At 68.1% G+C, this 54,833-nt stretch carries 59 protein-coding genes (1 of these 59 only partly in view); 36 read left to right on the top strand and 23 right to left on the bottom strand.

The window, feature by feature from the left end:
* Together flgG and flgF are read right to left on the bottom strand one after the other, a co-directional pair.
* Complete coding sequence (flgG, locus tag DS843_RS04300; RefSeq protein WP_149467655.1) at positions 1-786, bottom strand: flagellar basal-body rod protein FlgG; 786 nt, start codon at positions 784-786, stop codon at positions 1-3.
* Positions 787-811: 25 nt separating this feature from the next.
* Positions 812-1,534, bottom strand: coding sequence for a flagellar basal-body rod protein FlgF (flgF, locus tag DS843_RS04295; RefSeq protein ID WP_149467654.1), 723 nt, complete (start codon positions 1,532-1,534; stop codon positions 812-814).
* A 511-nt stretch (positions 1,535-2,045) separates the two neighbouring features.
* Here flgF and DS843_RS04290 point away from each other — a divergent pair.
* From DS843_RS04290 to DS843_RS04245, 10 genes are all read left to right on the top strand, one after another.
* On the top strand, positions 2,046-2,567 hold the full coding sequence (locus DS843_RS04290) for a flagellar basal body-associated FliL family protein (RefSeq protein ID WP_149467653.1): 522 nt from the start codon (positions 2,046-2,048) through the stop codon (positions 2,565-2,567).
* Positions 2,568-2,585: 18 nt separating this feature from the next.
* The gene (gene fliM / locus DS843_RS04285) at positions 2,586-3,668 is read left to right on the top strand and encodes a flagellar motor switch protein FliM (RefSeq protein WP_149467652.1); all 1,083 of its coding nucleotides are present in this window, start codon (positions 2,586-2,588) and stop codon (positions 3,666-3,668) included.
* Positions 3,665-4,324 carry a DUF6468 domain-containing protein gene (locus DS843_RS04280; RefSeq protein ID WP_149467651.1) on the top strand — a complete coding sequence of 220 codons (660 nt, stop codon included), beginning with the start codon at positions 3,665-3,667 and terminating at the stop codon, positions 4,322-4,324. Before fliM ends, DS843_RS04280 begins: the two co-directional genes overlap by 4 nt.
* Positions 4,321-5,250, top strand: coding sequence for a MotE family protein (locus tag DS843_RS04275; RefSeq protein ID WP_149467650.1), 930 nt, complete (start codon positions 4,321-4,323; stop codon positions 5,248-5,250). The genes DS843_RS04280 and DS843_RS04275 overlap by 4 nt, the downstream gene beginning before the upstream one ends.
* 201 nt (positions 5,251-5,451) lie before the next feature.
* Positions 5,452-5,790 (top strand): con-10 family general stress protein, encoded by a 339-nt coding sequence (locus tag DS843_RS32015; RefSeq protein ID WP_149467649.1) that lies wholly within the window; start codon positions 5,452-5,454, stop codon positions 5,788-5,790.
* 413 nt (positions 5,791-6,203) lie between these two features.
* Entirely contained in the window at positions 6,204-6,917 is a 714-nt protein-coding gene (locus DS843_RS04265; protein ID WP_149467648.1) for a protein phosphatase CheZ, read from the top strand.
* Between the two features lie 4 nt (positions 6,918-6,921).
* Complete coding sequence (locus DS843_RS04260; RefSeq protein ID WP_286191924.1) at positions 6,922-7,620, top strand: hypothetical protein; 699 nt, start codon at positions 6,922-6,924, stop codon at positions 7,618-7,620.
* The gene (locus tag DS843_RS04255) at positions 7,617-8,357 is read left to right on the top strand and encodes a flagellar motor protein MotB (protein WP_149467647.1); all 741 of its coding nucleotides are present in this window, start codon (positions 7,617-7,619) and stop codon (positions 8,355-8,357) included. The genes DS843_RS04260 and DS843_RS04255 overlap by 4 nt, the downstream gene beginning before the upstream one ends.
* Before the next feature lie 44 nt (positions 8,358-8,401).
* Complete coding sequence (locus DS843_RS04250) at positions 8,402-11,815, top strand: tetratricopeptide repeat protein (protein ID WP_286191923.1); 3,414 nt, start codon at positions 8,402-8,404, stop codon at positions 11,813-11,815.
* 78 nt (positions 11,816-11,893) lie between these two features.
* Positions 11,894-12,079 carry a hypothetical protein gene (locus DS843_RS04245; RefSeq protein ID WP_145688619.1) on the top strand — a complete coding sequence of 62 codons (186 nt, stop codon included), beginning with the start codon at positions 11,894-11,896 and terminating at the stop codon, positions 12,077-12,079.
* A gap of 66 nt (positions 12,080-12,145) precedes the next feature.
* On the opposite strand, the gene DS843_RS04240 is transcribed toward DS843_RS04245, so the two are convergent.
* From DS843_RS04240 to DS843_RS04220, 5 genes are all read right to left on the bottom strand, one after another.
* Positions 12,146-14,044: a potassium transporter Kup gene (locus DS843_RS04240; RefSeq protein ID WP_149467646.1), complete on the bottom strand. Its 1,899-nt coding sequence runs from the start codon at positions 14,042-14,044 to the stop codon at positions 12,146-12,148.
* A gap of 222 nt (positions 14,045-14,266) precedes the next feature.
* A complete protein-coding gene (gene fliP, locus DS843_RS04235; protein ID WP_167525193.1) occupies positions 14,267-15,043 on the bottom strand; it encodes a flagellar type III secretion system pore protein FliP in 777 nt (258 codons plus the stop codon).
* Positions 15,040-15,393: a FliO/MopB family protein gene (locus DS843_RS04230; protein WP_149467645.1), complete on the bottom strand. Its 354-nt coding sequence runs from the start codon at positions 15,391-15,393 to the stop codon at positions 15,040-15,042. The genes fliP and DS843_RS04230 overlap by 4 nt, the downstream gene beginning before the upstream one ends.
* 17 nt (positions 15,394-15,410) lie before the next feature.
* Positions 15,411-15,785: a hypothetical protein gene (locus DS843_RS04225; protein WP_149467644.1), complete on the bottom strand. Its 375-nt coding sequence runs from the start codon at positions 15,783-15,785 to the stop codon at positions 15,411-15,413.
* Positions 15,782-16,111, bottom strand: a complete 330-nt coding sequence (locus DS843_RS04220) for an EscU/YscU/HrcU family type III secretion system export apparatus switch protein (protein ID WP_149467643.1) — start codon at positions 16,109-16,111, stop codon at positions 15,782-15,784. The genes DS843_RS04225 and DS843_RS04220 overlap by 4 nt, the downstream gene beginning before the upstream one ends.
* Positions 16,112-16,336: 225 nt before the next feature.
* Between DS843_RS04220 and flgB the strand changes: the two genes are divergently transcribed.
* The 7 genes from flgB (at position 16,337) to DS843_RS04185 (ending at position 22,484) form a co-directional block, all read left to right on the top strand.
* The gene (gene flgB, locus DS843_RS04215; protein ID WP_149467642.1) at positions 16,337-16,744 is read left to right on the top strand and encodes a flagellar basal body rod protein FlgB; all 408 of its coding nucleotides are present in this window, start codon (positions 16,337-16,339) and stop codon (positions 16,742-16,744) included.
* Positions 16,745-16,806: 62 nt separating this feature from the next.
* Positions 16,807-17,217 carry a flagellar basal body rod protein FlgC gene (gene flgC, locus DS843_RS04210; protein ID WP_149467641.1) on the top strand — a complete coding sequence of 137 codons (411 nt, stop codon included), beginning with the start codon at positions 16,807-16,809 and terminating at the stop codon, positions 17,215-17,217.
* A 35-nt stretch (positions 17,218-17,252) separates the two neighbouring features.
* A complete protein-coding gene (gene fliE / locus DS843_RS04205; protein WP_149467640.1) occupies positions 17,253-17,552 on the top strand; it encodes a flagellar hook-basal body complex protein FliE in 300 nt (99 codons plus the stop codon).
* A 60-nt stretch (positions 17,553-17,612) separates the two neighbouring features.
* The gene (locus DS843_RS04200) at positions 17,613-17,933 is read left to right on the top strand and encodes a flagellar biosynthetic protein FliQ (protein WP_149467639.1); all 321 of its coding nucleotides are present in this window, start codon (positions 17,613-17,615) and stop codon (positions 17,931-17,933) included.
* Entirely contained in the window at positions 17,930-18,700 is a 771-nt protein-coding gene (gene fliR / locus DS843_RS04195) for a flagellar biosynthetic protein FliR (RefSeq protein ID WP_149467638.1), read from the top strand. Before DS843_RS04200 ends, fliR begins: the two co-directional genes overlap by 4 nt.
* 15 nt (positions 18,701-18,715) lie before the next feature.
* On the top strand, positions 18,716-19,792 hold the full coding sequence (flhB, locus tag DS843_RS04190) for a flagellar biosynthesis protein FlhB (RefSeq protein WP_149467637.1): 1,077 nt from the start codon (positions 18,716-18,718) through the stop codon (positions 19,790-19,792).
* 166 nt (positions 19,793-19,958) lie between these two features.
* Positions 19,959-22,484: a hybrid sensor histidine kinase/response regulator gene (locus tag DS843_RS04185; RefSeq protein ID WP_149467636.1), complete on the top strand. Its 2,526-nt coding sequence runs from the start codon at positions 19,959-19,961 to the stop codon at positions 22,482-22,484.
* 11 nt (positions 22,485-22,495) lie between these two features.
* Here the strand turns inward: DS843_RS04185 and DS843_RS04180 are convergent, their stop codons facing one another.
* Positions 22,496-22,999, bottom strand: a complete 504-nt coding sequence (locus DS843_RS04180; RefSeq protein ID WP_149467635.1) for a class I SAM-dependent methyltransferase — start codon at positions 22,997-22,999, stop codon at positions 22,496-22,498.
* A 310-nt stretch (positions 23,000-23,309) separates the two neighbouring features.
* Here DS843_RS04180 and recA point away from each other — a divergent pair, with 310 nt between their 5' ends.
* Positions 23,310-24,350 carry a recombinase RecA gene (gene recA, locus DS843_RS04175; RefSeq protein ID WP_475849039.1) on the top strand — a complete coding sequence of 347 codons (1,041 nt, stop codon included), beginning with the start codon at positions 23,310-23,312 and terminating at the stop codon, positions 24,348-24,350.
* 442 nt (positions 24,351-24,792) lie between these two features.
* Complete coding sequence (gene alaS / locus DS843_RS04170) at positions 24,793-27,462, top strand: alanine--tRNA ligase (protein ID WP_149467633.1); 2,670 nt, start codon at positions 24,793-24,795, stop codon at positions 27,460-27,462.
* Here alaS and DS843_RS04165 read toward each other — a convergent pair.
* Entirely contained in the window at positions 27,459-27,863 is a 405-nt protein-coding gene (locus tag DS843_RS04165; protein WP_149467632.1) for an Mpo1-like protein, read from the bottom strand. The genes alaS and DS843_RS04165 overlap by 4 nt on opposite strands.
* Positions 27,864-27,979: 116 nt before the next feature.
* On the opposite strand from DS843_RS04165, the gene DS843_RS04160 reads away from it, so the two are divergent.
* Complete coding sequence (locus tag DS843_RS04160; RefSeq protein ID WP_149467631.1) at positions 27,980-28,825, top strand: AAA family ATPase; 846 nt, start codon at positions 27,980-27,982, stop codon at positions 28,823-28,825.
* A gap of 49 nt (positions 28,826-28,874) precedes the next feature.
* On the opposite strand, the gene DS843_RS04155 is transcribed toward DS843_RS04160, so the two are convergent.
* Positions 28,875-29,576 carry an NlpC/P60 family protein gene (locus DS843_RS04155; protein ID WP_149467630.1) on the bottom strand — a complete coding sequence of 234 codons (702 nt, stop codon included), beginning with the start codon at positions 29,574-29,576 and terminating at the stop codon, positions 28,875-28,877.
* 640 nt (positions 29,577-30,216) lie between these two features.
* Between DS843_RS04155 and DS843_RS04150 the strand changes: the two genes are divergently transcribed.
* Complete coding sequence (locus tag DS843_RS04150) at positions 30,217-31,143, top strand: pyridoxal-phosphate dependent enzyme (protein ID WP_286191922.1); 927 nt, start codon at positions 30,217-30,219, stop codon at positions 31,141-31,143.
* Positions 31,144-31,160: 17 nt separating this feature from the next.
* Here DS843_RS04150 and ccoG read toward each other — a convergent pair whose 3' ends face one another.
* A complete protein-coding gene (gene ccoG, locus DS843_RS04145; protein ID WP_149467628.1) occupies positions 31,161-32,633 on the bottom strand; it encodes a cytochrome c oxidase accessory protein CcoG in 1,473 nt (490 codons plus the stop codon).
* Between the two features lie 119 nt (positions 32,634-32,752).
* The gene (locus tag DS843_RS04140) at positions 32,753-33,304 is read right to left on the bottom strand and encodes an HD domain-containing protein (RefSeq protein ID WP_149467627.1); all 552 of its coding nucleotides are present in this window, start codon (positions 33,302-33,304) and stop codon (positions 32,753-32,755) included.
* A gap of 67 nt (positions 33,305-33,371) precedes the next feature.
* Between DS843_RS04140 and DS843_RS04135 the strand changes: the two genes are divergently transcribed.
* Positions 33,372-34,565, top strand: coding sequence for a vWA domain-containing protein (locus DS843_RS04135; RefSeq protein WP_149467626.1), 1,194 nt, complete (start codon positions 33,372-33,374; stop codon positions 34,563-34,565).
* Positions 34,566-34,584: 19 nt separating this feature from the next.
* On the opposite strand, the gene DS843_RS04130 is transcribed toward DS843_RS04135, so the two are convergent.
* A complete protein-coding gene (locus DS843_RS04130) occupies positions 34,585-34,956 on the bottom strand; it encodes a hypothetical protein (RefSeq protein ID WP_149467625.1) in 372 nt (123 codons plus the stop codon).
* 43 nt (positions 34,957-34,999) lie between these two features.
* Here DS843_RS04130 and DS843_RS04125 point away from each other — a divergent pair, with 43 nt between their 5' ends.
* From DS843_RS04125 to DS843_RS04095, 7 genes are all read left to right on the top strand, one after another.
* Positions 35,000-36,691, top strand: a complete 1,692-nt coding sequence (locus DS843_RS04125; protein ID WP_149467624.1) for a methyl-accepting chemotaxis protein — start codon at positions 35,000-35,002, stop codon at positions 36,689-36,691.
* A gap of 163 nt (positions 36,692-36,854) precedes the next feature.
* On the top strand, positions 36,855-37,559 hold the full coding sequence (locus DS843_RS04120; RefSeq protein WP_149467623.1) for a regulator of G-protein signaling domain-containing protein: 705 nt from the start codon (positions 36,855-36,857) through the stop codon (positions 37,557-37,559).
* An 82-nt stretch (positions 37,560-37,641) separates the two neighbouring features.
* Complete coding sequence (gene hmuQ, locus DS843_RS04115) at positions 37,642-37,974, top strand: heme-degrading protein HmuQ (RefSeq protein WP_149467622.1); 333 nt, start codon at positions 37,642-37,644, stop codon at positions 37,972-37,974.
* Between the two features lie 148 nt (positions 37,975-38,122).
* On the top strand, positions 38,123-39,568 hold the full coding sequence (locus DS843_RS04110) for an NADP-dependent isocitrate dehydrogenase (protein WP_149467621.1): 1,446 nt from the start codon (positions 38,123-38,125) through the stop codon (positions 39,566-39,568).
* A 78-nt stretch (positions 39,569-39,646) separates the two neighbouring features.
* Positions 39,647-40,198, top strand: coding sequence for a sigma-70 family RNA polymerase sigma factor (locus DS843_RS04105; RefSeq protein ID WP_149467620.1), 552 nt, complete (start codon positions 39,647-39,649; stop codon positions 40,196-40,198).
* On the top strand, positions 40,198-41,004 hold the full coding sequence (locus tag DS843_RS04100; RefSeq protein ID WP_149467619.1) for an anti-sigma factor family protein: 807 nt from the start codon (positions 40,198-40,200) through the stop codon (positions 41,002-41,004). The genes DS843_RS04105 and DS843_RS04100 overlap by 1 nt, the downstream gene beginning before the upstream one ends.
* A gap of 175 nt (positions 41,005-41,179) precedes the next feature.
* A complete protein-coding gene (locus tag DS843_RS04095; protein WP_149467618.1) occupies positions 41,180-41,548 on the top strand; it encodes a GcrA family cell cycle regulator in 369 nt (122 codons plus the stop codon).
* Positions 41,549-41,626: 78 nt separating this feature from the next.
* Here the strand turns inward: DS843_RS04095 and DS843_RS04090 are convergent, their stop codons facing one another.
* The 4 genes from DS843_RS04090 to DS843_RS04075 form a co-directional block, all read right to left on the bottom strand.
* Positions 41,627-42,235, bottom strand: a complete 609-nt coding sequence (locus DS843_RS04090; protein WP_149467617.1) for an exopolysaccharide biosynthesis protein — start codon at positions 42,233-42,235, stop codon at positions 41,627-41,629.
* 91 nt (positions 42,236-42,326) lie between these two features.
* Positions 42,327-42,707, bottom strand: a complete 381-nt coding sequence (locus DS843_RS04085; RefSeq protein ID WP_149467616.1) for an oxidoreductase — start codon at positions 42,705-42,707, stop codon at positions 42,327-42,329.
* 156 nt (positions 42,708-42,863) lie between these two features.
* The gene (locus DS843_RS04080) at positions 42,864-44,087 is read right to left on the bottom strand and encodes an NADP-dependent isocitrate dehydrogenase (protein ID WP_149467615.1); all 1,224 of its coding nucleotides are present in this window, start codon (positions 44,085-44,087) and stop codon (positions 42,864-42,866) included.
* Between the two features lie 240 nt (positions 44,088-44,327).
* The gene (locus DS843_RS04075) at positions 44,328-44,912 is read right to left on the bottom strand and encodes an LOG family protein (RefSeq protein ID WP_149467614.1); all 585 of its coding nucleotides are present in this window, start codon (positions 44,910-44,912) and stop codon (positions 44,328-44,330) included.
* 142 nt (positions 44,913-45,054) lie between these two features.
* Here DS843_RS04075 and DS843_RS04070 point away from each other — a divergent pair, with 142 nt between their 5' ends.
* Together DS843_RS04070 and DS843_RS04065 are read left to right on the top strand one after the other, a co-directional pair.
* A complete protein-coding gene (locus tag DS843_RS04070; protein ID WP_149467613.1) occupies positions 45,055-45,237 on the top strand; it encodes a hypothetical protein in 183 nt (60 codons plus the stop codon).
* Between the two features lie 166 nt (positions 45,238-45,403).
* Positions 45,404-46,495: a LysM peptidoglycan-binding domain-containing protein gene (locus DS843_RS04065; RefSeq protein ID WP_149467612.1), complete on the top strand. Its 1,092-nt coding sequence runs from the start codon at positions 45,404-45,406 to the stop codon at positions 46,493-46,495.
* Between the two features lie 15 nt (positions 46,496-46,510).
* On the opposite strand, the gene DS843_RS04060 is transcribed toward DS843_RS04065, so the two are convergent.
* Positions 46,511-46,975 carry a hypothetical protein gene (locus DS843_RS04060; protein ID WP_149467611.1) on the bottom strand — a complete coding sequence of 155 codons (465 nt, stop codon included), beginning with the start codon at positions 46,973-46,975 and terminating at the stop codon, positions 46,511-46,513.
* A 127-nt stretch (positions 46,976-47,102) separates the two neighbouring features.
* Here DS843_RS04060 and DS843_RS04055 point away from each other — a divergent pair, with 127 nt between their 5' ends.
* Positions 47,103-47,801 (top strand): phosphatidylserine decarboxylase, encoded by a 699-nt coding sequence (locus tag DS843_RS04055; RefSeq protein WP_149467610.1) that lies wholly within the window; start codon positions 47,103-47,105, stop codon positions 47,799-47,801.
* On the top strand, positions 47,798-48,679 hold the full coding sequence (gene pssA / locus DS843_RS04050) for a CDP-diacylglycerol--serine O-phosphatidyltransferase (protein ID WP_149467609.1): 882 nt from the start codon (positions 47,798-47,800) through the stop codon (positions 48,677-48,679). The genes DS843_RS04055 and pssA overlap by 4 nt, the downstream gene beginning before the upstream one ends.
* Before the next feature lie 21 nt (positions 48,680-48,700).
* Here the strand turns inward: pssA and DS843_RS04045 are convergent, their stop codons facing one another.
* A complete protein-coding gene (locus DS843_RS04045; protein ID WP_149467608.1) occupies positions 48,701-49,039 on the bottom strand; it encodes a hypothetical protein in 339 nt (112 codons plus the stop codon).
* A 363-nt stretch (positions 49,040-49,402) separates the two neighbouring features.
* Between DS843_RS04045 and DS843_RS04040 the strand changes: the two genes are divergently transcribed.
* Positions 49,403-49,993 carry a GNAT family N-acetyltransferase gene (locus tag DS843_RS04040; protein ID WP_149467607.1) on the top strand — a complete coding sequence of 197 codons (591 nt, stop codon included), beginning with the start codon at positions 49,403-49,405 and terminating at the stop codon, positions 49,991-49,993.
* 13 nt (positions 49,994-50,006) lie between these two features.
* On the opposite strand, the gene prmB is transcribed toward DS843_RS04040, so the two are convergent.
* Positions 50,007-50,948 (bottom strand): 50S ribosomal protein L3 N(5)-glutamine methyltransferase, encoded by a 942-nt coding sequence (gene prmB, locus DS843_RS04035; protein ID WP_149467606.1) that lies wholly within the window; start codon positions 50,946-50,948, stop codon positions 50,007-50,009.
* Complete coding sequence (arsC, locus tag DS843_RS04030) at positions 50,949-51,290, bottom strand: arsenate reductase (glutaredoxin) (protein WP_149467605.1); 342 nt, start codon at positions 51,288-51,290, stop codon at positions 50,949-50,951.
* A gap of 215 nt (positions 51,291-51,505) precedes the next feature.
* Between arsC and serA the strand changes: the two genes are divergently transcribed.
* Both serA and DS843_RS04020 read left to right on the top strand, forming a co-directional pair.
* Positions 51,506-52,768: a phosphoglycerate dehydrogenase gene (gene serA / locus DS843_RS04025; RefSeq protein ID WP_149467604.1), complete on the top strand. Its 1,263-nt coding sequence runs from the start codon at positions 51,506-51,508 to the stop codon at positions 52,766-52,768.
* A 53-nt stretch (positions 52,769-52,821) separates the two neighbouring features.
* The gene (locus tag DS843_RS04020; RefSeq protein ID WP_149467603.1) at positions 52,822-53,556 is read left to right on the top strand and encodes a hypothetical protein; all 735 of its coding nucleotides are present in this window, start codon (positions 52,822-52,824) and stop codon (positions 53,554-53,556) included.
* 38 nt (positions 53,557-53,594) lie between these two features.
* Here the strand turns inward: DS843_RS04020 and DS843_RS04015 are convergent, their stop codons facing one another.
* Both DS843_RS04015 and DS843_RS04010 read right to left on the bottom strand, forming a co-directional pair.
* Positions 53,595-53,849 (bottom strand): HNH endonuclease, encoded by a 255-nt coding sequence (locus tag DS843_RS04015; RefSeq protein ID WP_208852176.1) that lies wholly within the window; start codon positions 53,847-53,849, stop codon positions 53,595-53,597.
* 91 nt (positions 53,850-53,940) lie between these two features.
* Positions 53,941-54,833: the end of a response regulator gene (locus tag DS843_RS04010; protein ID WP_167525192.1), read on the bottom strand. It continues 2,179 nt past the right edge of the window; the window shows 893 of its 3,072 coding nt (coding positions 2,180-3,072); its start codon lies off the right edge, out of view; it ends in the stop codon at positions 53,941-53,943.

The raw sequence follows: 54,833 nt of genomic DNA, 5'->3' as shown, positions 1-54,833 counted from the left end.
TCAGCGGAGCTGCGAGGCCTGCTGCATCATCTCGTCGGTGGTCTTGATGACCTTGGAATTCATCTCGTAGGCGCGCTGGGCGGAGATCAGGGTGGTGATCTCCTGCACGATGTTGACGTTGGAGGTCTCCAGCGCGCCCTGGACCACGCGGCCGAAGCCGGGGGCGCCGGGGTTGCCGCCGACCGCCTCGCCCGACGCGCCGGTCTGCAGGAACAGGTTGTCGCCGACGGCCTCCAGCCCCGCCGCGTTGGCGAAGGTGGAGAGCTGGATCTGGCCGACGTTCTGCTGCGCCACCTGGCCGTCCAGCTTCACCAGCACCTCGCCCGAGGCGTTGATGGCGACGTCCACGGCTTCCGCCGGGATGGTGATCGCCGGCTGCACCGGATAGCCGTCGGCGGTGACGATGATGCCCTCCGGCGACAGCTTGAAATTGCCGGCGCGGGTGTAGGCCGTGTCGCCGCTGGGGAGCTGCACCTGGAAGTAGCCGGAGCCGTTGATGGCGACGTCCAGCTTGTTGTCGGTGACGGTCAGGTTGCCCTGCTCCAGCACGCGGGCGACCGCGGCGACGCGCACGCCGGCACCCACCTGCACGCCGGTCGGCACGATGGTGCCGGCGTCCGACGAGGTGGAGCCGATGCGCCGGAAATTCTGGTAGAGCAGGTCCTGGAACTCGGCCCGCTGCTTCTTGAAGCCGGTCGTCGTGGCGTTGGCGATGTTGTTCGAGATGGTCTCGACGTTCAACTGCTGGGCGATCATGCCGGTGGCGCCGATGGCGAGGCTGCGCATGGTTCCTACTCCTCTTTGCGTTCGGTCAGACCGAGCGGCCCAGTCTCTGGATGGCGCTGCGGATGCGTTCGTGCTCGTTTTCGATCAGCTTCTGGTTGGACTGGTACTGGCGCTGGATCTCGATCAGCGTCGTCATTTCCACCACCGGCTTCACGTTCGAATTCTCTAGCATTCCCTGTGCCACTTTCGTGTCGGCGGGGGCCGGCTGCGGCTCCTCGTCGCTGACGTACAGGCCGGCGCCGACCTCGGTCATCAACTGCTCGTTCCGGAAGGTGACGATGTTCAGCCGCCCCACCGGACCCAACTCGGTCGAGACGGTGCCGTCGCCGGTCACCATGACGTCCTTCGTGCCGTTCGGGAGGGCGAGGGGCTGGCCGTTGTCGCCCAGGACCGGAAGGCCGCCGCCGTCCACGATCTGGCGCTGGTCGTTCATGCGGAAATTGCCGGCGCGGGTGTAGCGGGGGCCGTTCGCCGTATCGACCGTGAAATAGCCGTGGCCGGTCAGCGCCAGATCCAGCGGGTTGCCGGTCTGCGTCAGCCCGCCGGCGGCGAGGTCGCGCACCACGGCGCGGTCCTGCACGAAGCTGACCTGCTCGTGCATGCCCGGACGCTCCAGAAACTCCGTGAACAGCATGCGCTGCTGCTTGAAGCCCGTGGTGTTCATGTTCGCGATGTTGTTCGAAATCACGTCCAACTGGCGGCGCAGGGACATCTGGCGCGACAGGGACACGTAGATCGGATTTTCCATCGGCGGCCTCTTTTCCTCTCGGGCCGGGGGAGCGTTCCGACCGGCGCCCAAGGCTTTGCACGGCGCGTGCCAACGCATGGGGAGGCCCGCAAGTACGGGAACGGCGGCCACCGCTGCCGCCGGGAACGCGGCTGCCGGGCAAGAACTGCCGGTGGGACGGAAAGGGCTGCCGCCCGCCGCCGGGCAAAAACTCTCCGCTCCCGCGCCACGGGACGGCGCGCGGGTCAAGGGGTCCCCATCCGCTCGACACGGAGGGACGGGAAGGGCGGAGAACTGGCGGATGGCGGGAAAAAGGCGAATTGCGGGCGCGGTTCGGGCGTGACCTCCTCGGTTGGAAGGGGGGGCGGACAGGGATCTCCGGCCGAGCCCCACTCAAGAACCGTGCCGATGCGTCCGGTTGCACGTCTGTCACAGGCCGGGCAGTGACCTGAAAGACTTTGTTAACTATCCGAAAGATAGGGTTGCTGGGCTGGTAAGGCCACGCTCCGCCACCGCTCGCGCTTAGGATTCCATGACCGCGCACGCTGAAGACGACGTTCCGACCGACGGCCTGCCGCGCAAGAAATTCAGCGGCAAGAAGCTGGTCCTGTTCGTCATCCTCCCATTGGTGCTGCTGATCGGCGCCGGGGCGGGCGTGTACTTCAGCGGCCTTCTGGATTCGCTGCTGGGCAAGAAGGAGGAGCATGCGGAAGTGCCGGCGGAACCGCCGCAGCCCGACCCGCACGCGGCACCGGTCTTCTACGACCTGCCGGACATGCTGGTGAACCTGAACAGCAGCGGCAAGCGCCCGGCCTTCCTGAAGATCAAGATCTCGATCCAGCTTGCGAAGGGCGAGGACATACCGGCGATCGAGCATGTGCTGCCGCGCATCATCGACAACTTCCAGGTCTATCTGCGCGAACTGCGGCTGGAGGATCTGAAGGGGTCGGCGGGCATGTACCGCCTGCGCCAGGAACTGCTGATGCGGATCACCGCGTCCGCCCACCCGGTGAAGGTGAAGGACGTGCTGTTCAAGGAAATGCTGGTCCAGTAGGGGCGGCGGAAACGGGCCATGAGCAACACCGAGGAACTGAGCGAAGAGGAACGCCTCGCCGCCGAATGGGCAGCCCTCGCCGAAGACGGCGGCGATATGGGCGACATGGCGGACATGGGCGGCGGCGGTTCGACCCGCGTCCTGAACCAGGACGAGATCGACAGCCTGCTCGGTTTCGACCAGGGCGGCGCTGGGGACGGCGACAACTCCGGCATCATGGCGCTCGTCAACTCGGCGCTGGTCAACTACGAACGCCTCCCCATGCTGGAGGTGGTCTTCGACCGCCTCGTCCGCATGATGTCCACGTCTTTGCGCAATTTCACCTCCGACAACGTCGAGGTCAGCCTCGACCAGATTTCGTCGGTGCGTTTCGGCGACTATCTGAACTCCATCCCGCTGCCCGCGATGCTGTCCGTCTTCAAGGCGGAGGAGTGGGACAACTACGGCCTCATGGTCGTGGACTCGGCGCTGATCTACTCCATCGTGGACGTGCTGCTGGGCGGGCGGCGCGGCACGGCGGCGATGCGCATCGAGGGGCGCCCCTACACGACCATCGAGCGCAACCTCGTGGAGCGCATGGTCCATGTGGTGCTGTCCGACCTGTCCGCCGCCTTCGACCCGCTGTCGCCCGTCACCTTCCGCTTCGACCGGCTGGAGACCAACCCGCGCTTCGCCACCATCGCGCGCCCCGCCAACGCGGCGGTGCTGGTCAAGCTGCGCATCGACATGGAGGATCGCGGCGGCCGCCTGGAGCTGATGATCCCCTACGCCACGCTGGAGCCGGTGCGCGAGCTTCTGCTCCAGATGTTCATGGGCGAGAAGTTCGGCCGCGACTCGATCTGGGAAACCCACCTCGCCTCGGAACTGCTGGTCACCGATGTGGACATCTCCGCGGTGCTGGACGAGGTGACGATGACCCTGCACGACGTGCTGAACTGGCGCGTCGGCACACGAATTCTTCTGAACGCCACGCCGGACGGCGCCATCGAGCTGCGCTGCGGCGACGTCTCCATGTTCCAAGGCCGCATGGGCCGCAAGGGTGGGCACATCGCCGTGCGGATCGAGCGGGAGCTGCCCAAGCAGGAGGTCATGCGGCTATGAGCCCGACCCTCACGCTCATCCTCGATCTGGTGATGGTGGGGCTTTTGGCCGCGACCATCGCCTACGCGATCATCCTCAACAAGCAGATCATCAAGCTGCGGGAAAGCCGCGGCGAGATGGCCGAGCTGGTCCGTGGCCTGAACGAGGCGATGTCCCGTGCCGAAACCGGCGTGCGCAGCCTGAAGAAGACGGCGCACGAGACCGGCGACGACCTTCAGCGCACGGTCGCCAAGGCGCAGACCCTGCGCGACGAGCTGGAGTTCATGATCGAGGCCGCCGACGCCATGGCGAACCGTCTGGGCAACGTCGGCGGGGAGCGTCCGAAGCAGGCCCCCGCCGCGCGGCCGGCGCCGCGTCCCGGCCTGTCCGCCCGGCCCATCATGGCGCCGCGCCCGATCGTCGAGGACGATCACGGTCATGACGATGACCACGACGATCACGACCACGACGACCAGGACGATCACGACGACCTGCCGCCGCTGCGCTCCGCCGCCTTCCGGAACGAGCCGTTGCGGGCCGATCCGCTGCGCGCCGAACCGTTGGCGCGCCGTCCGGCGCCGGCGCCCGATCCCATCCTGCGCGAGGGCGAAAGCCTGTCCCGCGCCGAACGTGAACTTCTGCAAGCCATCGAGAACGCCGGCAAGGGGGTCGGATGAGCGACGCCACCACCACCAAGGGCGCCTCCGCCGCAACCGGCGGGGAACCCAAGATCGTGATCCGTCCGGCGGGGGCCACCCCGACCGGCGTCCGCACCAGCCAGAGCGTCGCCGGCCAGCCGCAGGGTCAGGGTGCGGTGAAGCCGAAGCTCAAGGCCAAGGTGAAGGCCAAGGCCAAGCGCAAGCCCGCAACCCCGCGCCGCCCGCTGTCGGAGCGGATGCGCGAGCGGCTGAAGGCGTGGCGGTTCCGCATCCTGCCGCTGACCATCTTCGTCGCCGTGCTGATGCTGGGGGTGCGCGTCGGCGACCTGTGGCGGATCACCACGCGCGACGCCCGCCTGCCGGAATTCCCGGCGACCCTGGCGCAGGGGCAAAGCGCCGTTCCGGCCCCGCCCATGCAGCTTGCCGCCAACGGCGCCAAGCCCTCGCCCGAACCGGCGCCGGCCCAGGGGGGCGCCAGCAACGGCGCGCCGCCCAACCCGACCCCGCCGGACAACGCGGCGCTCGGCCCCGTGAAGAACGAGGAGCTGCTTCAGCATTTCGCCGACCGCCGCGCCGAGATCGAGCGCCGCACCAAGGAGCTGGAGCAGCGCGAGGCCCTGCTGACCGCCGCCGAGAAGCGCATCGACCAGAAGGTGCAGGAGATGGACAAGGTCCGCACCGACATCCAGAAGCTGATGCGCCAGGGCGACGAGAAGCAGGCGGCGCAGCTCGAAAGCCTCGTGAAGATCTACGAGACGATGAAGCCCAAGGAAGCCGCCCGCATCTTCGAGGAGCTGGACATGTCCGTCCTGCTGGGGGTGGTGGAACGGATGAAGGAAACCAAGACGGCACCGATCCTGGCGGCCATGGACCCGCTGAAGGCCAAGGAACTCACCTCGGCGCTCATCGAACGGCGCGGGGTCCCGGCGGCTCCGAGGAACTGATTACGCCCTTTGGCTGCGGCGCCGGCGGGCAGGGTATGACCGTGCGGATGGTCATACCGCACGCTGCCGGGCGTCTATCGAATATACGTACACATACTGTGAGGACGGTATAAGCCGCGGAACGGGCGGCTCCGCTTCATGTTGGCTCCGGCGTGTTCGGGCAACGCAAAATTGCCCGAAAAAAAGAAGGAAGGAGACAAGATGAACGACAAGAATCAGGGCCGTAGCTCTGGCGGTCAGGCGTCCGGCGGCAACTTCAAGAACGATCCGGAGCGCGCGTCGGAAGCCGGCCACAAGGGCGGTCAGGCGTCCGGCGGCAACTTCAAGAACGATCCGGAACGCGCCTCGGAGGCTGGCCACAAGGGCGGCCAGGTGTCCGGCGGCAACTTCAAGAACGATCCGGAGCGCGCGTCGGAAGCCGGCCATAAGGGCGGTCAGCAGTCCGGCGGCAATTTCAAGAACGATCCGGAACGAGCAGCGGAAGCGGGCCGCAAGGGCGGCGAGCACAGCCATGGCGGTGGGCGGAGCAGCGGGAGCTGACCAGCCGAACCATGCCGCCGGCATGATGGACCACCGTCACGGTGACGCCGTGCAACGGTGAAGAAGGGCCGCCGTCATGGCGGCCCTTTGTCCGTTCCGCAGATCCCTCCTGAAACGAATTGCCGCATCATTCGGCAAATTTCGACACTGGCGAGCGCAGGTGAAAGCTGCCGCTTTCTTTCCGGTCGCGCTGTATCGTTCCGTCTTTGCGTTGCGACATCTCAGCCGCTTAACGGCGTGTTAACCGACCGAAACTAGGCTTGATGAGGCTGACGAGGCTCCGAGTCGGCGGCGGCCGTGCGAGGGCGCGATTCTGGGGCATCCCAGCATCGGGCGTCCGCGTCCGGGCCGGTCGACGCACCCGATCGCACGCAGGCCGGACAAGACCACGGAACGCTCACATCGGAACGCACATGGCCCCGCCCGTTTCCTCCTCGCTCGCCGAACAGAAGCTCCTGCGCCAGCAGCTCGACACCGCCCACGCCGAAGCGGCCCAGCCGCTGAGCCGCGAGGAGGTGACGGACATCGTCCGCTCCATCCTCGGCAGCATGGACGGCGACATTTCCGCCACCGACCTGCGCCTCTACAAGGAGGTGGTGGACCTCGCCCGCTTCATCGAAGGCGCCAAGCAGGAACTGGCGGCGCTCCAGCCCGCGGAGATCCGCGACCAGCACATTCCCAACGCCACGGATGAGCTGGACGCCGTCGTGGGGGCCACGGAACAGGCCACCTTCGCCATCTTCGACGCCTGCGACGTCATCACCGGCATCGCCGGCCGGATCGACCCGGAGAATTCGGCGAAGCTGACCGAGCAGGTCACCAAGATCTTCGAGGCCTGCAATTTCCAGGACATCACCGGCCAGCGCATCTCCAAGGTCGTGCGCACGCTGAAGCACATCGAATCGAAGGTGGACATGATCGTCGCGGCCTTCGGCGACGAGGTGCGGCAGAACCACACACGGCCCGCCGCTGCCGCCGCAGCCACGGCCCACGCCGATCCGGCGCTGAACTTCGCGACCGACCGGCCGGCGGACGATCCGGAAGCCGGGCTGCTCCACGGCCCCCAGATGACCAGCGCCGCCATGGACCAGGACGAGATCGACCGCCTGCTGGCGAGCTTCGATTAATCCCATGGCTGCGCCCGGCCACAGGAAGCCGGACCTGTCGGGCAGCCGGCCGAACCCGAACAACGGAAGCATCGTGCTTCTGCTGTCGCTGTTTCTGCTGCTGCTCGTCTTCTTCATCGTTCTGAACGCCCAATCGGTGCAGACCGCCCAGCGGGTGCGCACGGTTCTGGTGTCGCTGGAGCGCAGCTTCCCCGCCTTCTTCATCGATCCCCGCCTGCGCGAACCGGCCGACCCGCTGGCCTCGCGCGCCGGCACCGTCTTCGCCGTGCAGCGGCTGAACGGGCTGGGCAACCTGTTCGCCACCGCCATCGCCGTGGCGAAGGTGGACAGCGTCACGCCGGGCCGCCTGCTGGAGGTGCGCCTTCCCGCCGACGAGCTGTTCCTGCCGGGCACCGCCGACCTGCGCCCGGACCGGATGGGGCTGATCGACCGGGTGGCCGACGCCTTGCTGGAGAACCGGCCCGGCGAGCGGATCGAGCTGGACGCGCTCCTGTCCATTGGCCCGGCGGGCGGTCCGGCGGGCGGCCCCAGCCAGCCGCCCGGCCCCGTGGTGCGGGCCGGCGCGCTGGCCCGGCTGCTGATCGCCGACGGCGCGCCGTCCGACGCCGTGACGGTGGGCATCGAGCGCGGCGCGCCGGGCGCGGTGCGCCTGCTGTTCAGCCTGCGCGCCGACGATCCGCCGCCGGGGGGAGGGCGCCGATGATCCGCCTGCCCAAGCTTCCCAAGGCCGAGGACGTGAGCGGCGGCCACAACCGGACGATCTGGCTCATCAGCTTCACCGATCTGATGTCGCTGCTGCTGGCCTTCTTCGTGCTGATGTATTCGATGAGCGAGCCGGAGGCGCAGCGTTGGACCGGGCTGGTGAAGTCCCTGTCCTCCGCGCGGTCCACGGCGACCTCCCCGTCGGCGGAGTCGCCCGAGCCGAAGGCCGCCTTCAACGCCGCCACGATCGAGTCGCAATCGGCGATCAATCTGGACTATCTCGGCGCCCTGCTGCGCACCCAGACCGCCGCCAACGAGGATCTGGCCGCGGTGGAAGTGCGGCGGGAGGACGACCGGGTGGTCATCGGCCTGCCGGCCCATGTGATGTTCGACCCGACCGGGGGAAGCTTCACCGACCAGGGGCGGCGCGTGCTGTATCTGCTGGGCGCCGCGGTGGGGCGGATCGGCAACCGGATCGAGGTCGTCGGCCATGCCGAGCGGGAAGACCAATCCGCGGGGTTGGGTTGGGAACGCGCCCTCACGCGTGCGGTTGCCGTTGCGGCGCTGCTGCGCGAAACCGGCTACAAGCGCGACCTCGTGGCGCGCAGCGTGATGAGCGAGCCGGCGGGCATCGACCCGGTGCCGGGCGGCGCGCGGGTGGATGTGGTGGTCCGCGAGGAAACGGCCGGGCTGCCCGTGTCGGGGTCGGCGGCGGCCGAAACGGAAGCGGAGGAATGACGCGGATGGGGCGGGGCAGGGCATACCGGCGGTGGCTGTGCGGCATGGTGGCCGCCACGGCCCTGCTCGTCGCCATGCCGGCCCTGCTTGTCGCCGTGCCGGCGTGGGCCGTCGACGTCCCGGTGCGCGCCGCCACCCACAAGACCTTCGGGCGCATGGTTTTCGACTGGCCGCGCCAGACCGGCTACAGCGCGTCGGTGGAGGGCAACACGCTGGTCGTCCGCTTCGACGAGCCGATCAACGCCGCTCTGGACCGGACGGTGTCGGCGCTGCCCGATTATCTGTCCGGGGTGAGGATCGGGGGCGATGGCAAGACCGTGACCTTCGACCTGAAGCGTCCGGTGACCTTGAAGAGCTTCCGCAACGGCAACGCCGTGGCGCTGGACCTGACCCCCGCCGCCGACCCTCCGGCAGCCCGCGGCGCCAAGGTGGAGACTTCAGCCCCTGCCGCCGCTGCCCCTGCCGCTGCCGCCGCGCGTTCCGCGGGGCGGGTGACGGTCAGCGCCGACGACACGCCGCAGCAGAGCCGCCTGTCCTTCACCTGGCCGGAGGGAGTCGATTACACGCTGCGCCGCGACGGCGCGTCGGCCACGCTTCTGTTCGACCGCAACGGCACCGCCGATCTGGCGCCGGCGGCCAAGGCGAATCTGCGCAACATCCAGAATGTGGAGCAGTTCCGGCAGGCCAACGGCGCTCTGGCCGTCACCTTCGCCGTGCCGCAGGACGCGGAGGTGAAGGACGGGAAGTCGGGCCGTTCCGTGGTGATCGAGGTGCTGAATCCCGGCACGCGCGCCGGTCTTCCGGTGAACGCGGCGGCCAGCGATCCGGCGGCGTCCCCGCCGCCCGGCGCCACGACGACCACGGTGCGTCCGCAGCCCGCCCCGCCTGCACCCGCCGCCGCGGCCCCTGCTCCAACCGCCGCCAAGCCGGCCCCGGCCCCTCCTCCGCCGAAGGAGGCCGTTGCCGCCGCCACGCCCGCGAAGCCGGAGGCTGTGAAGGTTGATCCCGCCAAGCTCGACCCTGCCAAGCCGGACCCCGCGAAGGCCGAACCGCAGGGGCCGACACTGGTCTTCGATGCGGGCGGCCCGGCGTCCATCGCCGTCTATCCGCGCGCCGGCCATCTCTACATCGTGTTCGACAAGCCTCTGCCCATCGGCGCCGGAAAAGCCATCGGCGGCGGGGCCGCGACGGTCGGCGCGATCGAGCCGGTGCCGGCCACCGGGGGAAGCGCCTTCCGCACCAGGATCGGGCCGCTGGTCTGGCCAAAGATCGAACGGCAGGGAACGAACTGGCGGATCACGCCGACCAGCCGCCTGAGCGGCACGCCGCCCTTCGAATTGAAGATCGACCCGGAACCCGACTTTCTTCTGGGGGCGCGGCTCGTCGTGCGGGCTGCGGACGCGGCGACCGTGGTGACGCTCTCGGACCCCGACGTCGGCGACCGTCTCCAGATCGTCCCGCTGCCGGTTCCCGGAAACGCCATCCCCGAGTCGCACCGCTACGCCGATCTGGAACTGCTGCCCAGCTACCAGGGCATCGTCGTGCGGCCCATCGCCGATGCCGTCACCGTCCGCCCGGTGAAGGAAGGGGTGGAGCTGACCGCCGCGGGCGGCCTGCACCTGTCGCCCATGGCCGACGCGGGCAACCGCCCGGCGGCTCAGGCCCAGACGGCCGCGCTGCCGCCGAAGCCCGCCCCCGGCGGCGCCTCCAACACGCTGACGCCCCCCACCGACCCGAAGCCGGTGCCCGCCGGGCGGCGCTTGTTCGACCTGCCCGCCTGGAAGAAGGGCGACCTCGACCACTACACCGAGGCGCGGCAGAACCTTCAGCTCGGCGTCGTCAACGCGCCGGATTCCGAGCGTCCCCGCGCCCAGCTCGACCTCGCCCGCTTCTATTTGGCGAACGGCTTCGGGCAGGAGGCCATCGGCATGATGGAGGTGTTGCAGGAAAGCCAGCCCGACCTGGAAGGCTGGCCGGAGTTCCGCGCCCTGCGCGGGGCCGCGCGCTTCCTGGCCGGCAATCTCGACGCGGCGGCGGAGGACTTCGCCCATCCGAACCTCGCCAACAATGGGGAGGCCGCGCTGTGGCGCGCCGCCATCGCGGCGGACCGCAACGACTGGCCGGCGGCCCAGACCGGGTTCAAGGCGGCGGCGCCGATCCTGAACTCCTACCCCGACCCGATCCTGACCAAGCTGGCGACCCGCGCCGCCGAGGCCGCGCTGCGAACCGGCGACGCGCCCTTCGCCAAGCGGCTACTGGACCGCATCGCCGAACGCGGCGGCACGGATGCGGAGGAGCGGCCCGACGTCCAGTATCTCCGCGGCCTCTACTACGCCCAGGCCAACGAGCCGGAGCGGGCGCTGGAGCAGTTGAACGCCGCCTACAACAGCCTCGACCGCTATTACCGGGCCAAGGCCGGGCTGGCTCTGGTGAACCTGCAACTGGCGGAGGGCCGCATGTCGCCGCCCGCGGCGGCGGAGCAGCTCGCCGGACTGACCTTCACCTGGCGCGGCGACGAGCTGGAGATGCAGATCCGCCAGCGCATGGGCGAGGTGCTGATCGCCGCCGGACAGTATGCCGACGGCTTCAACGCCATGAAGGACACCGCGGCCCTGGTCGCCGAGACGCCGCGGGCGGAGGAGATCACCCGCGAGATGTCGCGCATCTTCGCCGACCTCTACAAGGACGGGGCGCAGAAGCTGCCGACCATCGACGCGCTCCAGCTCTACGACCAGTTCCGCGAACTGACCCCGGTCGGAGAGGCGGGCGACGAGGTGATCCGGCAGCTCGCTGAAAGGCTGATCTCCGTGGACCTGCTGAACCGCGCCTCCGACCTGTTGCAGCATCAGGTGGAATACCGCCTGTCCGGCGAGGACAAGGCGCGCGTCGGCACCCGGCTCGCGTCCGTCCGCCTGCTCGACAACAAGCCGGAGGAGGCTCTGCGCGCGCTGGAACTGTCGAACGTGCCGAACCTCCCGGCGGACCTCGTCGGCGAGCGCCGGCTGATGCAGGCCAAGGCGCTGGCCGAGATGGGCCGCGGGGACGAGGCGCTTCTGCTGCTGTCCGAGGACGACGGCAAGCCGGCCAACTCGCTGCGGGTGGACATCGCGTGGCGGGCGCAGAAATGGGAGGCCGCGGCCTTCGCGCTGAACAAGCTGATCGGTCCGCCGCCGCCACCGGCCCAGCCGATCACCCCGGCGACCTCGCAACTCGTGCTGAACCGCGCCGTGGCGCTGGCGCTGGCCGGGGACGGGACGAACCTGAACCTGCTGCGCAAGGAGTTCGGCTCGGCCATGACCAACGGCCCCGACGCCGACGCCTTCCGCGTGCTGACCCGTCCCGAGCAGGCGCTGGGCCTGATCGACGTCAACACCGTCCGCTCCCGCGTCGCGGAGGTGGACGTGTTCCAGAAGTTCCTGAAGAACTACCGTGGGAAGCAGAGCGCGGCGATCAATTAGCGCCGCCTCCGGAATCGACCGGCGCGCGAGGACGTGGTAGGGTTTTGCATCGGAATGCATGCGCTTGCAGGGGAATCGATGGATCGCGAATCGGAAATCCTGTCGAAGCTCGACCAGTTGATCGACATGCAGCACGCGACCCAAGGCGACATCCGCGAGCTGAAGGGGCAGATGTCCATCATGCTGATGTGGCTGCAGTCCATGGATCAGCGTTTCTCCGCTCTCATGGCCCCGGTCAACCCGCCGCGCAAGCCCGCGGCCTGATCTTCTTTTCATGAAAAAGCCCCTTTCCATCGGAAAGGGGCTTTTTCGTTGCCATGACGGTCGGGCTCAGAGCTGAACCTGGGTGCCCAGCTCGACCACGCGGTTTGGCGGGATCTTGAAGAAGTCGGTGGCGCTGACCGCGGTGCGGGACATCACGACGAACAGCTTCTCCCGCCACTGGGCCATCTGCGGGTTGATGCGGGGGATCAGCGTCTCCCGGCCCAGGAAGAAGGAGGTCGTCATCACGTCGAACTCCAACCCGAACGCCTTGCACAGCCGCAGCGCCTTGGGGATGTTCGGCTCCTGCGAGAAGCCATAGCGGACCGTCAGGCGGTAGAAACCGTCGGCCAGCCCTTCCAGGACGACGCGCTCCTTGGCGGGAACGCGGGGCACGTCCTCGACGACGACGGTCAGGAAGACGATGCGCTCGTGCATCACCTGATTGTGCTTCAGGTTGTGCAGCAGGGCGATGGGCACCGTGTCGGCGCTGGATGTGAGGAAGATCGCCGTGCCCTTCACCCGCTGGATCTCGGAGGATTTGGCGTGCCGCTTGACGAAGCCGTCCAACGGCAGGGAGTCCTCGGCCAGACGGCGGTTCAGAACGGCCCGGCCTCGGCGCCAGGTGGACATCAGCCCCAGCGTCACCGCGGCGATCACCAGCGGCACCCAGCCGCCGTGCGGGATCTTCACCGCGTTGGCGAGGAACAGCGCCAGATCGACGCTGAGGAACAGCGCGCCCACCGCCAGACAGAGCGGCACGCTCCAGCTCCAGCGGCGGTGCGCCACGACCAGCGCCAGGATGGTGGTGATGACCATGTCGCCGGTCACCGCGATGCCGTAGGCGGTCGCCAGACGGCTGGAGGATTCGAACCAGACGACCAGACCGATGACCGCGAACAGCAGGCCCCAGTTGGCGCGCGGGATGTAGATCTGCCCGCCTTCCTCCTGCGAGGTGTGGCGGATGTCCAGCCGCGGGCACAGTCCGAGCTGCACCGCCTGCCGCGTCAGGGAGAAGACGCCGGAAATCACCGCCTGGCTGGCGATCACCGCCGCGCAGGTGGAGAGCAGGACCATGGGGTAGAGGCCCCAATCCGGCACCAGAAGATAGAAGGGGCTGCGAACCGCCGTGGGATCGCTCAGCAGCAGCGCGCACTGGCCGAGATAGTTCAGCAGCAGCGCCGGCAGGACCACCGTCAGCCACGCCACCTTGATGGGGCGCCGGCCGAAATGCCCCATGTCGGCGTACAGCGCCTCGCCCCCGGTGACGGCCAGGACGACGGCGCCCAGCACCAGGAAGCCGATCCAGCCGTTCGATGCGAAGAAATGCACGGCGTGGCGCGGGTCGAGCGCCGCCAGGATCTGCGGCTCCTTCACCAGCTCGATCAGGCCCAGCAGGCCCAGCGTGGCGAACCACGCGACCATGATCGGACCGAACAGCCGCCCGACCTTCTCGGTGCCGCGGCTCTGGATCGCGAAGAGGGCGATGAGGATGCCGACGGTCACCGGCACGACGACCCGCTCCAGCGCGGGCTGCGCCACCTCCAGCCCTTCCACGGCGGAGAGGACGGAGATGGCTGGGGTGATCATGCCGTCGCCGTAGAACAGGGCGGCGCCGAACAGGCCCATCGCCATCAGGCCGGACAGCCGCCCGGTGGAGTCGGGCCGGCTGTTGGTCGCCAGCGCGAGCAGGGCCAGGATGCCGCCTTCGCCCTTGTTGTCCGCCCGCATGACGAACAGCACGTACTTCACCGTGACCACCAGCACCAGCGCCCAGAAGACCATGGACATGATGCCGAGGATGTTCGCCGGCGTCAGGGCGAGCCCATGCTCCGGCGAGAAGCATTCGCGCAGCGTGTAGAGCGGGCTGGTGCCGATGTCGCCGTAAACGACGCCAAGCGCACCGAGGGTGAGCGCGGCCAGCCTGCCCTTGTCGGGTGCCGCGGCTTTCAGGGTCGTGTCTGACATGTGGGACGTGACGGGGGTCCGTTGGGAGTCCGAGCGGGGGACGAGAAAGCCACAAGCTGCGGGTGTGGCGCCGGTCGGCGGCGCTCGCGCGGGCCGATCCTCTTACGCTCTTCCCTGACCCGATACTAGCGGAACCCGATGCGCGCGTCCGCAGGCCCCTGCACCTGCGACGATCTGTGCCGCCGACCGGTGCCAACCCACGGAAAGCGCGCGAAGAAAGGCCTACAACGTGCCGAAGCTGCGGGCCAGCGAACCGGCGATCAGGTACCAGCCGTCCACCAGAACGAAGAAGATGATCTTGAACGGAATCGCCACCATGGTCGGCGGCAGCATCATCATGCCCATGGACATCAGGATCGACGACACCACCATGTCGATGATCAGGAAAGGCAGGAACAGCAGGAACCCGATCTCGAAGGCCCGCTTGATCTCGGAGATCATGAAGGCCGGAACCAGGACGTGCAGCGGGGTCTGCTCCGGGTCGGCGACGTTCTCGATGCGCGCCATGTCCATGAACAGGCGCAGGTCCTTTTCGCCGGTGTGCTTCAGCATGAACTCGCGCAGGGGCGCAACCGTGCGGCGGAACGCCTCCGTCTCGTCGATGTCCTGGTTGATCAGCGGCTGGATGCCCTGGTTGTAGGACCGCTCGAACACCGGCGCCATGACGAAGAAGGTCAGGAAGACCGCCAGCGACATCAGCACCGTGTTCGGCGGCACCTGCTGGATGCCCAGAGCCGACCGGAGGAAGGACAGAACGATCACGATGCGCGTGAAGGCCGTCATCATGATGAGGATCGATGGCGCCAGCGACAGCACCGTGATGAGCGCGACCATCTGCACGATGCGCCCGGTGGTCGAACCCCCGGCGTCGCCCAGGTCGAAGGTCATGCTCTGCGCCAGCGCCGGTCCGGCGGCCAACCCTCCGGCGACCCCGATCGACAGGGCCAGAAGGCCGGCCAGCGCGAGGCGCTTCCCCGCGCTCCCTTTCCCTGAATTCATGGCCGCTCTCCCGGAGACGGCTCCGCCGGGCGGGGCGCCAAGGGGGAGTTCGGCGGGGCGGAAGCCTCGGCCAGCGCGCCCTGGAAGCCGCCGCGCGGTGCCTGATCGACCACCTGGTCGCCGAAGGCGCTCAGCAGCAGAAGATGCTCGCGGTCGTCGCGGCGGACCAGCACCAGCCGGCGCTTGCCGTCGAGCGGAAGCACTTCGACGACCCCCAGCCGGCGCTGGCGGCCCGCCGTGGCGGTCATGCCGCCGAAACCGATGCGGCGCATCACCCAGGCCACCAGCACGATCAGCGCGATGACGAACAGAAGGGCGAGAACGAATTGGATGTACTGGTCGAGGCCCATGAATCAGGTCTGCTCTGTCAGGTCGGCTTTGTCGGCGGGCCGGGCGGCGGGCCGGGCAGCGGGTCTTGCGGAAGGCCGCCGCGCCCATAGGCGGCGCTGGCGCGCCGGCGCGCGGTGTGGGGATCGTGCCGCCCTTCGGCGGCGGCGGCCAGCGTCTCGTTCTGGCGGGTCAGCGCCGCGGCGACGGCGTCCAGCGCGGGCAGCAGCCTTTCCAGGTCGGCGGACAGGTCCGCGTCGCCGCGGGCGGCCTCCGCCTCGGCGCACAAGGCTGCCACGCGGGTGTCGAGCCCGGTCAGGTCCGCCGTCAGGCCGGCCTCCACCTGGGCGCGGGTCTCCTCCAGCGCGGCGGCCAGCGCCTGGATGTCCCGGCGGAGTGCGGAGGCGCCGGTCACGGAGCCCCTCCGGAGTCGGGTTCGCTTGCGGATGGCGGCAGCGTTCCGTTGGCGCGGTAGACGTAGGCGAGGATCTCGGCCACGGCGGCGATGGCTTCGATGGGGATTTCGGTGTCGATGTCCACCGCCGACAGGATCTGGACGAGGTCCGCGTCCTCGCGCACCTTCACGCCGTTGGCGAAGGCCAGCTCAAGAATCTGTTCGGCCACATGGCCCTTGCCGGTGGCGACCACGCGGGGCAGGGACTGGCCGCCCAACTCATACTTCAACGCGACCGCGACGGGCCGGTTGGGAAGAGGGCGATGATTCGGAGACGGCTCGGACAAGGGGCTCCTGCCGGATGGCCTGTACAGATGGGCGTATCCTGGCGGAACATGCTTAACGAAGCGTGAAGTCCATCGTCGACGCCGGGTGCCGAAGCGAAGGCGCGGGGCGGATTCACCTTTGATTAACTGAAACGGCGGAAGATTGGGACGCTGTGATGCATCCCGCCCGCTTCGACGCGCCCTCTCGCGCGTCCGGACGGCAGGCCACCAGACCGGAACCCGGCCATGAATCTCGAAAATCTCGGCCTTTTCAAACTGATGTCGCGCAAGATGGGCTGGCTGACCGAACGCCAGAACGTCGTCGCGCAGAACATCGCGAACGCCGACACGCCGGATTACAAGGGCCGGGACATGAAGCCCTTCACCTTCCGCGACGCCTTGTCCGACAGCCGCCGCCTTCAGCCCACCGCGACCGCCGCCTCCCACCTTCCGGGAACGCGCGGGGCCGGCGGGCTGAACCAGGAGCAGCGCCAGCGCAACCCCTACGAGACGGCGCCGGACGGCAACAACGTGGTCCTTGAAGAGCAGATGCTGAAGCAGGGGCAGATCGGCATGGACTATCAGACGATCACGAACCTCTACAAGAAGCAGGTCAACCTGATCCGCACCGCGATCCGCAGCGGCGGCGGCTGAGGAGCGGCCGCCGGAAGGCGGCGGGGCGGGGAAGGCGCGGTTCGGAGCGAAGGAGGCGGGGCATGGATCTCTACAAGTCGATGGCGGTGTCCGCGTCCGGCATGAAGGCGCAGGGAACCCGCCTGAAGACCATCGCGGAAAATCTGGCGAACGCGAACACCACGGCGGAAACGCCGGGCGATCTGCCCTATCGGCGCAAGGTCGTGATGTTCCAGAACACGCTGGACCGGCAGATGGGCGTCGATCTCGTCCGCGTCGCCAAGGTCGATGTGGACAAGAAGGATTTCGAGCGGCGCTACGACCCCTCGCACCCGTCCGCCGACGCCGACGGCTATGTGCTGCTTCCCAACGTCAACTCGGTGGTCGAGGCGATGGACATGCGCGAGGCGCAACGCTCCTACGAGGCCAACCTCTCGGCGGTGGACAGCGCGCGCCAGATGCTGATGCGCACCATCGACATCCTTCGCACCTGACGCGGCGGACATTCCAAAGGAAGGACATTCGACCCATGGTCAACCCGATCAACGCCGCCGCGGCCTATGCCAACACGGCCTTCAACACGACCGGGCCAGGCATGGCCCCGCGCAACGGAGTCAGCTTCGGCGACGTTCTGGAGCAGACCGCCAAGGAGGTCATCGGCGACCTGAAGCAGGGCGAGACCATGACCGCCAAGGCCGCCGTCGGGCAGGCCGACCTGACCGACGTCGTCCAGGCCGTGACCAACGCCGAGGTGACGCTTCAGACCGTCACCGCCGTGCGCGACAAGGTGCTGTCGGCCTATCAGGAAATCCTGCGCATGCCGATCTGACGGCAGCGCCCGAATTTTGAGCGCCCGTGTTCTGAACGACCATGCCCTGAGCGTACTGCCATGAGCGAAACCGACGTCATCGAGATTTGCCGCACCTCCATCGTCACGCTGGTGTTCGTGATGGCGCCGGTGCTGGTGGCCATGATGGTTCTCGGCACGGTCATCTCGGTGTTCCAGGCGGTGACGCAGATCAGCGAACAGACGCTGGCCATGGTGCCGAAGGTGCTGCTGGTCTTCGGCCTGTCGATTCTGCTGATGCCCTTCATGCTGGGCGAGTTGCGGTCTTTCTTCGAGCACGAGGTCGCCGACCGCATCGTCGCCATCGGCACGGGCGCCGTCAGCGTGCCCAACGCCGGGAACCTGCCCGGCGGCGGCGGATGAACCTGCTCCAGCAGTTTCTGGGCGACCAGATCTTCGTCTGGCTGCTGGTGTTCGCCCGCGTCGGCACCGCCTTCAGCGTGATGCCGACCATCGGAGACGCCTTCGTTTCCACCCGCACGCGGCTTCTGTTCTCCGTGGCGGTCAGCGTGCTGGTGGCGCCGGTGCTGGGCGACCGCATGCCGCCGATCCCCGACAACGTGTTCCGCCTGTTCATGCTGCTTCTCGGCGAGATGGTGGTCGGCATCTTCATGGGGACCGTCGCGCGCCTGCTGATGGGCGCGCTGGAGGTGGCCGGGACGATCATCGCGCTTCAGTCGGGCCTGTCGAACGCCCAGATGTTCAACCCGGCCATGGCCTCGCAGGGATCGTTGCCCGGCGCTCTGCTGGGATGGCTGGGGCTGCTGCTGATCTTCATCACGAACCTGCACCATCTGCTCATCATGGCGGTGGTGGACAGCTATTCCACCTTCGCGCCGGGAGCGCCGATCCCCATCGACGACATGGCGAACGTGGTCGGGCAACTGGTCGGCAAGTCCTTCATGCTGGGCGTGCAGATGTCGGCGCCCTTCCTGATCTCCGGCATGCTGTTCGCGCTGGCGCTGGGGCTGCTGAGCAAGCTGGCGCCGCAAATCCAGGTGTTCTTTCTCTTCACCTCGCTGCAGGTCGCTCTGGGTCTGTTCATGTTCGCCCTGACCCTGGCCGCGATGATGATGTTCTGGCTGACCCATTTCGAGGCCGCCTTCGTCGATTTCCTGAGACCGGGCTGAGCGGGGAGAGTTCCGGTGTCCGAAGACGCGGATGAATCATCCAAAACAGAAGATCCGACGCAAAAGAAGCTCGACGAGGCCCATAAACAGGGCCAGTACGCGATGACCCAGGAAATCGGCAACTGGCTGATGGTCGCCGCGGCGCTGGTGATTCTGATCACGACCCTGCCCGGCACCCTGATGGGCATGGTGCCGCGCCTGAATTTTTTCTTCGAGAACCTGGACCAAATCCCCATGGACCAGGGCGGCGTGGGCGCCCTGCTGATGCGGGTGATGAAGATCATTCTGTGGGCGTTGTGGCTGCCCATCGTCCTGCTGCTGATCGCCGGCGTGCTGGGGACCATCGGGCAGAAGGGCTACAACGTTTCCTGGGAACTGATCGTCCCGAAATTCAGCAAGCTGGACCCGATCGCGGGCATCAAGAACTTGTTCAGCGCCCAGAAGGGCGTCGATCTCCTGAAGAGCCTGGCGAAGGTCGCGGTGGTCGGCGTCGTGGCCTATCTGGCGCTTCAGCCGATGATGCTGACCATCGGGCATTACATCGGCATCGACATGATGATGCTCCTGCGCGAGATGGACAGTCTGACCTTCCGGCTGCTGGCCGGGGTTCTGGCGATTCTGACGCTCATCGCCGGGGCCGACCTGTTCTGGCAGCGCCACAGCTTCGACAAGAAGATGCGCATGACCAAGCAGGAGGTGAAGGACGAGCACAAGCAGGCCGAAGGCGACCCCCATGTGAAGGGCCGCATCCGCCAATTGCGGTTCGAACGGGCGCGCAAGCGCATGATGGCCGCGGTGCCCGGCGCCGATGTGGTGGTGACCAACCCGACCCACTTCGCCGTCGCGCTGAAGTACGACGCCAAGACCATGGGCGCCCCGATGGTGGTGGCGAAGGGCGCCGACGCCGTCGCCTTCAAGATCCGCGAGATCGCTGAGGAAAACGGGGTGCCCGTGATGGAGAATCCTCCCCTCGCCCGTGCGCTCTATGCCGCATGCGATATCGACGAGGAGGTTCCGTCCGAGCACTATCGCGCCGTGGCGGAAGTCATTACCTATGTCTTCAAGCTGAAAGGACGCACGGCGCGGAACTGATACGGTTGGAAAATGGCCACCTCCATTATTTTCCAACCGTCAAGCCCGGCAGATCAATGCGTTAGCATTGATTGAGAGGGGCATGCCGGCGGCGCCTGAAGGCGCCGCCGGCATGAGGACCGTTCCCGGACCTTTCATTGCGGCGAACGGCTGACCTGGAGTTCCGGTGGACGACACGACCTCTTCCTTTGCCGACAGCACCCCCGCCGGACGCCGCACCGAAAGTGTCGCGGGGGCGGGCGAACGGTCCGGCGGCGTGTTCGCCACGGGGGCGCTGGCGATTCTTCTTCTGGCCGGCTTGGCGGCGGCGGGGGCCGGGGTGCTTCTGGACCACGATCCGCTGGCCTGGGGGGGGCTGACCACCGCCGGGGCGGGGGCTCTTGCGGTGGCGATCCGCATGGTCCGCGCGCGTCGGCGGGTCGCCCGCGTCGGGGCCTTGCTGGGCAGCGCACTGGAGGGGCTGCCGTCCGGCCAGCTCGTCTGCGACGCGGCCGGGCGGGTGGTCTTCGTCAACGGCACCTTCCGCTCGCTGACCGGCTGGAGCGAGGGGGAGCCGCCCCTGCACGCCCTGGAGCGCCAGTTCGCCGACGATCCGGACAGCGCCGACGCCTTCCGACGCCTGTGCGAGCGGGTGAAGGGCGGCTATTCCGGCTCCATCGAGCTGGCGGTTCGCCAGCAGGGGCGCGCCGCCGAATGGCGCCGCATCCAGGGGCAGCCCATCGACGGGCACGCCGGTGCGGTGCTGTGGCGCGTCGAGGACATCACCGCGCGGCGCGAGTTGGAGCAGGTGACCCGGCGCGAGCAGACCCAGCTCGTGGACTTCATGGATCATGCGCCGGTCGGCTTCTTCTCGGTGGACCAGGACGGGCATTTCCAGTTCGTGAACGCGACTTTGGCGAAGTGGCTGGGTTGCGCGCCGGAGGATCTGGTGGAGGGCGGGCGCCGCCTGCACGACGTGCTGACCAACCCGCCTTCCGGCACCGCCCCGTACGACCTGATGGAGGGCGGCGGGATCGAGCAGCGCGGCGAGATCGCCATGCGCGGGCTACAGGGACGGCGCTTCCAGGCCTATGTGGCGCAGAGCGTGGTGACGGGCGAAGACGGGCGGACGGTGCACACTCGCTCCGTCGTGCGCGACCTGACGCCGGAGCGCGAGTGGCAGGAGGCCCTGCGCCTGTCCGAACAGCGTTTCCAGCGCTTCTTCGAGGACGCGCCCATCGGCATCGCCCTGGTGGACGAGGGCGGGCGGCTGGCGGAATGCAATCAGGCCTTCCTGGCGCTGATCGGCAGCGAGGCCGGCAACGTCATCGGGCGCACCATGGCCGACCTGATCGTCCCGGCGGAGCGCGCCATGGTGACGGAGCGGCTGACCGCCGTTCAGGGAGGCTCCGACCCCGCCGCCCCGCTGGAGGTGCGGCTGACCGGCGGGCGGGAACTGGTGGCCCAGCTCTACGCACGGCGGCTGGGCGGGGTGGGGCCGGAAGGTGCGGCGGGGCTGATCCTGCATTTCATCGACATGACCGAGCGCAAGGGGCTGGAGGCCCAGTTCGCCCAGTCGCAGAAGATGCAGGCGGTCGGCCAGTTGGCCGGCGGCGTGGCCCACGACTTCAACAACCTGCTGACCGCGATGATCGGCTTCTGCGACCTGCTGCTGCTGCGGCACAAGCCGGGCGACCAGTCCTTCAGCGACATCATGCAGATCAAGCAGAACGCCAACCGCGCGGCCAACCTCGTGCGGCAGCTTCTGGCCTTCTCGCGCCAGCAGACGCTCCAGCCGCGCGTGCTGAGCGTGACCGACGTGCTGGCGGAGCTGGGCAATCTGATGCGCCGCCTGATCGGCGAGAACATCGAACTGAAGATGCTGCATGGCCGGGACATCGGCTACGTCAAGGTCGACCAGAACCAGTTGGAGCAGGTCATCATCAACCTCGTGGTCAACGCGCGCGACGCCATGGCCGGCGGCGGGCGGCTGACCATCGTCACGTCCAACCATGTGGTCGAGCAGGCGCTGCGCCGCGAGCATGAAACCATTCCCCCCGGCGACTATGTGTCCATCGAGGTGATCGACACCGGCTGCGGCATTCCCAAGGAGAACCTCCAGCGCATCTTCGAGCCCTTCTTCACGACCAAGGGGGTGGGGTCCGGCACCGGGCTGGGGCTGTCCACCGTCTATGGAATCGTCCGGCAGACCGGTGGCTTCGTCCTGGTCGAATCGGAGAAGGGGGAGGGGACGACCTTCACCATCCTGCTGCCCCGCCACAAGGGCGAGGCCCGCCCCGACCAGGGCGAGCCGCGCGAGCGGCGCGGCAGCGACCTGACCGGTTCCGGCACCATCATGCTGGTGGAGGACGAGGACGCCGTGCGCGTCTTCTCCGCCCGGGCGCTGCGCAACAAGGGCTATCAGGTGCTGGAGGCCAAGAACGGCGAGGCGGCGTTGCAGCAGATCGGCACGGACGGCAGCCGCATCGACCTGCTCATCACCGACGTGGTGATGCCCCAGATGGACGGCCCGACCCTGGCCCGCCACGTCCGGCAGATGCGCCCGGAGATGCGGGTGATCTTCATTTCCGGCTACGCCGAGGACCGTCTGGGCGAGATCGACGGGGTGGAGGTCGCCCATTTCCTGCCCAAGCCCTTCTCCCTGAAGCAGCTTGCCTCCAAGGTGAAGGAGGTCATCCGGGACGGGAAGTGACGGGACGGTGCCTACCCGACGCGCCAGCCGTGATAGGTCCAGCGTTCCGTTCCCGGCACGTCGAGCGGCTCCCAGCCTGTGCGCCCGGCGCCGATGGGGCGGTCGGACAGGACCAGGGCTCCCGGCGCCAGGAAGGGTTCGATCAGCCCGCCGATCCAGCGGCGGATGCCGTCCTCCTCGTCCTCCCGCGCGCTGCCGATGTCGGCGTGGGCCAGCCGGACCGCGCCGCGGAACCGCTCCGCGGCGGCGGGCAGAGTCTCCCGGAAATCGCCCAGGAACAGCCGGTCCTCGTCCGGACGCAGGCTGGGCGGGACACGCGCCCACATGTCGAACACCAGGATGTCGCGCGGCGGGAACAGGCCGCGCAGATGGTCGTAGGTGCGGCCCTTGCCAAGGCCAACTTCCATCACCAGACCGGGCGACCCCGCCACGAATCCGGCGGCCCAGCCGAGCGCCACGCGCTGCGCGGTGAGGCGGTCGATCATGCGGTCGAGCGTGGAGCGGGCGGCGGTCATGGCGGGCTTCCGGAGGGGCTGTCGGTGCGGCGTTCCATGCTGAACGCCGCAGCCGGTTTTCCGTTGCGCAGCGATTGTAGGGCGCCGGATCGTTCCTAAATTCCGGCCTATGTTCCGGTGAGAACATTCGCAGAACTTTCGGCTTCTCCAATGAGAACAAATCTGGTACGTTGCGTCCTATCGAATGACCGTTGGCGAGATCGGCGGCGAGATCGGCGGCGAGAGCCTTGGCCCAGGGGCCGCAGATGTGATCTAACAAGGGGAGACGGGCATGTCGTCCGCACAGCTTCGTTTGGTCGAGAAGGATTCCATGGATAAGCAGAAGGCCTTGGATGCCGCTCTGGCGCAGATCGAGCGCGCCTTTGGCAAGGGCTCGATCATGAAGCTCGGCGCCCGCGAGAACACGGTCGAGACGGAGGTCGTGTCCACCGGCTCGCTCGGTCTCGACATCGCGCTGGGCATCGGCGGCTTGCCGCGCGGCCGCATCATCGAAATCTACGGGCCGGAAAGCTCGGGCAAGACGACGCTGGCTCTGCACGCCATCGCCCAGGCCCAGAAGGCCGGCGGCACCTGCGCCTTCGTGGACGCGGAGCACGCGCTCGACCCGGCCTACGCCCGCAAGCTGGGCGTGAACATCGACGAGTTGCTGATCTCCCAGCCCGACGCCGGTGAGCAGGCACTGGAGATCGCCGACACGCTGGTGCGCTCCGGCGCGGTGGACGTGCTGGTGGTCGACTCGGTGGCGGCCCTGGTGCCGCGCGCCGAGCTGGAAGGCGAGATGGGCGACAGCCACGTCGGCCTGCACGCCCGCCTGATGAGCCAGGCGCTGCGCAAGCTGACCGGTTCCATCTCCAAGTCGAACTGCCTGGTGATCTTCATCAACCAGATCCGCCTGAAGATCGGCGTGATGTTCGGCAACCCGGAGACCACGACCGGCGGCAACGCGCTGAAGTTCTACGCTTCCATCCGCCTGGACATCCGCCGCATCGGCGCGATCAAGGACCGCGAGACGGTGGTGGGCAACCAGACCCGCGTGAAGGTGGTGAAGAACAAGATGGCCCCGCCGTTCCGCGTGGTCGAATTCGACATCATGTACGGCGAGGGAGTGTCGAAGGTGGGCGAGCTTCTCGACCTCGGCATCCAGGCCGGCGTGGTGGAGAAGTCGGGCGCGTGGTTCAGCTACGACGGCACCCGCATCGGCCAGGGCCGCGAGAACGCCAAGAACTACCTGCGCAACAACCCGGCCACGGCCGACGCCATCGAGGCGAAGATCCGCGGCAACGCCGGCCTCGTCGCCGACGCCATGATGGGCACCCCGGAAGCCGACGCGGACGCCGCCACCCCGGAGTGATCGGGGGCGAGTGACGGAGTGGTTCCGCTGTACGAAAGCCCTTCTCCGGTCCGCCGGGGAGGGGCTTTCGCCGTCTTGCCGGAAAGCTGGAAAAGCCCTACATTCAGGCTAGGCGGACGGGTGTTCCAGCACCCGCCCGCCGGCCCGGTCCTAGCGGTTCAGGATTTCAAGCAGCAGCTTGAGCGCCCGCAACAGCAGGATCAGGAGTTCGAGGATTTTCCGCATCCTCTCATCTCCTTGTAAGCGGCGGGGCGGTGGCCTATTCCACCGCCCGCCCGCGCCGACGATCATGCAGATGTGTGGCGCTTCGTCCGCGCGGCCTGACGCCGCGCGGGGGCTCGTTGCGGGCACTCTGTGGACAGCCACCGCAAGTCACGTTAAAAGCACGGTTCGGCCGCGATAAAGGCCGCGATGCCGACTGTAGCCGGAGCCTGGACAGCTTATGAAGACCGCCAACGACATCCGCCGCACGTTCCTGGACTTTTTCGCGAAGAACGGCCACCAGATCGTGGAGTCGTCGCCGCTGGTTCCGCGCAACGACCCGACCCTGATGTTCACGAACGCCGGCATGGTGCAGTTCAAGAACGTCTTCACCGGCGCGGAGCAGCGGCCCTATTCGCGGGCGACCACCTCGCAGAAGTGCGTGCGGGCGGGCGGCAAGCACAACGACCTGGACAATGTCGGCTACACGGCGCGGCATCACACCTTCTTCGAGATGCTGGGCAACTTCTCGTTCGGCGACTATTTCAAGGACGACGCCATCGCCTTCGCCTGGAACCTCGTGACGAAGGAGTTCGGGCTGCCGGCGGACAAGCTGCTGGTCACCGTCCACAGCTCCGACGAGGACGCGGCGGGCATCTGGCGCAAGGTCGCCGGCCTGTCGGACGACCGCATCATCCGCATCCCGACCGACGACAATTTCTGGCGCATGGGCGATACGGGTCCCTGCGGTCCGTGCTCGGAAATCTTCTTCGACCACGGCCCGCACATCGCCGGTGGTCCTCCGGGCTCGCCCGACCAGGACGGCGACCGCTTCATCGAGATCTGGAACCTCGTGTTCATGCAGTATGAGCAGCGCGGTCCCGACGACCTGATCTCCCTGCCGAAGCCGTCCATCGACACCGGCATGGGGCTGGAGCGTCTGGCCGCCGTGCTCCAGGGCAAGCACGACAACTACGATATCGACCTGATGCGGGCGCTGATCGTGGCCTCCGCCGAGGCGACGAAGACCGCGCCGGACGGCGCGCACGCCGTCTCGCACCGGGTCATCGCCGACCATCTGCGCTCCTGCTCCTTCCTGATCGCCGACGGCGTGCTGCCGTCGAACGAGGGCCGGGGCTATGTGCTGCGCCGCATCATGCGCCGCGCCATGCGCCACGCCCACATGATCGGGGCTGCTGAGCCGCTGATGCACCGCCTCGTCCCGGCGCTGATCCAGCAGATGGGCGATGCCTATCCGGAGCTGAACCGCGCCCGCGCCCTGATCGTCGAGACGCTGAAGCTGGAGGAGACCCGCTTCAAGCAGACGCTGGAGCGCGGCCTGCGCCTGCTGGAGGACGAGGTCGGCCGTCTCGGCGAGGGCCAGCCGCTGCCCGGCGACGTGGCCTTCAAGCTGTACGACACCTACGGCTTCCCGCTGGACCTGACGCAGGACGTTCTGCGCACCCAGGGCCGCCCGGTGGATGAGGCCGGCTTCAAGGCCGCCATGGACGAGCAGCGCCGCAAGGCCCGCGAATCCTGGGCGGGCTCCGGCGAGGCGACGACCGAGAAGCTGTGGTACGAGCTGAAGGACGAGTTGGGCGCCACCGAGTTCTTCGGCTACGACACCGAGGTTGCCGAGGGCAAGGTGACCGCCATCGTCAAGGGCGGCGCCCGCGTGGAACAGGCCGCCGCCGGGGAGGAGGTGCTGGTCATCGTGAACCAGACGCCCTTCTATGGCGAGTCGGGCGGTCAGGTCGGCGATGCCGGCGTGATCTTCTCCGCCGAGGGCACCGAGGTCGCCGTTTCCGACACCCAGAAGAAGCTGGGCGCCGTCTGGGCTCATGTCGGCACGGTCACCAAGGGCACGCTGAAGGTCGGCGACGTGGTGGAACTGCGCGTGGACACGGAGCGCCGCTCGGCCATCCGCGCCAACCACTCGGCCACCCACCTGCTGCACGAGGCGCTGCGCCGCCGCCTGGGCGAGCATGTCACCCAGAAGGGCTCGCTGGTCGCCCAGGAGCGCCTGCGCTTCGACATCAGCCAGCCGACCGGCCTGACCCCGGCGGACATCGCCGTGGTGGAGGACGAGGTGAACCGCCGCATCCTGGCCAACAGCGAGGTCGTCACCCGCCTGATGTCCCCCGACGAGGCCCGCGCCGCCGGCGCCATGGCCCTGTTCGGCGAGAAGTACGGCGACGAGGTGCGAGTCGTCTCCATGGGCGGCCCGCATGGCGAGCTTGACCGCGACTACTCCATCGAGCTGTGCGGCGGCACCCACGTCCGCCGGACCGGCGACATCGGCCTGTTCAAGATCGTCGCCGAGGGCGCCGTCGCCGCGGGCGTGCGCCGCATCGAGGCGCTGACCGGCACCGGCGCCAAGGCGTGGCTGTCGGAGCGCGACCATCTGCTGACCGAGGCTGCGACCGTCCTGAAGGTCCGTCCGGAAGACGTCCCGACGCGCCTCGCCGCCCTGGTCGACGAGCGCAAGAAGATGGAGCGCGAACTGGCCGAACTCCGCCGTCAGGTCGCCATGAGTGGCGGCGCCAAGGCGGACGGCGGCAACGAGGCCAAGGACATCGCGGGCGTGAAGTTCGCCGCCCGCGTGGTCGAGGGCCTGCCGGCCAAGGATCTGAAGCCGATGGCCGACGATCTGAAGAAGCAGGTCGGTTCCGGCGTCGTCGTTCTGATCGCCTCGAACGAGGGCAAGGCGTCCATCGTCGTCGGCGTCACCGACGACCTGACCGGCAAGGTCAGCGCCGTCGATCTGGTGCGCGTCGGTGCGGAAGCGCTGGGCGGGAAGGGCGGCGGCGGCCGTCCGGACATGGCCCAGGCCGGCGGTCCGGACGCCGCGCTGGCGCCCGCCGCGGTCGAGGCCATCGAGAAGGCCCTGGCGGCCAAGGCCGCCTCTTAACCGCGCATTTCTTCCGAGCGCGCCGGCTCCAAGACGGGGGCGGATGCGCTCGGTGGATGCCGGCGGATCACGAGACCGGGGCGGTCGGGGATGCCGTAACGGCGGTATTCCCGCGCCAACTGGCCGGTCAGGGCCAGCCCGGCCATGCGGACGTCCGCCGCCAGCGAGGCCAGCGGCGCGTCCAGCGTCTTGGGCCGGTTGCGTTCCACCAGGAAGTGTCCGAGCCACGCCGCCCCGTAGCCGACGAGGGGTGCTGCCAGAAGAGCGCGCCAATCGCGGCGCGCGACCCCCACCGTCAGCAGGGCCGCCGCCGACACCGTGCCGGCGACATGCAGCGCCCGGTTCGCCGGGTGGCGGTGCTGTTCCAGATAGTCGGGCCAGAAGTTCGGATCGGTCGCCATGGCGGACTCCTTCCGCGGGGGAACGCCGGGCAGCCCGCAGCGGTTCCGTCTTGCATGACGCCCGCCGTGCTGGAAGGATGCGCGGGTCAACGAACGATACCGCGGAACCGATTGGCATGCGCTTCACCGGCACCGATTCCTACGTCGCCACCGAAGACCTGATGGTGGCCGTCAACGCGGCCATCACGCTCCAGCGCCCGCTGCTGGTGAAGGGGGAACCCGGCACCGGCAAGACCGTGCTGGCCCAGGAGGTCGCCCGCGCCCTGAACAAGCCGCTGCTCGCCTGGCACATCAAGTCCACGACGAAGGCGCAACAGGGACTCTACGAGTACGACGCGGTCAGCCGCCTGCGCGACAGCCAACTCGGCGAGGAGCGGGTGCGCGACATCGGCAACTACATCGTGCGCGGCAAGCTGTGGGAGGCGTTCGAGGCGCCGGAACCCCCCGTGCTGCTGATCGACGAGATCGACAAGGCGGACATCGAGTTTCCGAACGACCTGCTGCTCGAACTCGACCGCATGGAGTTCCATGTCTACGAGACGCGGCAGACGGTCAAGGCGGCGCGGCGCCCCCTCGTCATCATCACCTCCAACAACGAGAAGGAACTGCCGGACGCCTTCCTGCGCCGCTGTTTCTTCCATTACATCCGCTTCCCCGACCGCGACACGATGGAGCGGATCGTGGAGGTGCATTATCCGGGCCTGAAGCAGGACCTGCTGCGCGAGGCGATGGCGCTGTTCTACAGCCTGCGCGAGGTGCCGGGCCTGAAGAAGAAGCCCTCCACCTCGGAGCTTCTCGACTGGATCAAACTGCTGATGGTCGAGGATGTGGACCCCGAGACCCTGCGCGCCAAGGACGCCCGCAGCCTCATCCCGCCGCTGTGCGGCGCGCTGCTGAAGAACGAGCAGGACGTGCACCTGCTTGAACGGCTGGCTTTTCTCGCCAAGCGGGAAGGGCGGTAGGGGGCGGGCCGTCCCCTTCGCCGGCCCGCCCGTCATTGCCCGATGCCTTCTACGCCTCGTTCACCGACAATGTGCCCGCCACCGGAGCGGAGGCGACCAGTGCGCCCGTGGGCAGGTCGGGCGATGTCGCCGGCCAGAGGGCGCCGCCCTTCAGCAAACGGTTCTTGGCGATCCGGGCGATGCTGACGCTGTTCGACTGGTTGCCGCCGAGAACGTGGTACGCGTCGTTGTCCATGCCGGCGCAGAAACCCACATGCCCCTGCCATCCTGCCTCCGAACCCCGCCAGAACACCAGGATCGCGCCCCAGACGGGTTCACAGGCTTTCCCGAACTTAAGCCAGTTCCGGGCGCCGAGGGGGTTGTTGGGAAGCGCTTCCAGAGGAAGGGTGGCCCCGATGCAATGCGCAACGAAAAGACCGCACCAAGGAATATCGTCGTTCGGGTAATGGATGTCCAAATTGTCCGCCCATTGCAGGATCACCTTGTTCGATCCGCTTCCAGAAACCTCCTTGGTTCCCATCAGCCGCTTGGCTTCGTCCATCCAGACCAGGGTATCGGTGACGCCCGGCGGGGATGCGGTCATGAAAAGGGCGCGCGCCGTGTGGGGGCCGACCACACCGTCCGGAACCAGACCCCGCGCCTGCTGAAATTTGATGACCGCAGCGATGGTCTTCCGTCCCCATACGCCATCCAGTGAACCAGGATCGAACCCTTGGGATTGAAGCGCCGTCTGAACCGCCAAGACGTTCATCTCTTCCTCCGTGGTTACCTAAGTGTGCATAAGCTTGACCGCTCCATCAATCGAAGGGGAGTGATGATGGGTGTCCACAATTATTGGCAAGGCAATCCTGGCTTTCAAAACGGAAAGCTTGCGCCAATGGTCATAGGCACGGCCTTGTTCAATTCCGATGCAGCCGCTCTTGCCCTTTCGGTTGTCGACTGACCACTTCCATCAGGCGGAAGGGGCGATGGGAAGGGCTTGACCGGGGCCACCGTCCTGGGGCAGCCTGTCGACATGCAATCGACCCCGCACCTGAACCGAATGCGAATTACCGCCCCGGCGCTCTGAAAGAGGGCGCCGGACCGCGAGCGTTCGTTTTCGCAATCTGGTGTGGAGTGTGGCGTGTCCGTGCGCCCTGGGTCTTCCGGAACCCGCAATCCGGTCCGTCATCGTCCCCTGACTTTTTCTTGCGTGCGTCCGCAGCGTCTCCTGGCGGAGCGAATGCGGGGCTCTGCGCGAATTATCGGCCCGGTCCGCTGACGCGGGCCGGGTTTCGCGCCTTCCTTTTCCGCCCCCAGTCCGCACCCTCCGCCCGAGGACTTTCGCGATGCCGTCCGCGCACGCCACCCGTCTGCCTTCCGTTTCCGAACGCACCGATACCGAAGACCGATTGCCGCCCTGGCTCCCGCTGTCCGCCATCGAGGACGCGGCCGAGCGGCTGAACGGGCGGATCGTCCGCACGCCGCTGCTGCACGCGCCGTCCCTGGGACGCGCCCAAGGCGGAGACGTCTGGCTGAAGGCGGAGACCTTCCAGGCGACCGGCGCCTTCAAGGAGCGCGGCGCCCTGAACCGCCTGCTGCGCCTGACGGCGCCGGAGCGCGCGGCGGGGGTCGTCGCCATGTCCGCCGGCAACCACGCCGCCGGCTTGGCGCTGCACGCCCGGCGGTTGGGGGTGCAGGCGACCATCGTCATGCCGGTCACCGCGCCCCGCTGCAAGGTGGAGCGGACGGAGGCGCTGGGCGCCGAGGTCGTTCTGTCCGGCGCCACGGTGGGGGAGGCGAAGGCCCGCGCGCTGGAACTGGCGGCGGAACGGCGGCTGACCTTCGTGCATCCCTACGACGATCCCGACGTGATCGCCGGTCAGGGTACGGTGGGGCTGGAGGTGCTGGCCGACCGCCCGGATCTGGCCACGCTGGTGGTGCCGGTGGGCGGCGGCGGCCTGCTGGCCGGGATGGCGGCGGCGGTGAAGGCGCACCGGCCCGCCGTCACCGTGGTCGGGGTGCGGCTGGCGCGCCGGCGGGGACCGACGCTTGCGGATGGAATCGCGGTGGACGCCCTGGGCAAGCTGCCGCAAGCGCTGCTGGCCGGCTTCGTGGACGCTCTGGTCGAGGTGGAGGAGGCCGAGGTCGCGGCGGCGATGCGCACCCTGCACGGTTCCTTCGGCATGGTGGCGGAAGGCGCCGGGGCCGCCGCGGTGGCGGCCCTGCTGGCCGGGAAGGTGCCGGCGGGGGGCCGGACCGTCGCCGTGCTGTCCGGCCGCAACGTGGACCCCGTCACGCTGGTGCGCACGCTCGGGGTCCGGACGCTTGCAGCCTGACGGCTTATGGTGACGGCCTATGGGGCCATGAACACGCTGGCGTGCCGCCCGATCTCGCCGCTGGTCAGGTCGCGCGCAAGCACCGTCACGTCGGTGGAACCCGGCTTCGCGGCGTCCTGCGGCACGCGGACGAAGATGCGGTAGGTGGCCACCGAGTCCGCCTCGGCGGTCAGGGTCAGCGAAGCGCCGGTCTGGGCGTCCACGCTGGCGACCGACAGTTCGGCGTTCTTCAGCCCGTCCACCGACAGGCTGTAGGTCCGCGCCTCGTGCGTCTTGTTCAGGATCTTGATGGTGTAGGCGTTCTGCACCGCGCCGCCCGACAGTTGGACATAGAGCGGAGCCCGGTCGCGCAGCACGCTGACGTCCAGCGTCGGGCGCAGCGCCAGGGAAGCCGCCATGATGCCGGCGACCACCAGGATGATGAGCGCGTAGATCACCGTGCGCGGGCGCAGCAGCTTGACCGGGGCGGCCTGACCCTCCGCCTTGGCGACCTGGTTGGAGCGGGTGTCGAACAGGATCAGGTCGCCGGGGCGCCCGACCTGGGCCATCACGTCGTTGCAGGCGTCCACGCACAGGCCGCAGCCGATGCAGGAAATCTGCTGCCCCTTGCGGATGTCGGTGCCGGTCGGGCAGACATGGACGCACAGCTTGCAGTCGATGCAGTCGCCCAGCCCTTCCGCCGTCCGTTCGTCCCAGCTCTGCGACTTGCGCAGCGGCGCGCGCCCTTCGCCGCGCCAGTCCTGGTAGGTGACGACGTAGGTGTCCTCGTCCACCATCGCCGCCTGGAAGCTGCGCCAGGGGCAGACATAGATGCAGATCTGCTCGCGCGCCCAACCGGCGAAGAAATAGGTCGTGCCGGTGAACAGCCCGGCGAAGGCCAGCACCTTCCACGACACGTCCCCCGTCACGATCTCGCGCAACAGGGTCGGCGCGTCGTTGAAATAGAAGATCCAGGCGCCGCCGGTGACCAGGGAGATCACCAGCCAGATGGCGTGCTTCGACGCCTTCAGCCCCAGCTTGCGGGCCGACAGCGGCGCCTTGTCCAGGCGGATGCGCTCGGTGCGCGGGCCTTCCAGCTTGCGCTCCACCCACATGAACAGGTCGGTCCAGACCGTCTGCGGGCAGGCGTAGCCGCACCAGATGCGGCCCAGCAGGGTGGTGGCGAAGAAGATGCCGAAGGCACCGATGATGAGAAGGCCGGTGAGGTAATAGACCTCCTGCGGCCAGATCTCGATCCACAGGAAATAGGCGCGTCGGCCCACCATGTCGACCAGCACCGCCTGATCGGGGATGCCCGGCCCGCGGTCCCAGCGAAGCCAGGGTGTGACGTAGTAGATGCCCAGCAGAATCGCCAGCGCCAGCCATTTCAGCCGTCGGAAGCGGCCATGGACGTCGGCGGCGTAGACCTTGGGGCGGTGCACGAACCAGCGCTCGCGCGGCTGGTCGGCATCATGGGCCGCGGGGGCCGGGGCAGGGGAGGTGAGGGACATGGTGTGCGACCTTGCTTTGACGCGACGGCCAACCTAGCCCCTCCTTTATAAGCCTTCCGTGATGTAGTCACACTGCGGCAGATCAACCGCGTGCACATCGACCGCCTGGGCGGGCGGGATCAGACCGCCTCGCCGCGCAGTTCGGCCAGACCGTCCTCGTAGGCGCGGTCGAACAGCCCTTCCAGGCGCGCGTCGGTGCCGCGCAGGCCCGCGACCACCGCGTGCGCCCACTCGAAATACTCGATCTTGCGTTCCAGCGGCCAGTCGGCGGGCGGGCTGTGCGCCATGGAGCGCAGGTTGGACACCTTGTCGGCCAGCTTCACCAGCTTCGCGCGGGAAGAGGCGGTGGGGGCGGCATCGATTTGCCGCTGCTTGCGCTCCGCCTTGCGCAGACGCTTGTCGTCGGTGGTCTCGGCGACGACGCCGGCGACCTCCGCCCCGAAATGCTGCTCGATCTCCTCATAGGAGGCGTCGGTGTCCTCCAGCGTGTCGTGCAGCAAGGCGGCGATGACCACGACCGGGTCCTTGCCCGCCGTCGCCTCGGCGCACAGGAACGCCACCTCCGACAGGTGGTTGAGATAGGGTTCGGCGCGCACGCCCTTGCGGCGCTGGTCGATGTGCTTGTGCGCGGCGAATTCCAGCGCGCGGGCGAAGTCGAGGAGGGCTGTCATGGCGTTCCTGGCGGGTCGGCGCTACGATGGGGGCGGATGGGGATGGAACCCCACGGGGGGAAGCGGCATGTTCACGGGTTTCTTCTTCGAACTGCGCAAGGCGGGCGTGCCGGTCTCGCTGAACGAGTACCTGACGCTCATGGAGGCCATGAAGCGTGGCGTCGCCGACTTCCGCGTCGAAGACTTCTATTACCTCAGCCGGGCCTGTCTGGTGAAGGACGAGCGCAATCTCGACCGCTTCGACCGCGTGTTCGGACAGGTCTTCAAGGGGCTGGAGGGGCCGGAGGGGGGCGAGGGCGACGAAATCCCCGTGGCGGAGCTGCCCGAGGAATGGCTGCGCAAGCTGGCCGAACGCTTCCTGACCGAGGAGGAAAAGGCGCAGATCCAGGCGTTGGGCGGTTGGCAGAAGCTGATGGAGACGCTGGCACAGCGGCTGGCGGAGCAGAAGGGGCGGCACCAGGGCGGCTCCAAATGGATCGGCACCGCCGGCACCTCGCCCTTCGGCGCCTACGGCTACAACCCGGAGGGCGTGCGCATCGGCCAGACGGAATCCCGCCACCGCCGCGCCGTGAAGGTGTGGGACAAGCGCGAGTTCAGGAATCTGGACGATCAGGTCGAGATCGGCACCCGCAACATCAAGGTGGCTCTGCGCCGCCTGCGCAAGTTCGCCCGCACCGGGGCGGCCAGCGAGCTGGACCTGCCCGGCACCATCCGCGCCACCGCCGGCAACGCCGGCTGGCTGGACCTGAAGATGGTGCCGGAGCGGCACAACACGGTGAAGGTGCTGCTGTTCCTGGACATCGGTGGCTCCATGGACGACCACATCCGGCTGGTGGAGGAGCTGTTCTCCGCCGCGAAGGGCGAGTTCAAGCATCTGGAGCATTTCTACTTCCACAATTGCGTCTATGAGAGCGTGTGGCGCGACAACAAGCGCCGTCACGAGGAGCGCACCCCGACCTGGGACGTGCTGCACACCTATCCCGCCGACTACAAGCTGGTCTTCGTCGGCGACGCGGCGATGAGCCCCTACGAGATCGTCTATGCCGGCGGCAGCGTCGAGCATTGGAACGAAGAGCCGGGGCAGGTCTGGCTGCAGCGGATGCTGTCCGTCTACAGCCGCGCCGTCTGGCTGAACCCTGCACCGGAACGCCTGTGGGGCTACACGGAAAGCACCCGCATCCTGCAACGGCTGCTGAACGGGCGCATGTACCCGCTGACTTTGCAAGGGCTGGACGCCGCGATGCGGGAACTGGTGCGGTAGAACCGTCCGGACACCGGCTTCACGACATCCCGGTCGGACCGAACGGCGTTTGCCGAAGCGCGGCCCCGTTCACGCCCCCGATTTGGGCCGGGTGGCGACCGGAAACGCAACCGAAGGAGGAATTTTCTGATGCGCCGCGCGCCATGACAGGCGGCGGCGTTATTGGAAATTGTGGAAGCCTGTAAACGTACCAATAATCGGAAGCTTGCGCGAGGCCGTTAAGACTTTGGAAGCTTTTCGGACCCGTATCGCTTTCCGATACAAGTCGGGACACCTTTTCCAAAGAATTAAACATTGTAAATCGTTTTTGCGGCATCTTCGCAACATTGCCTGGGAAACGATGAGTACGAATCGTTATCCCTTGATCGCGCGGGCTGGCGATACGAACCATGCGGCTTCGTGAATACACCGTGCAGAAATGGGGATAAGGGGCAATGGAGGGGGTTCTCGCGCGCATCAGCATCAGCGCCAAGGTCTACAGTGTCGTCGCAATCCTGGGATTGGTGGCTGCCGTGGTTGGAGGGGTTGGCTTCTTCGGAATCCAGACCTACGACGACAGGGTCGACAGCATTCAGAACTGGTCCGAGCGTGCGCTGCTCAGCGAGCGGATCAATGGGGTGATCTATAAGGTCGTCATGGAAAGCCGCGGCGTCTATGCCGCGGACACCACCGTGGACGCCACCCCCTACGCGAAGAACATCTTCAGCGCCACCAGGGACCTGGAGAAGTTCATGGGGGAACTGGAGGCGCTCCTGCCTCCGCAGACCAAGATCGAATTCCGGGACGCCCAGCAGGCCGCGCAGGCATTCGTCATGCACCGCAACGAACTGGCCCGCCTCGGCGTTGAAGCCGGCCCCGCGGAGGCGCGCAAGCATGGCGACACCACCGAAGGCCGCGCGATCCGCAACAGGCTCAGCCAGTTCATGGAAGGGGCGTCCGAGCGGAACAGGCAGGGCATCGCCGAGGCCAACGAAGAGCTGGGCGCTCTGAACAACCTGATGACGACCCTGATGCTGGTTGCCGGTATCGGCGGTGGGCTCGGTGCGCTGGCGCTGAGCATCCTGGTCGCCCGCAACGGGATCTCCCGCCCGATCTCCGGGATCACCGACACGATGGTGCGTCTGGCGCAGGGCGAGACCTCCGTGGCGGTGCCGGGCCTCGGCCGCGGGGACGAGATCGGCGGCATGGCCAAGGCCGTGGCGGTCTTCAAGGACAACGCCATAGACCGCCAGCGCATGGTGGCCGCCGAAGAGGCGGAGCGCCGGGCCAAGGAGATGCGCGCCCACGCCGTCGAGGAGCTGGTCCAGTCCTTCGACCGGAACGTCTCCGGCATCCTGCGCACCGTCGCCTCCGCCGCCACGGAACTGGAGGCCACGGCCCAGAGCATGCTGACCACCGCCGACCGGACCAAGGGGCAGGCGGCCAACACGGCGGCGGCGGCCGAGCAGGCGTCGGTCAACGTGCAGACCGTCGCCGCGGCGACCAACGAGTTGACCGCGTCGATCAACGAGATCAGCGGTCAGGTGACCCGCTCCACCAGCATCGCCGGCCATGCGGTGGGCGAGGCGCAGCAGACCAACGAGCGCGTCCAGGGACTCGTCGCGCAGGCGCAGCGGATCGGCGACGTGGTGAAGCTGATCACCGACATCGCCTCGCAGACGAACCTGCTGGCGCTGAACGCCACCATCGAGGCCGCAAGGGCCGGGGAGGCCGGCAAGGGCTTCGCCGTCGTGGCGTCGGAGGTCAAGAACCTCGCCAACCAGACGGCCAAGGCGACCGACGAGATCGCCGCCCAGATCGCCTCGATGCAGGAGGCCACCGGCGGTGCCGCCGCGGCGATCAACGGGATCGGCGACACCATCGGCACCATCAGCGAGATCGCCACCATCATCGCCTCGGCCATCGAGGAGCAAGGGTCGGCGACCGGCGAAATCGCCCGCAACGTGCAGGAGGCCGCCCACGGCACCCATCTGGTGACCACCAACATCACGGAGGTCAGCGAGGGCGCCACCCAGACCGGTTCCGCCGCCACGCAGGTGCTGGGCGCCGCCGGGGAACTGTCCCGTCAGTCGGAGGTCCTGCGGACGGAGGTGGAGCGCTTCCTGGCGGGCATCCGCGCCGCGTAAGGGGTTCGGGGCGGGGGGCTCGCGCATGGGCTTGTGCATGGGCTTGTGCATGGGCGCGCCGCCCCGCCCCCGAAACATCCTGAACGGACCCAACGGCGTTTGCCGGACCGAAATCCCGTTTTTATCGTCGCGGACAATTCGTGTTCGAAAGAAGGGAATGGTCGTGGCGAAATCCTATCTGGCATCCTGGAAGAAGGCGAAGGACAGCTTCGAAAAGGCGACCGGCAAGAAGAAGCCCGATCCCAAGAGCCGCTTCGGCAAGCTGTTCAGCAAAATCAGCTCCACCGGTCTGGAAAGCGCGCTGAAGAGCTACGACGCCGCCACGACGGTGACGGATGCGCAGAAGCACGCCCGCGCCTTCCAGGCCGCGGCGGGCAGCTACATCCCCACACTCGATGCGGCGGGTAAGGCCGCGAAGCAGGAGGGAGACACGGTCTATGCCGACGCCTGCGCCGACATGGTGGCGGCGCTGAACAAGATCTCCGGCAACGTCGTGACGGACCTGGAGCGGTTCGACGAGATGCCGAAGAAGATCAACGACTATTTCAAGTCTCCTTACTGGTTCAAACTGCTGCAGAAGCAGGCCAAGAAGGAATATTCGCTGGAGAATGTCGAACTGTACGACATGTTCCTGCGGGGCAAGCTGTCGAAGGCGGACACGTCCGAGAAGGCCTACAAGGAATACGTCGCCGTCCGGTCGCCCAAGGAGGTGAACATCAAGTCCGGAACCCGGAAGGCGTGCAAGGAAGCCGCCGACCAGGGCGAGTGGACGTCCCTTCCCTGGAAGGATGTGGCGTTCGACCTTGGCGTGAACCTGAGCGACACCATCGCGCGTCTGCAAAGCGCGGTCGCCAAGGGGGAGATGTAACGGCCGGGACCGGTTGACGGGGCGGGCCTCCGCCGTCACCTTGAGGATCGGCCCTTCGGGGACGGCATCGGGAGACTTCGCCATGTACATCGCCATGAACCGTTTCCGCGTGCGTCCGGAGGCGGAGAAGGACTTCGAGGAGGTCTGGCTGAACCGCGAGGTTCACCTGAACAAGGTCCCCGGCTTCGTCGAGTTCCACATGCTTCGCGGCCCGCGCCACGACGATCACCGCCTCTATTCCTCCCACACCGTCTGGGAGTCGCAGGAGCATTTCCTGGCCTGGACCCGGTCGGAGGAGTTCCGCGCCGCCCATCGCGGGGCGGGTGACCGCAAGCCGCTCTATCTCGGCCCGCCGCAGTTCGAGGGGTTCGAGGTGATCCAGACGGTGGGGCGTACGGCGGGGCGGGAAGGCTGACCGTCCTCAGCGGCAAGTCGCCGCAGGACTGGTCCCGCCTTTGCAAGCGCGGGAAACGGGCCGGCCATTGAACTCCGGCCCCGCTTTCGACTAGGGTCGCCCCGCCCCCTCCGGCCTGGTTCCCGTGGGGGTCCCTAGGAGTGAATGGATGCGCGAAACCACCCCCATCACGGTCGCCCGCGGCGACGGCATCGGTCCGGAGATCACCGACGCGGTGCTTCATGTGATGGAGGCCGCCGGCGCCCGCCTGAAGGTGGAGGAGGTGCCGGCGGGCGAGCAGGTGTACCGCCGCGGCCATCTGGGTGGGCTGGACGCCGCCGGTTGGGGGTCGATCCGCCGCACCCGCGTCTTCCTGAAGGGGCCGATCACCACGCCGCAGGGGTACGGCAACAAGTCGCTGAACGTCACGGCGCGCACCACGCTGGGGCTGTTCGCCAACGTGCGGCCCTGCGTGGCCTACCACCCCTATGTCCGCACGCGGCACCCGCGCATGGACGTGGTCATCATCCGCGAGAACGAGGAAGACCTCTACGCCGGGATCGAGCACCGCCAGACCGACGATGTGATCCAGTCGGTGAAGCTGATCTCCCGCCCGGGGTCGGAGCGCATCGTGCGCTACGCCTTCGACTACGCCCGCGCCAACCACCGGCGCAAGGTGACGGCCTTCGTCAAGGACAACGTCATGAAGATGACGGACGGGCTGTTCCTGAAGATCTTCAACGAGATCGCCGCCGAATATCCGGAGATCAAGGCCGACCACCTGATCGTCGACATCGGCGCCGCCCGTCTGGCCGACCAGCCGGAGCGCTTCGACGTGATCGTGACGCTCAACCTCTACGGCGACATCGTGTCGGACATCGCCGCCCAGATCACCGGCTCGGTCGGGCTGGCCGGTTCCGCCAACATCGGCGACGCCTGCGCTATGTTCGAGGCGATCCATGGCTCCGCTCCGATGATTGCGGGGCAGGGGATCGCCAACCCCTCCGGCCTGCTGATGGCGGCGGTGATGATGCTGGTCCACATCGGGCAGGGCGACGTGGCGGCGCGCATCCACAACGCCTGGCTCAAGACCATCGAGGACGGCGTCCATACGGTGGACATCTTCAACCGCGGCGTCAGCCGCATGCGCGTCGGCACCCACGCCTTCGCCGACGCGGTGGTGGAGCGGTTGGGCCAGATGCCGGTGACGCTCTCCAGCGTCGGCTACGCCGTCACCGCCCGCGCCGCCTACGAATCCGGGGTGCGGCTGTCCCCCCGCCGGAAGGCGGTGAAGGAACTGGTGGGGGTGGACGTGTTCCTGCATTGGCCGGGCGGCAACCCGGACGAGCTGGCTGGGCTGGTTCTGCCGGTGGGCACCCCGGCGCTGCGGCTGTCCAGCATCTCCAACCGCTCGCAGAAGGTCTGGCCGGACGGCAACATCGGCGTCTTCTGCACCGACCATTGGCGCTGCCGCTTCGTGGCGCCGGAGGGGGTGGCGGTCGGCCATGCCGACATCGTTGAGCTTCTGGCGGGGCTCGCCCGCGCCGGGCTGGATTTCACCCAAACCGAGAACCTGTGCAACTTCGACGGCAAATCCGGCTTTTCCGCGACCTGATCCGCGAAGCGGCGGAATAATCGTTTCCGGCCGAGCGTCCGGATGGGCAGGACATCCTTCCAACGGGAGCGCCGCCTCATGCCACCGCCGAAGCCGCCTCCCGACCCATCCCTTCAGAGCGATCCGGTGGACGAGCGGGCCATCGCCGCGCAGGTGCCGCGGCTGCGCCGTTACGCCGCCGCGCTGGCCGGCAACCTGTCCGACGCCGACGATCTCGTGCAGGACTGCATCGAGAAGGCGCTCGTCCACCGGCACACGCTGCGCGACGGCGCCCGGCTCGGCGGCTGGCTGCTGTCGATCCTTCACAACCTGCATGTCTCCGGCCTGCGCTGGCGCCGCCGCCGCGGACCGGAGGTGCCGGTGGAGGATCTGGCCGACGATCTGGTGCTGAGCGCCGCCCCGTCCGACCGGGCGGAGGTGCGGGATTTCGTGCGCGCCTTCAACCGACTGTCGGAGGAGCACCGGGCCGTGCTGCTTCTGACGGGGATGGAAGGGCTGTCCTACCGCGAGGCGGCGGAGGTTCTGGGGGTGCCGGTGGGAACGGTCATGTCGCGTCTGGCCCGTGCACGGGAAAAACTGCGGGTCCTTCTGGACGGCGGAACGGAGCAGGCGGTGAGGAGGGTCAAGTGATGAACACCGAACCGGGCGCCCCGGTGACCGAGGCCGACCTGCACGCCTGGATGGACGGCGAACTGCCGGAGGAGCGGCGGGCGGAGGTCGAACGCCATCTGGCCGGAGATCCGGATCTGGCCCATCGCTTCGAACGCTACCGCGCCCAGCGCGCGATGATCGGGCGCGCCTTCGGCCCGCTGGCCGATCGGCCTTTGCCCGCGGCGCTGACACCGCCCTATGGCCGTGCGCGGGGAAGGGAGGCGCTTCGTCCGCGCGGTCCGTTCCGGGCTCCGGCGCTCCGGGCGCTGGCCGCCGCCGCGGTGCTTCTGGCGTTGGTGGCCGGCGGAGCGGGGGGCTGGTGGCTGCGCGGCTGGATGGGCGGGGCGGGGACCGGTGGCGCCGCCTTCGTGGCCGACGCCGTCGCCGCCCACCGCGTGTTCGCGGTGGAGGTCCGCCACCCCGTGGAGGTCGGGGCCGACCAGGAGGCGCATCTGGTGGGGTGGCTGTCGAAACGGCTGGGCAAGCCCCTGCGGGCGCCCCGGCTGGCCGGGCAGGGCTACGATCTGGTGGGCGGGCGGCTGCTGTCGGACGCGCGGGGGCCGGCGGCCCAGCTCATGTACCAGGATGCGGCGGGTCGCCGCATCACCCTCTACATCCGGCCGGCCTCCGAGGCACCGGACACATCCTTCCGCTTTGCCCAGGACGGCAACGTCCAAGCTTTCTACTGGCGGGACAACGGTTTGGCGTGGGCGGTAACGGGTGACCTCGACCGAGTGACCCTTTCGGCCATAGCCGAGGAGGTGTATGGCGCGTTGAACTCATAACACCCACAGACTTATGCACAGGAATGTTGCTCAAGCCCCCTATCCCTCTATGTGTCCATCTGGTAGGTTCGGCGGCGTTGGGCACAAAATATTGCGCCTTATGGAAAACGGCCGTCTGGTCGGAAGGTATATTGGTTAACCAAGTCACCGGTTACCGGACCACGGGAGACAGGGGATGAGTTGGACGGACGAGCGGGTTCAGCAGCTTAAGGACCTCTGGGCCCAGGGGCTGAGCGCGAGTGAAATCGCGGACATCCTGGGAGACATCACCCGCAATGCGGTGATCGGAAAGGCGCACCGTCTCGGCCTGTCGGGACGTCCTTCGCCGATCAAGAAGAAGCCGACCCGCGGTGCGACGATCCTCGCCCTGACCGAGCGCATGTGCAAATGGCCGGTCGGCGACCCGAAGCACCAAGACTTCCATTTCTGCGGCAAGCCCTCGCTGCCGGGGCTGCCCTACTGTGCCGAACACGCGGCGGTGGCCTACCAGCCGGCCTCATCCGGCAAGAAGCGCGACGAGGACCGCAGCGTCGGCGCGGCATAATTTCTGCCGGTTTTTCCGGAATTCGGGCGCTCTCCCCATACGGGCGCCCGCCCGGCGCGTCACCCGGACCGGTGCCCCTTAAATCGGTGCCGAGGTGATCGCCCACCAGCTTCCGGCGACCAGCATCGCCGAGACTCCCGCCGCCGCGACGCCCAGACCCAGACCGGCGGCGACCGCCAAGCCATCCTTCACGATCAGCCCCAGCGCGATGACCAGCACCGCCAGACCGGGCAGGGTGTTGCCGAAAGGAATGGGCAGGGCGATCAGAACTCCCATCGCCAGAACGAAGGCGCCCAGCGGGCGCAGCACGCCCTTGCGGGTCAGCGACGGCCAGCGCGTCCGCAGCCGGGACTCCAGCCGCTCGACCAGCGGCGTTCCCTTCTCCACGATCTTTTCCAGGGTGGTGCGCGCCACGCGGCGGCGTCCGATCCAGCCCGGCACCTCCAAGCGGTCGCGGCCCACGATCATCTGAATCGCCACCAGCGCCAGGACCGTGCCGAAAATCATGCCCGCCGGAAGGCCCGGCGTCGGCACCACGGCGGGGATCGCCAGCGCCAGCAGCAGAAAGCCCGGCGCCCGGTCGCCGAGATGGCCCAGAACCTCGCCCAGCGTCGGCTTGTCGCCGGTGACGCGCCCGTGCAGCCGTTTGAGAAGCGCGGACGCCCGTGCCGGGTCCTTCGTGTCCATGACCTTTCCCGACTCCCTTTTCCATCGTTGCCGCGTGCATGTGGTGGCACGGGGCTGTCCGGGAAAGGGGAGGGGTCGGGAAAGGTGGAGATCAGTACTCCTCGACCTCGTGCTTCAGCCGCACCAGACGCCCGCTGAGCAGCGACAGCATGAGCTGCACCAGCATCTCGTGGACGATCAGCGTGTGGTGGTTGCCGCTGTCCTGCATGTGCTGGCGCAGCGCCTCGCGCACCTTCGGTACGCCGGTCACGTCGATCAGCACGTCCACCGCCTCCCCGAGCCGGGCGAGGTCCATGAAGTCGGTCGTCGTGGTGACGCCGCGGTCGCGGGCGAGCCGCATGCCGGGCGCCTCGGCGTCCAGGTCGGCGACGCCCAGGATCTCCACGAAGGGAGCGTCCAGAAGCTGCGTCAGCAGGGGCGTTCCGGTTTCGCCGGCGCCGATCACGGCGATGCGGAAGATGTCCTTGGCCATGGGAAAGGTCTCGAATTCCGTTCGTCACGCCCGCCCCGGCGTGAGGCCGCGCGGGCAAGAAAAAAGCGGGGAGCCGAAACTCCCCGCCGCAACCTTACATCGACCGGGCGTCCCGTTTGACCGGGACGCGTCGTCGCACCTCAGGCGGAACTTGCGTTACGCCCAGGCGGCCATCTTCTTCTGCAGGTTCTCGTCCAGCTTGTCGAGGAACTGCTTGGTGGTCAGCCAGGGCTGCTCCGGACCGATCAGGATCGCCAGATCCTTGGTCATGAAGCCCGACTCGACCGTCTCGACGCAGACGCGCTCCAGCGTCTCGGCGAACTTCACGACGTCCGGCGTGTTGTCGAACTTGCCGCGGTAGGCCAGACCCTGCGTCCAGGCGTAGATCGAGGCGATCGGGTTGGTGGAGGTCTCCTTGCCCTTCTGGTGCTCGCGGTAATGGCGGGTCACCGTGCCGTGGGCGGCCTCCGCCTCGACGGTCTTGCCGTCCGGCGTGATCAGCACCGAGGTCATCAGGCCCAGCGAACCGAAGCCCTGCGCCACCACGTCCGACTCCACGTCGCCGTCGTAGTTCTTGCAGGCCCACACGAAGCCGCCTTCCCACTTCAGGGCCGAGGCCACCATGTCGTCGATCAGGCGATGCTCGTAGACGAGGCCCTTGGCCTTGAACTGGCCGGCGTAATGCTCCTCGAACACCTTCTGGAAGATGTCCTTGAAGCGCCCGTCATAGGCCTTCAGGATCGTGTTCTTGGTGGACAGATAGACCGGGTAGCCGCGCTCCAGGCCGTACATGAAGCTGGAGTGGGCGAAGCCCTCGATCGACTCGTCCAGGTTGTACATGCCCATGGCGACGCCGCCGCCGGGGAAATCGTACACCTCGTGCTCGATCGGCTCGCCGCCGCCTTCCGGCACCCACTTGATGGTCAGCTTGCCCTTGCCGGGAACGACGAAGTCGGTGGCCTTGTACTGGTCGCCGAAGGCGTGGCGGCCGATGATGATCGGCTTGGTCCAGCCCGGGACGTAGCGCGGAACGTTGGAGCAGACGATCGGCTCGCGGAAGACGGTGCCGCCCAGGATGTTGCGGATCGTGCCGTTCGGCGACTTCCACATCTTCTTGAGGTTGAACTCCGTCACCCGCGCCTCGTCCGGGGTGATGGTCGCGCACTTGACGCCGACGCCGTACTGCTTGATCGCGTTGGCCGATTCGACCGTGACCCGGTCGTCGGTCTTGTCGCGGTTCTCGATGCCGAGATCGTAGTACTTCAGGTCGATGTCGAGGTACGGCAGGATCAGCTTGTCCTTGATGAACTGCCAGATGATGCGCGTCATCTCGTCGCCGTCGAGTTCGACGACCGGATTGGCTACCTTGATCTTCGTCATGGGTGCGAGTTCTCCCCGAACGGGTAGGGGTTGCTTTATGCTTGGACGCCGGGCGCGCTGTGCGAGGGCACGGGCCGGGACGTCCATCCGAAGACGGGCCCCGGTTCCCCGGACGGAAACGGATGGCGGTTATATAGCACCGGGGCACTGCCGAAAGAAAGGACCGCAAGGCGTCGAAACAGACGATATCGCGATGAAAACGACGCGATTTGCGCGATCTGGTCCTACCACTTGGCTTTCTCAGAGCTTTTGTGTGGGAATCTTCATCGCGGGCTCCGGTTCATGGGCCAGTGCGGCGAACACGCCGTCCACGTCATCGACGACGGTGAACAGGGCGCGGTGGGCCGGCTGGGTGAATCCCTGCGCCACCATGTGGTCGACCAGACCGAGAAGGGGCCGCCAATAGCCGTCGACATCCACGATCAGCACCGGCTTGTCGTGCAGGCCCAACTGCTTCCAGGTCAGGATCTCGAAGGCCTCGTCCAGGGTGCCGAGACCGCCCGGCAGCACCACGAAGGCGTCGGACCGGTCCACCATCATGCGCTTGCGGGTGTGCATGCTGTCCACGACGTGCAGTTCGGTCAGTCCCGTGTGCTCGATCTCCGCGGCCTGGATGTGCTCCGGGATGATGCCGACGACGTCGCCCCCGGCGGCCAGCGCCGCGTCGGCGGCGATGCCCATCAGCCCGACCCGGCCGCCGCCGTAGACGAGCCGGATGCCCCGCCGCGCCAGCCCGTCGCCCAACATATGGGCGGCATCCTTGTGGACATCGGCGACGCGGCTGGATGAGCCGCAATAGACGCAGACGGAATTCGGGGCCTTCATCGCTCACCCTTTCTCGCCGGATGGGTACACGTTCCGGTGACTGTTCCGGTGCGGCCGGCGGGGTCACCTAAAGGCAAGGGAATAGCAAAGCCGGGGCGGCGTCTACCCGGACATCGGACTTCAGCCCATCGGGAGGAATCATATGGATTCGCGCGTCGTCAACGCCCTGGCCGCCATCTCGGTGGCGGCGCTTCTGTTTCTCGGTTTCGGGGGCGGACTCACCTCTCTGTCCGGCAACGGCGGCGCCGCCAGCGCCGGCGGGGGCGGTTCGGTCCAGGCGGCGGATGCCGGCCTCTCCGCGACGGTCGCGAAGCTGGAGAAGTAGGCGCCGCACGCGCCACCCGTCCGCACCGCCTGCCGGCGCGAAGGCGGTGCGCGGGTCCCGATGCGGTTATGCGTCTGCTCCATCGGCGGTGTTCAGTTCCACCGCCGCAATCTGCTATCCTTGCGAAGGCCGGCGTGTCAGCCGGCAATGACGCGGCGGTGCTCCGGTGAAGCAAACTCTTCTGTTCGGCGGTGCGGCGGCGGTTGCCGCCGCTGCCGCTGTTGCGTATCTGGCCTACGATCCGGCGCCGGTGCCGGCTTCCCGTGCCGGAGCGGCCAATTCCGGGACGACCATCGCATTGGGGGGCGTGGCCCCGGCCAAGCCGCCGGCAGCCCCGTCCGTTCCGGCCCCCGCTTCGACCAAGGCCGCGGAGGAGTCCGCCGGTCCGCGCTTCGACATCGTGCGCGTGGCTCCGGACGGCGCCACCGTCATGGCGGGCCGCGCGACCCCGGGCTCGTCGGTGACCGTCCATGACGGCGAGCGGTCCCTGGGCTCCGTCAGCGCCGACGCCCGCGGCGAGTGGGTCCTTCTTCCCGACCAGCCCCTGGCTCCCGGCGCCCGCGAACTGAGCCTGTCGGAGCGCGCCACCCCCGCGGCCGAGCCGACCCCGTCGGAGCGCGTGGTGGTCGTCATGGTGCCGGAACCGCCACCCGCCACCGGCGGCGCCTCCTCGGAAATGCCCGGCGGTCCGCTGGCCGTCGCCGTGCCGCGCGACGGGTTGGACAATCGGCTGGGGGGAAGCACCGTGCTTCAGGCGCCGAAGGCTCCCGCGGCTCCCGCGAGCCGGGATGTGGCCGCGCCCCCGCCGCCGGGGGGCGTGTCGCTGGAAAGCATGGACTACGACGCCTCCGGGCAGGTCGCCATGGGCGGTCGGGCGCAGCCGGGAAGCGCCGTGCAGCTCTATCTCGACAATCTTCTGGTCGGGCGCGCCCACACCGATCCGGAGGGCCGCTGGCGGCTGCGCCCGGAACGGGCCGTGGCGCCGGGGGTCTACACGCTGCGCGCCGATCAGGTGACCGACTCGGGCAAGGTCACCGCCCGCGTCGAGCTGCCGGTGCAGGTGTCGGAGGTTCCGGCCAACCTGCCGGAAGGCCGGTCGATGGTCGTCCAGCCGGGCAACAGCCTGTGGCGGATCGCCCGCGCCACCTACGGGCGCGGCGTGCAGTACACGGCGATTTACGAGGCGAACCGCAACCAGATCCGCGACCCGGACCTGATCTATCCCGGGCAGATCTTCGCGCTTCCCGTTTCGAACTGAGCGTTACGGATAGCGTTAGAGGTAAGGGGCGAGCAGGCGCAGGAAGGGGCGCGCCTGCTGGAGCGCGACCACGGTCTGGTAAATCAGGTCTTCCGGCGTGGCGTGGCCCTCGAACTCCGCTTCGGAGAACAGCAGGATCTTCTGGCCTTCCTGGACCAGGAAGCGCGTTCCCCTGCGGTCCTGGATGCCGCGCAGGATCGCCAGGAGCTGCCGCCGCCGCTCCGGCGACTGGGCCGTGTAGGGAATGTGGCCGATCTCCGCCCAGATCTGCGAGCGCGACTTCTCCCCGTCAAAACCGACGGCGATGCTGAAGGGCAGCCCGTCCGCCATGAAATGCAGGCGCGCCGGGCGCGGCGGCTGGGCGATGCCCAGGACGCCTTCGGGGGTCATCACGAAGGAATCCGGGCTGAAGGGCAGGGCGGTCTGCGAGACCTCCGCGAGCGACGGCATGGCCTGAAGGCGGGCAGCGGGAACGGACACGGGGGCTCGCTCATTCCTGTGGTGTCGATGGCGTGACTCTCCACCTTCCCTGCTAAAATTCTGTAAAGGGCGGGGGATGCTGTCTAGAATGCGCCGCTCCAACGATCCGAGGCTGAAGTAACCGGCGATGTCCGCCCTCAATACCGTAGTCGTTCCGATCCACCGCGCCGGCTGGCCCTTCATTGCCGCCTTCGCCGTGGTCTCCCTGATTCTCGGGCTTGCCGTGGCGGAGCCGCTGGGCTGGCTGGGGCTCGTTCTCACCCTGTGGTGCGTGTATTTCTTCCGCGATCCCGATCGCGTGACGCCGACGCGCCCCGGCCTGCTGGTCAGCCCCGCCGACGGGCGCGTGACCATGATCGTTCCCGCGGTTCCGCCGCCGGAGCTGGGCATGGGCGACAAGCCGCTGACCCGCGTCAGCATCTTCCTCAACGTCTTCAACGTGCACGTCAACCGCGTGCCGGCGGACGGCACCGTCGTGGCGGCGGAGTATCACAAGGGCACCTTCGTGAACGCCGCCCTGGACAAGGCCAGCGAGGAAAACGAGCGCGCCGCCTTCCGCCACCGTCTTCCCGACGGGCGTGAGATTGCCTATGTGCAGATCGCCGGCCTCGTCGCCCGCCGCATCCTCTACTGGGTGAGGGCCGGGCAGGAGGTCAAGGCGGGCGAGCGGTTCGGCCTGATCCGATTCGGCAGCCGCACCGACGTGTATCTGCCGGACGGCGTGGTCCCGCTGGTCTGCGTCGGGCAGACGGCGATCGGCGGCGAGACCGTCCTGGCCGACCTGACCGCCACCGAACCGCAACGGCAAGGGGATGTCCGCCGATGAAGCGACCGGTCTTCAAGCCGGCAGTGTTCCGCAAGCGCCGGGCGCGCCGCCCGCATCCGCGGCTGAAGGGGTTGTCGATCAACCATCTTCTGCCCAACGTGCTGACGGTGCTGGCGTTGTGCTCCGGCCTGACGGCCATCCGCTTCGCCATGCACGAGCGGTGGGAGCAGGCGGTCATCTGCATCGTCATCGCGGCGATCCTCGACGCGCTGGACGGGCGGATCGCGCGCCTGCTGAACGGGCAGAGCAAGTTCGGCGCCGAGCTGGACAGCCTGTCCGACGTCATCAGCTTCGGCGTGGCCCCCGCCTTCATGATGTATCTGTGGGCGCTGAACGGCGCCGGCAGCCTGGGCTGGATCGCCGCCATGGCCTACGCGGTCTGCGCGGCGCTGCGGCTGGCCCGCTTCAACTCCCGCCTGGACGTGGAACTGCCGCCCTGGGCCTTCAACTACTTCACCGGGGTTCCGGCCCCGGCGGGCGCCGGTCTGGCCGTGCTGCCGATGGTCATCGGCTTCGAAGCCGGGCCGGACATCGCCGGCCATCCGGCCGTCGTGGTGCCCTGGACGCTGGCGATGGGCGGGCTGATGGTCAGCACGCTGCCCACCTTCTCGTTCAAGGGCATGCGGGTGCCGACCCAGTATGTGGTGCCGGGTCTGGTCGGCGTCGGCCTTCTGGCCGCCTCGCTGGTCAGCCAGCCCTGGTGGACCCTGGCTTTCGTCGGCCTCGCCTATCTGGCGAGCCTGCCCTTCTCGGTGGCGCAGTTCCGCAAGCTGCAGCACGCTGCCCAATTGATGCAGGAAACCGTGGAGGCTCCCGTGGAGGACTCGGCGGCGGTGCCGCCGTCTTCGCCGGAAACCACGAAGACGGCGATCGACTAAACGGTTTGCCCGCCGCCGCCGTCACTCGGCGGCGGCGGGCAGGTCCACGGGGACGGTGCGCTCGGTCACGGTGACCGTCAGGACCATCGGGATCTGGCGCAGGCAGTTGCCGACATGGTTCGACTCGGCGGCCACCATGCCGGACGTCTCGACCTCCACCGCCAGCTCGTCGCCCAGCAGGCGGCTGCTCAGCGACAGGGGGACGAGGCCGCGCTTGGCGAACAGCTCCAGCACGCGGGGCAGGGTGCCGGGATCGGCGTCGGCCCGCAGGGCGAAGCGCACGAGGCGGTTCGGATCGGTCGGACGGGATTCGGCGGCGGGCGCCGCCAGGGTGGCGGTGGACAGCATGACGGTGGACATGGGTCGCTCTTACCTTGGTCTTGAGTCGATGAGCGCAGGATCAGACCTGCAGACGCGCGAAGGCCCCGGCTCTCACATGAGAACCGGGCTGCTAATTCGCAGACCCAGGGTAAGGAGACGTTCCATCATGCCCGGCAGGATAGGGTGATGGGCAGCGGTGGTCAATGGAGTCGGGAAAGGTCTTGAAAAGCCCTCTCCCGCCCCGGGAGAGGGAAGGGACCCGCGCCGCAGGCGTGGGAAGGGTGAGGGTGCCGGCAACGGGTTGGCACTTGATCCTTGCCGCTACCCTCACCCGCCCGCTATGCGGGCACCCTCTCCCGGGGCGGGAGAGGGAAAGGACGCAACCAGCAGGAAACGCCGACCATGAACGACAACGGCATCCACATCCGCCCGGCTGAGCCGGACGACGCGCCGGAGTTGGCGCGGCTGATCGATATGGCCGGCGGCGGCGTCTACGAATTCCTGCTCGACGGGCTGGTTCCCGGCCAGACGGCGGCGGAGATGCTGGTGCCGGGGCTGGCGGGCACGTCGGGGTCCTTCTCCCACCGCCATTCCGGCGTGGCGGAAGCGGCGGGGCGGATCGTCGGGGTCGCCCACGCCTATCCCGTGGACTGGATCAGGACCCAGGACTACACCGGCCTGCCCGCCGACCGGCTGGCCCATATGGAGGATTTCAACCGGGTGCAGGATTGGGGCAGCTATTTCCTGTCGGCGCTGGCCGTCGATCCGGCGTGGCGCCGCCGCGGCATCGCCGCCCAGCTTCTCGATTGGGTGTATGGACGGGCGCGCAGCGGCCGGTTCGACCGGGTGACGCTGCATGTCTGGGCCGACAACGCCGACGCGCGCCGCCTCTACGCCCGGCAGGGCTTCCAGGAGATCGGGCGCGCCGACCTCCCCTGGCACGAGCGGCTGCCGCACCAGGGGGGAAGCGTCCTTCTTCGGCGCGCGGTCTAGCTGCGCGGTTTGGTTACTTGGCCGCCTTCAACTGGTCGCGGGTCAGCCAGAAGACCTCGCCGAAGCTGTTGGCGGTCTCCACCCAGAAGAAGTCCAGGTCGGGATATTCGGCCTCCAGGATCTCGCGGCCCGTGCCGAACTCGCAGAGCAGGCCGCCGTCCGGCGTCAGGTGCTTGGGCGCCTCCTTCAGGATGCGGCGCACGATGTCCAGCCCGTCCTCGCCCGACGCCAGGGCCATTTCCGGCTCGTGCCGGAACTCCGGCGGCAGGGCGGCCATCGCCTCGGCGTCCACATAGGGCGGGTTGGTGATGATGACGTCGTACTTGCGGTTCTTCAGCGGAGCGAAGAGGTCGCCGTGGTGCAGCGCGATGCGGTCCTCGAACCCGCTGTCGGCGACGTTGCGCTTGGCCACCTCCAGCGCGTCGGCGGACAGGTCCACGGCGTCCACCTGGGCCTCCGGGAAGATCTGCGCGGCCAGGATGGCGAGGCAGCCGGAGCCGGTGCAGAGATCCAGCACCCGCTCCACCTCCGTCGGGTCCTCCACCAGCGTGAAGTCGTCGCCGCCGATCAGGTCGGAGAACAGGATTTCCCCGATGTAGGAGCGCGGGACGATCACCCGCTCGTCCACATAGAAGGGGATGCCCTGGATGTACGCCTTGTTCAGCAGGTAGGAGGCCGGCTTGCGGGTCTCCACGCGGGCGTGCAGAAGGTCGGCCACCTTGCGGCGCTCCGCCAGGGTCAGGCGGGCGTCCACATAGGGGTCGAGCTGGTCGATGGGCAGGCTCAGCCCTTCCAGCACCATGAAGACCGCCTCGTCATAGGCGTTGGTGGTGCCGTGGCCGTAGTCCAGCTCGGCCTCGTTGAAGCGGCTGACGCCGTAGCGGATCAGGTCGCGGACGGTGCGCAGCTCGGTCGCTGCGTCGGCGGGGCTGAGGTCCAGGGAGGGTTTGGTCACTTACAGGATCTCCAGAACGCTTTCCGGCGGACGGCCCAGACGGGCCTTGTCGCCCTTGACGACGATGGGACGCTCGATGGCGGCGGGGTTGGCGGACAGGGCGGCGATCAGGGCGTCGCCGTCCAGATCCTTGGCGATCCCGGCCTCCGCCGCTTCCTTGGACCGCAGGATGTCGCGCGGGCCCTTGCCCAGCTTGCCCAGGATGGCCTTCAGCTCCCCGGCGCCGGGCGGGGTCTTCAAATACTCCACGACGGTGGGCTCGACCCCCCTGGACCTCAGAAGCTCCAGCGTCTGGCGCGACTTGGTGCAGCGCGGGTTGTGGTAGATGGTGACGTCGCTCATCCCGGTGTTTCCCTCGCTCTTCCCGGCCTTGTGTTCGGGGGCCTTGAGATTGCCTGTTGCAGGAATACACCCGCCCCGCGTGCCGCGCCAACCCGCCATGCGGAATGGCGGCGGCAACGCAACATCCCTCGCGTGACAAGGCCGGCGCTTGGCATTACCTTGCGCGCTCGCATTTTGGTGCGGCCCGCCGCGTGCGGGGCCATTCATTTCGACGGATGCCGGCCGTGACGAAGCTTTCGCTCTCCAAGGACAAGATCAACATCCTGCTGCTGGAAGGCGTTCACGACAACGCCATCAACGAGCTGGCGCACGGCGGCTACGCCACCGTGGAGCGCCTGCCGCACGCGCTGGACGAATCGGAACTGCTGGAGCGCATCGGGTCCGTCCACATGCTGGGCATCCGCTCACGCACCCATCTGACCGCCAAGGTGCTGGAGGCGGCGACCCGTCTGTTCAGCGTCGGCTGCTTCTGCATCGGCACGAATCAGGTCGATCTGAAGGCCGCGCGCCGGCTCGGCATCCCGGTCTTCAACGCGCCCTATTCGAACACCCGGTCGGTGGCGGAGCTGGTGATCGGCGAGATCATCATGCTGATGCGTGGCATCTTCCCGAAGTCGAACCTCGTGCATGGCGGCGGCTGGATGAAGTCGGCCAAGGACAGCTACGAGATCCGCGGCAAGACGCTGGGCATCGTCGGCTACGGCCACATCGGCACGCAGGTGTCGATCATGGCCGAATCGATGGGCATGAAGGTCCGTTACTACGACGTGGTGAACAAGCTGGCGCTCGGCAACGCCCAGCCCTGCCACTCGCTGGAGGAGCTGCTGGCGGTGTCCGACGTGGTGACCCTGCACGTTCCCGACACCCCGCAGACCCGCGACATGATCGGCGAGGCGCAGATCCGCGCCATGAAGAAGGGCGCCCACCTGATCAACGCCGCCCGCGGCAAGGTCGTGGTGATCGAGGCGCTGGCCGCCGCCCTCAAGGACAAGCACCTGCTGGGGGCCGCCATCGACGTGTTCCCGAAGGAGCCGGGCGGCGACCAGGAGGTGTTCGAGAGCGCGCTGCGCGGGCTGGACAACGTCATCCTGACCCCGCACATCGGCGGTTCCACGATGGAGGCGCAGGCCAACATCGGCACCGAGGTGTCGCAGAAGCTGATCGAGTATTCGGACAACGGCTCGACCATGGGGGCGGTGAACTTCCCGCAGGTCGGCCTGCCGGTCCACGCCGGTTGCACGCGCTTCCTGCACGTCCACGAGAACCGCCCGGGCGTGCTGCGCAAGATCAACGAGGTCTTCTCGGGCCGCAATTTGAACATCGCCGCGCAGTATCTCCAGACCGACCCGGAACTGGGCTATGTCGTGGTGGATGTGGACGGCGACGTGGACGAGAACGAGGTGGCGAGCGACCTGCGCGCCATCGAGGGCACGTTGAAGGCCCGCTTCCTCTATCCGGGCAAGCTCGGCGGCTGCTGAGGTTCGGGAGCGCGGCCCTTGCCGTCGGCGGGGGCCGCACCGACATAGGCGGAATGACCCTTTCCCCGTTCCGCCCGTTCCTGCGCGCCGGTCTCCTGTCGCTCCTCGTCCTGGGCGGGGGAGGGCTTTCCTTTCCGGGCCCGGCGGCGGCCCAGAGCGGGGTCGCTCCCTGTCCCGACTTCGCGCCCGCCCGCGTGGCTCTGGACATGCAGGTCGCGCCGCTGCGCACCGATTACAGCCAAACCATCCGGCAGCTTGCCCAGAAGCCGGGGCGGCGGCCCGTCGCGGGCCGGACCGCCAACGCCCACACGCTGGGTCTGGCCGCCATCCAATACAATCAGCAATGGCAGGTCAGCGTCGTCACGGCGTCGCTGGGGCAGGGGCGCTATTGCGGCGCGGCGCAGACCCTGACCGTCAGCTTCGGCTATGACGAGCGCACCGTCTATGTGGCCCGCGAACTGCCGAAGGGCAGTTGCATCCACGCCGAGGTGCTGGCCCACGAAATGCGCCACGTCGCGGTGGACGAGCAACTCCTGCGGGAATATGTGCCGGTTCTGAAGCGCCGGCTGGAAGAGGTGGTCGCCCGCGCCCGCACGGTGCAGGGCCGCTCCGAACGGCAGGTGATGTCGGGGATCGAGCAGCCGATCAAGGCCGCGATGCGCCAGTTGATGGAAGAGTTCGGGCGCGAGCGCAACGCGCGCCAGGCCCGGGTCGACACCTCCGCCGAGTACGAGCGCATCAGCCGTTCCTGCGACGGCGAGATCAACCGCTACATCGGGCGGGTATGATCGTTCCCTCTCCCACCCGCCCCGGGAGAGGGACTTCTTCACCGTCGGCGCCCCCGTCCGGAGGCGTGCCGGTCCATGAATTCCGGGGGCTTGCGGGAAACCCAGCGCAGGAAGGCCGCGATGTCCGGGTGGGCGCGCAGGCTGGCGACGGTGTGGTAGCGGTCGCGCAACTCCGCCTCGCTCAGAACCGCGTGGATCTTGGCGTGGCAGATGCGGTGCATGGTCACCGTCTCCCGTCCGCCGTAGGTGCGGGGGATCAGGTGGTGCTCGTTCAGGCTGGGGCCGGGCACCATCGGGCGTCCGCAGAGCGGGCAAGGCGGATGGGACGAGGGCGGATGGGATGGTTCGGGCGGCGGCATCGGGCGTCCGAAGAGGCGGCCGCCATCAGCCGGGCGGCGCTGTGGGCAGGGCGGCGCGGATGCGGGCGACCAACTCGTCGGCCCGATAGGGTTTCTGCAGGATCGGCAGCCCCTCCAGCGCCGAGGCCCGCTGGATTTCGGCGTAGCCGGTGACCATCAGGACCGGCAGGGCGGGACACCGGGCGCGCAGTTCCCGGACCAGTTCCAACCCCGTCATGCCGGGCATTGCATAGTCGGTCAGCACGAGGTCCACCTCCGGTTCGCGGGTGAAGACGTCCAGCGCGTCGGGACCGCCGGATGCCTCCATGATGCGGAAACCGGCATGCTCCAGAACCGTCGCGGTCGCCATGCGGACCAGCGCCTCGTCCTCCACCAGAAGGATGGTGGCGGGGCGGGGCGGCGTCTGCGCGGCGGGCGGCGGATCGGCGCCCTGGCCCGCATCCTCCTCCGCATCGGCCCGCGGCAGGTAGAGCGTCACCGTCGTCCCGGTGCCGAGCCGCGTCGTCAGCGCCACCGTTCCGCCGGATTGGGCGGCCAGCCCGTGCACCATGGACAGCCCCAGCCCCGTGCCGTGACCGACGCCCTTCGTCGTGAAGAAGGGTTCGAAGGCGCGCGCCGCGGTTTCCTCGCTCATCCCGCTGCCGGTGTCGGTGACGGCGATGCGCACGCAGTCTCCCGCGGCGAGGTCGAGCGGGCGCCCCTCCGCCTCGTCCGGGCAATTGCCGGTGCGTATGGTCAGCGTACCGCCCGCCGCCATGGCGTCGCGCGCGTTGATGGCGAGGTTGAGGATGGCCATCTCGAGCTGGTTGGGGTCCACCCGCGCCGGCCACAGGTCGGGCTCCGTCTCCGTCACGATGCGGGTGGTGCCGCCCAGCGTGCGCTCCAGAAGCCCGCTCATGCCGGTGACCAGGGCGCCGA

The organism is Roseomonas genomospecies 6 (assembly GCF_008365375.1).
Classification (GTDB): Bacteria; Pseudomonadota; Alphaproteobacteria; order Azospirillales; family Azospirillaceae; genus Azospirillum.
This window is presented reverse-complemented; position numbering and strand designations above follow the sequence as displayed.

Coding starts and splice junctions, on each gene's coding strand:
- DS843_RS04180 (WP_149467635.1), bottom strand. CDS start 22,999: ATGACCGCCGCCCGCTCCACGCTCGACCGCATGATCGACCGCCTCACC.
- ccoG (WP_149467628.1), bottom strand. CDS start 32,633: ATGTCCCTCACCTCCCCTGCCCCGGCCCCCGCGGCCCATGATGCCGAC.
- DS843_RS04230 (WP_149467645.1), bottom strand. CDS start 15,393: ATGGGCCTCGACCAGTACATCCAATTCGTTCTCGCCCTTCTGTTCGTC.
- serA (WP_149467604.1), top strand. CDS start 51,506: ATGCCGGCCGTGACGAAGCTTTCGCTCTCCAAGGACAAGATCAACATC.
- recA (WP_475849039.1), top strand. CDS start 23,310: ATGGATAAGCAGAAGGCCTTGGATGCCGCTCTGGCGCAGATCGAGCGC.
- DS843_RS04265 (WP_149467648.1), top strand. CDS start 6,204: ATGGCCCCGCCCGTTTCCTCCTCGCTCGCCGAACAGAAGCTCCTGCGC.
- DS843_RS04085 (WP_149467616.1), bottom strand. CDS start 42,707: ATGGCCAAGGACATCTTCCGCATCGCCGTGATCGGCGCCGGCGAAACC.
- DS843_RS04125 (WP_149467624.1), top strand. CDS start 35,000: ATGGAGGGGGTTCTCGCGCGCATCAGCATCAGCGCCAAGGTCTACAGT.
- DS843_RS04100 (WP_149467619.1), top strand. CDS start 40,198: ATGAACACCGAACCGGGCGCCCCGGTGACCGAGGCCGACCTGCACGCC.
- DS843_RS04020 (WP_149467603.1), top strand. CDS start 52,822: ATGACCCTTTCCCCGTTCCGCCCGTTCCTGCGCGCCGGTCTCCTGTCG.
- DS843_RS04245 (WP_145688619.1), top strand. CDS start 11,894: ATGGATCGCGAATCGGAAATCCTGTCGAAGCTCGACCAGTTGATCGAC.
- DS843_RS04130 (WP_149467625.1), bottom strand. CDS start 34,956: ATGGTTCGTATCGCCAGCCCGCGCGATCAAGGGATAACGATTCGTACT.
- DS843_RS04160 (WP_149467631.1), top strand. CDS start 27,980: ATGCGCTTCACCGGCACCGATTCCTACGTCGCCACCGAAGACCTGATG.
- DS843_RS04135 (WP_149467626.1), top strand. CDS start 33,372: ATGTTCACGGGTTTCTTCTTCGAACTGCGCAAGGCGGGCGTGCCGGTC.
- DS843_RS04140 (WP_149467627.1), bottom strand. CDS start 33,304: ATGACAGCCCTCCTCGACTTCGCCCGCGCGCTGGAATTCGCCGCGCAC.
- DS843_RS04250 (WP_286191923.1), top strand. CDS start 8,402: ATGGTGGCCGCCACGGCCCTGCTCGTCGCCATGCCGGCCCTGCTTGTC.
- flgF (WP_149467654.1), bottom strand. CDS start 1,534: ATGGAAAATCCGATCTACGTGTCCCTGTCGCGCCAGATGTCCCTGCGC.
- arsC (WP_149467605.1), bottom strand. CDS start 51,290: ATGAGCGACGTCACCATCTACCACAACCCGCGCTGCACCAAGTCGCGC.
- DS843_RS04045 (WP_149467608.1), bottom strand. CDS start 49,039: ATGTCCACCGTCATGCTGTCCACCGCCACCCTGGCGGCGCCCGCCGCC.
- DS843_RS04275 (WP_149467650.1), top strand. CDS start 4,321: ATGAGCGACGCCACCACCACCAAGGGCGCCTCCGCCGCAACCGGCGGG.
- flgB (WP_149467642.1), top strand. CDS start 16,337: ATGAATCTCGAAAATCTCGGCCTTTTCAAACTGATGTCGCGCAAGATG.
- alaS (WP_149467633.1), top strand. CDS start 24,793: ATGAAGACCGCCAACGACATCCGCCGCACGTTCCTGGACTTTTTCGCG.
- DS843_RS04040 (WP_149467607.1), top strand. CDS start 49,403: ATGAACGACAACGGCATCCACATCCGCCCGGCTGAGCCGGACGACGCG.
- DS843_RS04290 (WP_149467653.1), top strand. CDS start 2,046: ATGACCGCGCACGCTGAAGACGACGTTCCGACCGACGGCCTGCCGCGC.
- fliE (WP_149467640.1), top strand. CDS start 17,253: ATGGTCAACCCGATCAACGCCGCCGCGGCCTATGCCAACACGGCCTTC.
- DS843_RS04080 (WP_149467615.1), bottom strand. CDS start 44,087: ATGACGAAGATCAAGGTAGCCAATCCGGTCGTCGAACTCGACGGCGAC.
- hmuQ (WP_149467622.1), top strand. CDS start 37,642: ATGTACATCGCCATGAACCGTTTCCGCGTGCGTCCGGAGGCGGAGAAG.
- DS843_RS04255 (WP_149467647.1), top strand. CDS start 7,617: ATGATCCGCCTGCCCAAGCTTCCCAAGGCCGAGGACGTGAGCGGCGGC.
- fliR (WP_149467638.1), top strand. CDS start 17,930: ATGAACCTGCTCCAGCAGTTTCTGGGCGACCAGATCTTCGTCTGGCTG.
- DS843_RS04070 (WP_149467613.1), top strand. CDS start 45,055: ATGGATTCGCGCGTCGTCAACGCCCTGGCCGCCATCTCGGTGGCGGCG.
- fliM (WP_149467652.1), top strand. CDS start 2,586: ATGAGCAACACCGAGGAACTGAGCGAAGAGGAACGCCTCGCCGCCGAA.
- DS843_RS04240 (WP_149467646.1), bottom strand. CDS start 14,044: ATGTCAGACACGACCCTGAAAGCCGCGGCACCCGACAAGGGCAGGCTG.
- pssA (WP_149467609.1), top strand. CDS start 47,798: ATGAAGCGACCGGTCTTCAAGCCGGCAGTGTTCCGCAAGCGCCGGGCG.
- DS843_RS04090 (WP_149467617.1), bottom strand. CDS start 42,235: ATGGACACGAAGGACCCGGCACGGGCGTCCGCGCTTCTCAAACGGCTG.
- DS843_RS32015 (WP_149467649.1), top strand. CDS start 5,452: ATGAACGACAAGAATCAGGGCCGTAGCTCTGGCGGTCAGGCGTCCGGC.
- DS843_RS04280 (WP_149467651.1), top strand. CDS start 3,665: ATGAGCCCGACCCTCACGCTCATCCTCGATCTGGTGATGGTGGGGCTT.
- DS843_RS04055 (WP_149467610.1), top strand. CDS start 47,103: ATGTCCGCCCTCAATACCGTAGTCGTTCCGATCCACCGCGCCGGCTGG.
- DS843_RS04095 (WP_149467618.1), top strand. CDS start 41,180: ATGAGTTGGACGGACGAGCGGGTTCAGCAGCTTAAGGACCTCTGGGCC.
- DS843_RS04075 (WP_149467614.1), bottom strand. CDS start 44,912: ATGAAGGCCCCGAATTCCGTCTGCGTCTATTGCGGCTCATCCAGCCGC.
- DS843_RS04260 (WP_286191924.1), top strand. CDS start 6,922: ATGGCTGCGCCCGGCCACAGGAAGCCGGACCTGTCGGGCAGCCGGCCG.
- DS843_RS04165 (WP_149467632.1), bottom strand. CDS start 27,863: ATGGCGACCGATCCGAACTTCTGGCCCGACTATCTGGAACAGCACCGC.
- DS843_RS04200 (WP_149467639.1), top strand. CDS start 17,613: ATGAGCGAAACCGACGTCATCGAGATTTGCCGCACCTCCATCGTCACG.
- flgC (WP_149467641.1), top strand. CDS start 16,807: ATGGATCTCTACAAGTCGATGGCGGTGTCCGCGTCCGGCATGAAGGCG.
- DS843_RS04155 (WP_149467630.1), bottom strand. CDS start 29,576: ATGAACGTCTTGGCGGTTCAGACGGCGCTTCAATCCCAAGGGTTCGAT.
- DS843_RS04110 (WP_149467621.1), top strand. CDS start 38,123: ATGCGCGAAACCACCCCCATCACGGTCGCCCGCGGCGACGGCATCGGT.
- fliP (WP_167525193.1), bottom strand. CDS start 15,043: ATGAATTCAGGGAAAGGGAGCGCGGGGAAGCGCCTCGCGCTGGCCGGC.
- flgG (WP_149467655.1), bottom strand. CDS start 786: ATGCGCAGCCTCGCCATCGGCGCCACCGGCATGATCGCCCAGCAGTTG.
- DS843_RS04015 (WP_208852176.1), bottom strand. CDS start 53,849: ATGGTGCCCGGCCCCAGCCTGAACGAGCACCACCTGATCCCCCGCACC.
- DS843_RS04105 (WP_149467620.1), top strand. CDS start 39,647: ATGCCACCGCCGAAGCCGCCTCCCGACCCATCCCTTCAGAGCGATCCG.